Source organism: Rhizobium sp. SVR5-2C (assembly GCF_056755115.1).
The window spans coordinates 1-55,916 of sequence record NZ_JBNDHT010000022.1; the positions used below are offsets into that span (position 1 = coordinate 1).

At 60.2% G+C, this 55,916-nt stretch carries 50 protein-coding genes and 1 tRNA gene (1 of these 51 running past the window's edge); 21 read left to right on the plus strand and 30 right to left on the minus strand.

Going from position 1 to position 55,916, the window contains the following annotated elements:
* Both ACPYOI_RS08810 and ACPYOI_RS08815 read right to left on the minus strand, forming a co-directional pair.
* The coding region (locus ACPYOI_RS08810) for a hypothetical protein (protein WP_481422798.1) at positions 1-448 on the minus strand (448 nt) is incomplete at its 3' end.
* A 198-nt stretch (positions 449-646) separates the two neighbouring features.
* Positions 647-844 carry a CrpP-related protein gene (locus ACPYOI_RS08815; RefSeq protein WP_168831463.1) on the minus strand — a complete coding sequence of 66 codons (198 nt, stop codon included), beginning with the start codon at positions 842-844 and terminating at the stop codon, positions 647-649.
* 289 nt (positions 845-1,133) lie between these two features.
* Here ACPYOI_RS08815 and ACPYOI_RS08820 point away from each other — a divergent pair, with 289 nt between their 5' ends.
* The gene (locus ACPYOI_RS08820; protein WP_481419543.1) at positions 1,134-1,268 is read left to right on the plus strand and encodes a hypothetical protein; all 135 of its coding nucleotides are present in this window, start codon (positions 1,134-1,136) and stop codon (positions 1,266-1,268) included.
* A gap of 431 nt (positions 1,269-1,699) precedes the next feature.
* On the plus strand, positions 1,700-1,900 hold the full coding sequence (locus ACPYOI_RS08825; RefSeq protein WP_481419544.1) for a hypothetical protein: 201 nt from the start codon (positions 1,700-1,702) through the stop codon (positions 1,898-1,900).
* A 793-nt stretch (positions 1,901-2,693) separates the two neighbouring features.
* Here the strand turns inward: ACPYOI_RS08825 and ACPYOI_RS08830 are convergent.
* Both ACPYOI_RS08830 and cpdR1 read right to left on the minus strand, forming a co-directional pair.
* Positions 2,694-2,768, minus strand: a tRNA-Val gene (locus ACPYOI_RS08830).
* Between the two features lie 84 nt (positions 2,769-2,852).
* Positions 2,853-3,215: a response regulator CpdR1 gene (cpdR1, locus tag ACPYOI_RS08835; RefSeq protein WP_007527565.1), complete on the minus strand. Its 363-nt coding sequence runs from the start codon at positions 3,213-3,215 to the stop codon at positions 2,853-2,855.
* A 187-nt stretch (positions 3,216-3,402) separates the two neighbouring features.
* Between cpdR1 and ACPYOI_RS08840 the strand changes: the two genes are divergently transcribed.
* A complete protein-coding gene (locus ACPYOI_RS08840; RefSeq protein WP_481416028.1) occupies positions 3,403-4,284 on the plus strand; it encodes an N-formylglutamate amidohydrolase in 882 nt (293 codons plus the stop codon).
* Between the two features lie 246 nt (positions 4,285-4,530).
* Positions 4,531-5,301: a histidinol-phosphatase gene (gene hisN / locus ACPYOI_RS08845; protein ID WP_481416029.1), complete on the plus strand. Its 771-nt coding sequence runs from the start codon at positions 4,531-4,533 to the stop codon at positions 5,299-5,301.
* 12 nt (positions 5,302-5,313) lie between these two features.
* On the opposite strand, the gene ACPYOI_RS08850 is transcribed toward hisN, so the two are convergent.
* Positions 5,314-6,288, minus strand: coding sequence for an alpha/beta fold hydrolase (locus tag ACPYOI_RS08850; protein ID WP_481416030.1), 975 nt, complete (start codon positions 6,286-6,288; stop codon positions 5,314-5,316).
* A 398-nt stretch (positions 6,289-6,686) separates the two neighbouring features.
* Here ACPYOI_RS08850 and ACPYOI_RS08855 point away from each other — a divergent pair, with 398 nt between their 5' ends.
* Positions 6,687-7,154, plus strand: coding sequence for an Hsp20 family protein (locus ACPYOI_RS08855; protein ID WP_168831468.1), 468 nt, complete (start codon positions 6,687-6,689; stop codon positions 7,152-7,154).
* A 121-nt stretch (positions 7,155-7,275) separates the two neighbouring features.
* Here the strand turns inward: ACPYOI_RS08855 and ACPYOI_RS08860 are convergent, their stop codons facing one another.
* Positions 7,276-7,647, minus strand: a complete 372-nt coding sequence (locus ACPYOI_RS08860) for an ArsR/SmtB family transcription factor (RefSeq protein WP_481416031.1) — start codon at positions 7,645-7,647, stop codon at positions 7,276-7,278.
* 106 nt (positions 7,648-7,753) lie between these two features.
* On the opposite strand from ACPYOI_RS08860, the gene ACPYOI_RS08865 reads away from it, so the two are divergent.
* Entirely contained in the window at positions 7,754-8,965 is a 1,212-nt protein-coding gene (locus ACPYOI_RS08865) for an MFS transporter (protein ID WP_481416032.1), read from the plus strand.
* A gap of 31 nt (positions 8,966-8,996) precedes the next feature.
* On the opposite strand, the gene ACPYOI_RS08870 is transcribed toward ACPYOI_RS08865, so the two are convergent.
* Complete coding sequence (locus ACPYOI_RS08870) at positions 8,997-10,001, minus strand: bile acid:sodium symporter family protein (RefSeq protein ID WP_481416033.1); 1,005 nt, start codon at positions 9,999-10,001, stop codon at positions 8,997-8,999.
* A 92-nt stretch (positions 10,002-10,093) separates the two neighbouring features.
* Between ACPYOI_RS08870 and ACPYOI_RS08875 the strand changes: the two genes are divergently transcribed.
* The gene (locus ACPYOI_RS08875) at positions 10,094-10,957 is read left to right on the plus strand and encodes a LysR family transcriptional regulator (protein ID WP_168831471.1); all 864 of its coding nucleotides are present in this window, start codon (positions 10,094-10,096) and stop codon (positions 10,955-10,957) included.
* 33 nt (positions 10,958-10,990) lie between these two features.
* Here the strand turns inward: ACPYOI_RS08875 and ACPYOI_RS08880 are convergent, their stop codons facing one another.
* Entirely contained in the window at positions 10,991-11,497 is a 507-nt protein-coding gene (locus ACPYOI_RS08880; protein WP_481416034.1) for a BA14K family protein, read from the minus strand.
* A gap of 422 nt (positions 11,498-11,919) precedes the next feature.
* Between ACPYOI_RS08880 and ACPYOI_RS08885 the strand changes: the two genes are divergently transcribed.
* Complete coding sequence (locus ACPYOI_RS08885) at positions 11,920-14,403, plus strand: arylsulfatase (protein ID WP_481416091.1); 2,484 nt, start codon at positions 11,920-11,922, stop codon at positions 14,401-14,403.
* A gap of 275 nt (positions 14,404-14,678) precedes the next feature.
* On the opposite strand, the gene ACPYOI_RS08890 is transcribed toward ACPYOI_RS08885, so the two are convergent.
* A complete protein-coding gene (locus ACPYOI_RS08890; RefSeq protein WP_481416035.1) occupies positions 14,679-15,731 on the minus strand; it encodes a threonine aldolase family protein in 1,053 nt (350 codons plus the stop codon).
* 518 nt (positions 15,732-16,249) lie between these two features.
* Here ACPYOI_RS08890 and gltB point away from each other — a divergent pair.
* The 3 genes from gltB (at position 16,250) to ACPYOI_RS08905 (ending at position 23,241) form a co-directional block, all read left to right on the plus strand.
* Positions 16,250-20,971, plus strand: coding sequence for a glutamate synthase large subunit (gene gltB / locus ACPYOI_RS08895; protein WP_481422799.1), 4,722 nt, complete (start codon positions 16,250-16,252; stop codon positions 20,969-20,971).
* Between the two features lie 223 nt (positions 20,972-21,194).
* Complete coding sequence (locus tag ACPYOI_RS08900; protein ID WP_481416092.1) at positions 21,195-22,649, plus strand: glutamate synthase subunit beta; 1,455 nt, start codon at positions 21,195-21,197, stop codon at positions 22,647-22,649.
* Between the two features lie 64 nt (positions 22,650-22,713).
* Positions 22,714-23,241, plus strand: coding sequence for an N-acetyltransferase family protein (locus tag ACPYOI_RS08905; protein ID WP_481416037.1), 528 nt, complete (start codon positions 22,714-22,716; stop codon positions 23,239-23,241).
* A 3-nt stretch (positions 23,242-23,244) separates the two neighbouring features.
* Here ACPYOI_RS08905 and ACPYOI_RS08910 read toward each other — a convergent pair whose 3' ends face one another.
* The gene (locus ACPYOI_RS08910; RefSeq protein WP_481416038.1) at positions 23,245-24,456 is read right to left on the minus strand and encodes an SGNH/GDSL hydrolase family protein; all 1,212 of its coding nucleotides are present in this window, start codon (positions 24,454-24,456) and stop codon (positions 23,245-23,247) included.
* A gap of 80 nt (positions 24,457-24,536) precedes the next feature.
* Positions 24,537-25,760, minus strand: a complete 1,224-nt coding sequence (locus ACPYOI_RS08915; protein WP_481416039.1) for a lytic murein transglycosylase — start codon at positions 25,758-25,760, stop codon at positions 24,537-24,539.
* 201 nt (positions 25,761-25,961) lie between these two features.
* Here ACPYOI_RS08915 and galU point away from each other — a divergent pair, with 201 nt between their 5' ends.
* Positions 25,962-26,849, plus strand: coding sequence for a UTP--glucose-1-phosphate uridylyltransferase GalU (gene galU / locus ACPYOI_RS08920; protein ID WP_481416040.1), 888 nt, complete (start codon positions 25,962-25,964; stop codon positions 26,847-26,849).
* A gap of 2 nt (positions 26,850-26,851) precedes the next feature.
* On the opposite strand, the gene ACPYOI_RS08925 is transcribed toward galU, so the two are convergent.
* Positions 26,852-28,423, minus strand: a complete 1,572-nt coding sequence (locus ACPYOI_RS08925; RefSeq protein ID WP_481422800.1) for an outer membrane beta-barrel protein — start codon at positions 28,421-28,423, stop codon at positions 26,852-26,854.
* Between the two features lie 140 nt (positions 28,424-28,563).
* Here ACPYOI_RS08925 and ACPYOI_RS08930 point away from each other — a divergent pair, with 140 nt between their 5' ends.
* On the plus strand, positions 28,564-29,559 hold the full coding sequence (locus ACPYOI_RS08930) for a KpsF/GutQ family sugar-phosphate isomerase (RefSeq protein WP_481416042.1): 996 nt from the start codon (positions 28,564-28,566) through the stop codon (positions 29,557-29,559).
* On the opposite strand, the gene ACPYOI_RS08935 is transcribed toward ACPYOI_RS08930, so the two are convergent.
* The 8 genes from ACPYOI_RS08935 to ACPYOI_RS08970 form a co-directional block, all read right to left on the minus strand.
* Positions 29,560-30,015, minus strand: a complete 456-nt coding sequence (locus ACPYOI_RS08935) for an NfeD family protein (protein ID WP_481416043.1) — start codon at positions 30,013-30,015, stop codon at positions 29,560-29,562.
* 3 nt (positions 30,016-30,018) lie between these two features.
* On the minus strand, positions 30,019-31,026 hold the full coding sequence (locus ACPYOI_RS08940; RefSeq protein ID WP_481416044.1) for an SPFH domain-containing protein: 1,008 nt from the start codon (positions 31,024-31,026) through the stop codon (positions 30,019-30,021).
* 84 nt (positions 31,027-31,110) lie between these two features.
* Positions 31,111-32,145: a ferrochelatase gene (gene hemH / locus ACPYOI_RS08945; protein ID WP_481416045.1), complete on the minus strand. Its 1,035-nt coding sequence runs from the start codon at positions 32,143-32,145 to the stop codon at positions 31,111-31,113.
* Between the two features lie 129 nt (positions 32,146-32,274).
* Positions 32,275-34,167 carry a 5'-nucleotidase C-terminal domain-containing protein gene (locus tag ACPYOI_RS08950; protein ID WP_481422801.1) on the minus strand — a complete coding sequence of 631 codons (1,893 nt, stop codon included), beginning with the start codon at positions 34,165-34,167 and terminating at the stop codon, positions 32,275-32,277.
* Positions 34,168-34,371: 204 nt separating this feature from the next.
* Positions 34,372-34,737, minus strand: coding sequence for an outer membrane lipoprotein Omp10 (gene omp10, locus ACPYOI_RS08955; protein WP_481416047.1), 366 nt, complete (start codon positions 34,735-34,737; stop codon positions 34,372-34,374).
* 167 nt (positions 34,738-34,904) lie between these two features.
* Positions 34,905-36,359, minus strand: a complete 1,455-nt coding sequence (locus tag ACPYOI_RS08960) for a homospermidine synthase (protein ID WP_481422802.1) — start codon at positions 36,357-36,359, stop codon at positions 34,905-34,907.
* A 130-nt stretch (positions 36,360-36,489) separates the two neighbouring features.
* Positions 36,490-37,395, minus strand: a complete 906-nt coding sequence (locus tag ACPYOI_RS08965) for a heme-dependent oxidative N-demethylase family protein (protein WP_481422803.1) — start codon at positions 37,393-37,395, stop codon at positions 36,490-36,492.
* A gap of 17 nt (positions 37,396-37,412) precedes the next feature.
* On the minus strand, positions 37,413-37,715 hold the full coding sequence (locus ACPYOI_RS08970; protein WP_481422804.1) for a YciI family protein: 303 nt from the start codon (positions 37,713-37,715) through the stop codon (positions 37,413-37,415).
* A 128-nt stretch (positions 37,716-37,843) separates the two neighbouring features.
* Here ACPYOI_RS08970 and ACPYOI_RS08975 point away from each other — a divergent pair, with 128 nt between their 5' ends.
* Positions 37,844-38,749, plus strand: coding sequence for a GGDEF domain-containing protein (locus ACPYOI_RS08975; protein ID WP_481416050.1), 906 nt, complete (start codon positions 37,844-37,846; stop codon positions 38,747-38,749).
* On the opposite strand, the gene ACPYOI_RS08980 is transcribed toward ACPYOI_RS08975, so the two are convergent.
* From ACPYOI_RS08980 to ACPYOI_RS08990, 3 genes are read right to left on the minus strand one after another with little or no spacing between them, the layout of a single operon-like run.
* Positions 38,746-39,372 (minus strand): aminotransferase class IV family protein, encoded by a 627-nt coding sequence (locus ACPYOI_RS08980; RefSeq protein WP_481416051.1) that lies wholly within the window; start codon positions 39,370-39,372, stop codon positions 38,746-38,748. The genes ACPYOI_RS08975 and ACPYOI_RS08980 overlap by 4 nt on opposite strands.
* Positions 39,369-40,529: an aminodeoxychorismate synthase component I gene (locus tag ACPYOI_RS08985; protein ID WP_481416052.1), complete on the minus strand. Its 1,161-nt coding sequence runs from the start codon at positions 40,527-40,529 to the stop codon at positions 39,369-39,371. The genes ACPYOI_RS08980 and ACPYOI_RS08985 overlap by 4 nt, the downstream gene beginning before the upstream one ends.
* Positions 40,530-40,550: 21 nt before the next feature.
* Complete coding sequence (locus ACPYOI_RS08990; protein WP_481416053.1) at positions 40,551-42,404, minus strand: M3 family oligoendopeptidase; 1,854 nt, start codon at positions 42,402-42,404, stop codon at positions 40,551-40,553.
* Between the two features lie 209 nt (positions 42,405-42,613).
* On the opposite strand from ACPYOI_RS08990, the gene ACPYOI_RS08995 reads away from it, so the two are divergent.
* A complete protein-coding gene (locus tag ACPYOI_RS08995) occupies positions 42,614-44,167 on the plus strand; it encodes a sigma-54-dependent transcriptional regulator (RefSeq protein WP_481416054.1) in 1,554 nt (517 codons plus the stop codon).
* A gap of 180 nt (positions 44,168-44,347) precedes the next feature.
* Positions 44,348-46,135, plus strand: coding sequence for a peptidoglycan L,D-endopeptidase MepK (locus tag ACPYOI_RS09000; protein ID WP_481416055.1), 1,788 nt, complete (start codon positions 44,348-44,350; stop codon positions 46,133-46,135).
* Positions 46,136-46,231: 96 nt separating this feature from the next.
* On the opposite strand, the gene ACPYOI_RS09005 is transcribed toward ACPYOI_RS09000, so the two are convergent.
* Positions 46,232-48,049 (minus strand): chloride channel protein, encoded by a 1,818-nt coding sequence (locus tag ACPYOI_RS09005; protein ID WP_481416056.1) that lies wholly within the window; start codon positions 48,047-48,049, stop codon positions 46,232-46,234.
* 220 nt (positions 48,050-48,269) lie between these two features.
* Here ACPYOI_RS09005 and ACPYOI_RS09010 point away from each other — a divergent pair, with 220 nt between their 5' ends.
* Positions 48,270-48,701, plus strand: coding sequence for a MarR family winged helix-turn-helix transcriptional regulator (locus tag ACPYOI_RS09010; protein WP_481416057.1), 432 nt, complete (start codon positions 48,270-48,272; stop codon positions 48,699-48,701).
* Positions 48,702-48,800: 99 nt separating this feature from the next.
* Here ACPYOI_RS09010 and ACPYOI_RS09015 read toward each other — a convergent pair whose 3' ends face one another.
* From ACPYOI_RS09015 to ACPYOI_RS09025, 3 genes are all read right to left on the minus strand, one after another.
* On the minus strand, positions 48,801-49,064 hold the full coding sequence (locus ACPYOI_RS09015; protein ID WP_168831497.1) for a DUF2312 domain-containing protein: 264 nt from the start codon (positions 49,062-49,064) through the stop codon (positions 48,801-48,803).
* Between the two features lie 90 nt (positions 49,065-49,154).
* Positions 49,155-49,460 (minus strand): DUF1244 domain-containing protein, encoded by a 306-nt coding sequence (locus tag ACPYOI_RS09020; RefSeq protein WP_168831498.1) that lies wholly within the window; start codon positions 49,458-49,460, stop codon positions 49,155-49,157.
* Between the two features lie 11 nt (positions 49,461-49,471).
* Complete coding sequence (locus ACPYOI_RS09025; RefSeq protein ID WP_481416058.1) at positions 49,472-50,263, minus strand: N-formylglutamate amidohydrolase; 792 nt, start codon at positions 50,261-50,263, stop codon at positions 49,472-49,474.
* 214 nt (positions 50,264-50,477) lie between these two features.
* On the opposite strand from ACPYOI_RS09025, the gene ACPYOI_RS09030 reads away from it, so the two are divergent.
* The 3 genes from ACPYOI_RS09030 to ACPYOI_RS09040 all read left to right on the plus strand — a co-directional run bounded on the left by ACPYOI_RS09030 (position 50,478) and on the right by ACPYOI_RS09040 (position 53,142).
* A complete protein-coding gene (locus tag ACPYOI_RS09030) occupies positions 50,478-50,948 on the plus strand; it encodes a DUF1036 domain-containing protein (protein WP_481416059.1) in 471 nt (156 codons plus the stop codon).
* The gene (gene pyk / locus ACPYOI_RS09035; RefSeq protein ID WP_481416060.1) at positions 50,948-52,387 is read left to right on the plus strand and encodes a pyruvate kinase; all 1,440 of its coding nucleotides are present in this window, start codon (positions 50,948-50,950) and stop codon (positions 52,385-52,387) included. The genes ACPYOI_RS09030 and pyk overlap by 1 nt, the downstream gene beginning before the upstream one ends.
* A 119-nt stretch (positions 52,388-52,506) precedes the next feature.
* Positions 52,507-53,142: a LysE family translocator gene (locus tag ACPYOI_RS09040; protein ID WP_481416061.1), complete on the plus strand. Its 636-nt coding sequence runs from the start codon at positions 52,507-52,509 to the stop codon at positions 53,140-53,142.
* A gap of 44 nt (positions 53,143-53,186) precedes the next feature.
* Here ACPYOI_RS09040 and ACPYOI_RS09045 read toward each other — a convergent pair whose 3' ends face one another.
* Positions 53,187-54,131 (minus strand): GlxA family transcriptional regulator, encoded by a 945-nt coding sequence (locus ACPYOI_RS09045; protein WP_481416062.1) that lies wholly within the window; start codon positions 54,129-54,131, stop codon positions 53,187-53,189.
* Positions 54,132-54,251: 120 nt separating this feature from the next.
* Between ACPYOI_RS09045 and ACPYOI_RS09050 the strand changes: the two genes are divergently transcribed.
* Complete coding sequence (locus ACPYOI_RS09050; RefSeq protein ID WP_481416063.1) at positions 54,252-55,049, plus strand: SDR family NAD(P)-dependent oxidoreductase; 798 nt, start codon at positions 54,252-54,254, stop codon at positions 55,047-55,049.
* A gap of 51 nt (positions 55,050-55,100) precedes the next feature.
* On the opposite strand, the gene ACPYOI_RS09055 is transcribed toward ACPYOI_RS09050, so the two are convergent.
* Positions 55,101-55,652: a DUF4865 family protein gene (locus tag ACPYOI_RS09055; RefSeq protein ID WP_481422805.1), complete on the minus strand. Its 552-nt coding sequence runs from the start codon at positions 55,650-55,652 to the stop codon at positions 55,101-55,103.
* Positions 55,649-55,916 carry the 3' portion of a tautomerase family protein gene (locus ACPYOI_RS09060; RefSeq protein ID WP_481416065.1) on the minus strand. Its footprint extends 161 nt past the window's final position, so the window shows 268 of its 429 coding nt (coding positions 162-429); its start codon lies off the right edge, out of view; its stop codon occupies positions 55,649-55,651. The genes ACPYOI_RS09055 and ACPYOI_RS09060 overlap by 4 nt, the downstream gene beginning before the upstream one ends.

A 55,916-nucleotide genomic window follows, 5' to 3' on the forward strand; every position in this document is an offset into this window, starting at 1 on the left:
TGCTGAAACTGCCCGTAAAGGTCGTGTCCTTGCTTTCCGCGGTGCATTCGATCGCGACCGGCTTGCCGCTATAGGGATTGCCGAAGGTGCAGGTGCCTGCCACCTTCACCTGCCCAGTCATCTTCTCGCCGACACCCGTCGTCACCAGATTGAGGGGAATGCGGGCATTGCCGTTGGAGGCTGCCTTGATCGCGGTGCCATCGCCTTGAAAGCCGAGCATCTTGCCGCCTGAGGTAAAGATGAAGGTTACCTGACCGTTCGGCAGTCCGACGCTCGCGAGTTCGCCCTTGCAGCCCTTCGACGCATCGACCTTGCCGACGACGAGCTTCGCGCACTTACCTCCAAGCGTCGTCACGCCGGCGCTTGGAAAGTTTTGGGACCCGGCGCTGGCGCCGGAGGCGAAAGCTACGGCGGAAAGGGCCGTAACTGCAATCACTGTCAGTCTCATCTTTTCAGGAATCCCGTCATGCTGGCTTGTCGAATCGGATTCGCATCATTCTGTGTCCGAAATTTGCCGGTGCAAAGAAAACGGGCCGCTGCAGGGATAGCGGCCCGTTCTTGGAAGCGGGACCGTCAATGACGGTCGCCCTCTTAATCTCTCGGCCCGCTCGAACTGGATGAACGGATCTCGCCTGTCAAACGTTCGTCAGTGACGGCGGCTCGCATCCTCGACGGACCAGCCAAACCGCCAAGCCTCGTAGCGGGCATACCAAGCCTCAAACTCGGCAGCATCCCGGATCGGCATCAATTCCGGCCGCGACATCGGATTGTCGCTCAGTCGGCGACCAAGGCGCCGATCGCGTATTCCGCACTCCTGCATGTCGAGCAGTTCTTCGATTTCCATCGCGTCTCCCCAACCGCTGACCTAGCCGACCCCTAGGCAAACATTTCTTGCTGCTAATGTCCAGCGGTTAGTCGCCGTTTCTGCGATTCACAAGATTAGCTCGAAGGGAGCACAGGCCGATTCAAGCTCCTTCCTGCAGGTTATAACCCCCGGCCAAGCTCCCCAAATATGTTGTAAAAATATCGTTAAAATGGCCTGTAACAAGTTTTTGTTCATCTCCCGTTCAGAAAACATTTTGGGAAACCGGTCAGATGGTTCAATCTGCTCCTTGTAAATAAGGAGATACTGAATGATTCGATTGACCGCGGTGCTGACGCTGTTCTCAGTCTATGCATTCACGATGTTTTTCATCGTAGCCATTCCTGAGGCGCCGGAGCTGCAGACCGCAGCAACTTTATCGGTAGACGCCACGCTTACCAAATAAAGTACTTGATGGTGTTTTAACCTCGTGTGAGCCGTGCCGGCGGCGCTGATTTGCGCAACAAGACGCGACTGCTCGGTGCCCAAGACCAATTGGGCCGATCTCCGTAAATGAACGTCATTCTCGCAACGCGACGCTTTCCCCACGGACCTCGGATTGGACGTTTGCGGAACGCCGTTCGGATAATTCCTAAAAGGGTTGTGTAAGGAAGGCTTTATACGATTGGATAACGTGGCTGATGCGAATGCATCTCTTTATTTGAAGCTGCAAAAATGGTCTTCTACAGATGCCTGCAAAGGCAATCGCACCGTGTGACCTGATCTGGTGCAGGGGCTTGCTCACTCCCAAGGCGAGTCCCGTCAAGCCAGACGATGCCGCGCCGGATTTTGTGCACGTGGTCGATGATATCCCTTTTACGATCAGAGGTATTCCCGATGGCAACCCAGAGGTTCATTGTTCAAAACAACCTTAATATCTACCGGACGGTGCTCGATGTGGTCACCGGCAAGGCGACCGTGGTCGGTGGAATGGTTATGGACATGCTTTCCGACGAGGAGGCGCGCGAACTGGCCGGATGGCTGAACTGGGAGCATCAACAGAAGTCTTCTCGTCTGGAGCTAGGTGTTTCTTCCTGAGCTCTGGTTTCACCTAGCAGGATGCTGTGTTCAGCGCCAATTAGGTTTGGCGGATATAAAGCGAACGATGGACGAGCTCCCGAAGGAACCAGAACAGGTACAACCTGGAGAGGATGAGCGTCGACGAGGCGGCGCCGCCCTGCCGAGCTGCGGCGAGACGGCGCCCGATCCCATTAGTGAGTGCAGGCAGAGCTTGATTTGATTGCAGATTCTGCAAGAGCCCTGCTCGAGTGAGCCTTGCCGACCTGCATCATCATCTTCCCGTCTGGTTTCACCTCGGTGACCATGCAGTTCCTGCTTTTGGCCGGGTGACCAACGTAGAAGCTATTCGCCGCGAAAGCCGACGAGGCGATAAGTGCCGCGAAAGCGGCTAGCGATATTGCTTTCATCATTTGCCATTCTCCTCTCATACGTCCGCAGCACTGGCTGCTATGAGTCATGGCCTGCGACAGGGCATCGTAGTGCTGTCCTTTCGGAACAGCGCCGGTTCTGGACCTGGCGGGGAAGGATATCGGGGACTACACTCCGCTTGGTCCGCTGCTTCAACAGACGGAGTTTCAAAAATGTTCCCGTGGCAAACGGTCGCAATCTAGAAGCCGGGTCCCCATCACCTCTATTCCGGTGCCAGCCCATCCGTGGTCAATGGCCGCCGATCATATCGAGAGCGTGACTACAGCTTGCTCGCACTGCCCGCGCTCCATCATCGTTTTGCCTCAGGTTCGCTGAACCTAAGGGGAAATATGTAAAAGGCTCCCGAAGGAGCCTGAAACATCTTGAATATCAAGTAATTGGATGGTGGGCGTGACAGGGATTGAACCTGTGACCCCTACGATGTCAACGTAGTGCTCTCCCGCTGAGCTACACGCCCATCCGATGGCGGCGCATAGATCACAAAACCTTGGGAACCGTCAATAGGCTTTTTTGAAGTTTTGTGACGCGCCAACGGAATGCCTTATGCGGCAAGCATTTTGTTCACTTCTTCGACGAGATCGCGAAGGTGGAAGGGCTTGGAAAGCACCTTTGCATCCTTCGGCGCCTTCGAATCAGGGTTCAAGGCGACGGCGGCAAACCCAGTGATGAACATCACTTTGAGGTCCGGATCGAGTTCCGTCGCACGGCGGGCGAGCTCGATGCCGTCCATTTCCGGCATGACGATATCGGTCAGCAGCAGCGAAAAGGGCTCTTCGCGAAGCCTGTCGTAAGCGCTTGCGCCGTTATCGTAGGAAAGAACCTTGTAACCAGCCTTTTCAAGCGCCTTTACGAGGAAGCGGCGCATGTCGTTGTCGTCTTCGGCAAGCAGTATCTTCTGAGTCATTATCCAGACCGATGGTGATAGGTTTTGGTGGGAGGTTCCAGCCATTTACACTAGACTTTGCCCGGTAAACAACCGGTGAATTGGCTAGCCGTGGCTGTCATCCCCTATCCATAGTATGGACTTGAGGTAACGCAACTGGCAACATGGGCGAAGCAGCCGTCCTATCACATGGTTAAGAGGGAAAAAGGTGCCGGAAATCCGCGAATACGAGCTTTTTGAGATCCGTGAGCCCGTGTCGCAGACCATTCCATTCGTTTATAACTCTCCCCATAGTGGCCGTATTTATCCACCGGAATTTATCGCCCAGTCGCGGCTCGAAGGCATTTCCATCCGCCGATCGGAGGATCACTATGTCGACGAGCTGTTTGCAGCAGCCAGTCTGCTCGGCGCGCCTCTGCTTCTCGCCAACTTCCCTCGCGCCTATCTCGATGTAAACCGCGAGCCTTACGAGCTCGATCCGCGCATGTTCGAGGGGCTCCTGCCCCCCTATGCGAACATCAATTCGCTGCGTGTCGCAGGCGGGCTGGGGACGATTCCGCGGATCGTTGCCGAGAACATGGAAATCTATGCACGGCGGCTTAGGGTGGAGGAGGGGCTCGACCGCGTCGAGAGCGTCTACAAGCCTTATCATGCCGCGCTGCGCCGCTTGATCGCGCGTACCCACGTGCAGTTCGGCTTTGGCGTGTTGATAGATTGCCATTCGATGCCGGGCAACGTGCGGGTCGCAGGCAGCAATGCGCGGCCGGACTTCATCATCGGTGACCGGTATGGCACCAGTGCTTCGGCGGAGCTGTCGCGAACGGCGATCAGCATCCTCGAGGAAATGGGCTTTACGGCGATCCGCAACAAACCCTACGCCGGGGGCTTCATTACCGAGCACTACGGCCGTCCCTCGCGGGGTTTACATGCGCTGCAGATCGAAGTGAACCGGGCCATCTACGTCGATGAAGTCACATTGGAAAAGCGCGCCGACTTTCCGCTGATCGTTAAGGCTGTTACCAGTTTCATGCAGCAGATGGCGAGCTATGTGCAGCAGTTCGCGTCCGACACGGCGCTTGCGGCCGAGTGAGCTGCCAAACAGCGGTCAAAAAAGAGCCGCGCTGTGCAGCGCGGCGAGTCTAGGGAGGAAACACCCAAGGAGGGCATTTACAGTCGAGAGACTGCATGAGGAGAGTATTGCTGCGATGCACAATTGTCAATCATTATTTTGCACTGCAAAAAAATCGGGCAGCTATTGGCGCCTTGCTTAGTGCAGTTGCATTCGAAGGCAGTTCCGCTATGAAAAGCGGCACTATCGCCAGAAAACGGATGTTTCATGCTTCCCGACCGCTCGTTCTTCAATCGCTTGGCGGAAGCCGCTAAGGCGGAAACCCTGCCACGGTTCCGCTCCGGCCTTGATGTCACGAACAAGCTTTCAAGCGGCTTCGACCCCGTTACCGAGGGCGATCAGGCGGCGGAAGCCGCAATCCGAAAACTAATCGAAGAGCATTTTCCCGACCATGGCATTCTTGGCGAGGAACACGGCAATATGGGCCTCGATCGCGAATATGTCTGGGTGATCGACCCCATCGATGGAACGCGCGCCTTCATTTCCGGCCTGCCGGTATGGGGAACGTTGATCGGGCTGCAGAAGAACGGCCGGGCGATCATGGGCATGATCGAACAGCCGTTCACCGGTGAACGCTATTTTGCCGATCAAAACGGCTCTATCTACTCGGGGCCGGAGGGCGAACGGCGGTTGAGGACGCGCGATTGCGGCACGCTTTCCAACGCGATCCTTTTCACCACCTCGCCGCATCTCTTTACCGGCGAAGAAATGGACAGGTATCGCAAGGTCGAAAGCCAAGTCCGGCTCTTCCGCTACGGTATTGATTGCTATGCCTATGCACTGCTTGCGGCCGGCCATGTCGATCTCGTGATCGAAAATGGTCTGAAGCCCTACGATGTCGGCGGGATCATTCCGGTGATCGAGAATGCCGGCGGCATCGTCACGACTTGGGACGGCGGACGGCCGGAGAACGGCGGCTCGATCATTGCCGCCGGAAGTCGGGCCGTTTACGAGCAGGCGCTTGCGCTTCTGCGCTAGGCCTCTACCCGCTCAAACACCGATTCCCTCAACTTTTTCAACGGCCTCGGCGTCGCTGCCCGGAATAAAGGCGTTGAGCGCTGCCAGGGCGGCTGCGCGATAGACGTCGCGCTCCTGAAAAATCTCATGCCGGGCGCCGTTGACCGGCACGAGCTGTCCCGCGCGGAAATAACGGGAGAGCCGCTCCTGCGCGATGTAGGGCACGACGCCGTCGCGGGTCGGGGCAATGACGACTGTCGGTATGTTGATCGAGAAAAGGTGGTTCGGCGTCAGGACCTTGTCGATCGTCGTGAAGCATTCACGCAGCCAGCGCGCAGTCGGCGGACCGAGCATCAGTTCCGGATGCTCCTTCATCATCGTGATGTTCCGCTCGAAACGCACCTCGTCGGAGGTAAGCGGATTGTCGCGGAACGGCAGCTCCGGCATTTTGCGGGCCAACGGCAGCGATCCAAGGCCGAGCGAGCAGGCCGTGGCGGCGAGACGGCGAATGGTTGCGGTGGACGCGACCTGGCCGATCAGGCCTAGGAACGGCGCGGACAGCACCATGCGCTCGATGCGTGTTCCAAGATAAGGCGCAGCCGAAAGCGCAATCAGGCCCCCGGTCGAATGGCCGAGCAAATAGAACGGTAGGCGGGTGTCGGGCAGTACCACCTTTTCCAGAAAGGTGTCGAGGTCCCGCTCATAATCGGAAAAGCGTCGCACGTGGCCATGCTGGCGCTTCTTGATGAGCCGCGGCGAGCCGCCCTGGCCGCGAAGATCGAAGGTCGCAACCCAGAGGCCTCTTGCCGTCAGATCGCGGATCGTCTCAAAATACTTCTCTATGTACTCGTTGCGCCCCTGAAGAATGACGACGGTACCCTTCGCGACCGAAGCGTCGGACCGAAACACGGCGTAGCGCAGCTTCCATCCATCGTGCGTCTCGAAGTAGCCCTCGGTGCAGTTTTCCGGGACCGGGTTATCAGGTGTCGAGATGAGGACGCTGTCCATGAGCCTGCTTTCGATGCCGCCTGATCGTAGGCATAATCAACGGCCACTGAAAATCAACTGCTAAGGGACAGTACGGATAAAAAGAGACCGGCGGGGCAATTGAGGAGTACCCGGCGCCGGCCATAAGGCGGACTGAAGAAGAAGGGACGATGCACTTCAGCCATCGGGCCAGTTTTAATACCCGACAATATGGAATTTACAGATGCACTGCTGAACAGACGCCGAACCTTGCGTTCATGCCCCGTTCACCGTGCTTTGAAGAGGACTTGAACTTCGGAAAGACCATCACCATCTCAATTTTGCGGGCGCCAAACGGGTCCGCGGAACCGTCCCGAAGCTGCCGAATATGGGGTTTCAGGGCATATTTATCGCAACACGTCGCTTCCCAGGAGGACACAATGCGTCACGTAGACTTCTCTCCCCTTTATCGTTCCACCGTCGGTTTCGATCGTCTTTTCACGATGCTCGACAGCCTTGCTCAGCCGGATCAGGGGCAGACCTATCCGCCCTACAACATCGAGCGCACCGGCGAAAACACCTACCGCATTACCATGGCCGTTGCTGGTTTCGATGAAAGCGAGATCTCGATCGAAGCTCAGGCTCACGCTCTGACCGTCAAGGGTGAAAAGAGCGAAGAAAATGCGGAAGGCAGCGAATTCCTCTATCGCGGCATCGCCAAGCGCGCCTTCGAGCGCCGCTTCCAGCTTGCCGACCATGTCGAGGTGACGGCCGCTTCGCTGAAGAATGGCCTGCTTCACATCGACCTTCTTCGCAGCATTCCGGAAACCATGAAGCCTCGCAAGATCGCGATTGCTGCAGAGCCGGTAAGCGCGCCGAAGGCTATCGAGGCTCAGGTCGCGAACTAACCGATCCCTCTGAGGACAGGATAAGCAGCGGCGCTCGTTTGAGCGCCGCTTTTTTATTGCCGGGCGGTCAGGCCGGATGGACCGATTCCCTATCCCTTACCCGCCGCCATCTCGGATGCGGCTATTTGACTGGCGCGGCGGGCGTCCATTCCGCCACGAGATCGAGCAGGCCCGGAAAGCGTTCGTTCAGGTCTTCGGCGCGGACGCGGCTGCGACGCTCAAGGCCATATTGCCGCTGGCGGATGAGACCAGCCTCGCGCAGCGCCTTGAAATGGTGTGTCAAAGAGGATTTCGGCCGGTCGAAACCGAACCACCCGCAGGTATGGTCATAGTCTTCCGACTCCAACAGCAGCCTACGAATGATGGTGAGGCGCAGAGGATCGGCGAGCGCCCCCATGACCGTTTCCAATCGCAATTCATCAATTGCGGGTTCCGGCAAGGCCGGGGGCCGGTGGTGCGCGGGATCTTCGATGGCGATGTGCTGTTTGGACATGCAGGCATCTATAGCACCATGTACGACTTTTGTCGAACCGTATTGTACGAATTATCTCGAACTACTATAGTACGAAAAAGATCGTACAGCCGGAGTCGTCTTCATCATGACAGTCCAATCCCAATCAGATGCTGATCCGCGCTATGCAGCAGAGGCGCCGCCATGGCGGATGTGGGCGGCGGCCTGGATCGTAACGGCGGTTTTCATCCTCTCGAACTCTGCGACGCCCCTCTATGTCCATTGGCAGGGTGAGATTGGTTTTTCGTCAGCAACCCTCACTGTTATCTTCGCGGCTTATATCTTCGGCCTACTGCTTGCGTTGCTCGTCGCCGGACAGCTTTCCGACCGGTATGGGCGCAAACCGGTTCTGATCCCGGGTCTCCTCGCCGCGATGGCGGCCTGTCTCCTGTTTGCCGCGGCCGAATCCGTGGCAATGCTGGTGATCGCACGTCTGTTGTCAGGCATTGCCGTTGGCGTGATTGTGTCGGCCGGGATGGCGTCGGTCGTCGATTTGGGTGGTCCGGAGCGCCGAAAAACCGCATCTCTTGCGGCGTCCGTGGCAATGGTTCTGGGGGCGGGCCTAGGCCCGCTGCTCGCCGGTGCCTCGGCACAGGTGCTTTCGCAGCCCGTATTGCCGATTTTTGCGGCGGAGTTCCTGATACTCGTCAGCGCGTTCATCGCGATCGCAATCCTGCCGCTGAAGCGTTCAGCGCCGAGTGACGGCTGGCGGCTGCGTCTGCCTGGCGTGCCACAGCCAAACCGCAAGCACCTTGCCTTCGGAATAGCAGTGTTCGGTCCCGGTATTACGGCAACATCCTTTGTGTTGTCGCTCGGTCCGTCGCTCCTTTCGCGGCTTCTCGATGTCACCAGCCCGCTTGTTGCCGGAGGCATGGCCTGCGCCATGTTCCTGACGGCGACAGGCGTTCAGTTCGCCGTCCGCCGTCTCCCGGTCAGGACGATCTTCATGATCGGGTCGGCGGCGAGCGTCGTGTCCATGTTGGGCATTGTGGTTGCAGTGAACGGCTCGATCGCGACTGTATTGGTCGCCGCCGCGCTACTGGCGGGTGCCGGGCAGGGCCTCGGACAATTGGGCGGGCTGACGCTGATCGGCCTGCATGTACCGGCTCATCGTCGCGCCGAGGCCAATGCGGTTCTCAATTTCGGCGGGTACATCCCGGCCGGATTGCTGCCCGTCGCGACAGGCTATCTCATCGATCTGACAGGCTTTGCTGCGGGCGCCACGGCGTTCGCCATCCTTCTTGCTACAGTTGCGATCGGCGGCGCGGCGTTTGTCGCCGCCCGCTTGACGAAGGAGTAGGGAGCTTGGCGCACTGTTCGCTGGAGGTTGCCTACGCGGCTTTGGTTGCCGCGGCGACCTTCTCTTCGGTTATCCTTCGTGCTGCCGCGGCCGCGTACTTCTGGGCGATCACGGCGCCGACCATCAACTGGATCTGGTGGAAGAGCATCAGCGGCAGAACGATGGCGCCGATCGACTGGCCGGCGAAAATGACGCTTGCCATCGGTACACCGCTTGCCAGGCTCTTTTTCGAGCCGCAGAAAGTGATGGTGATCTCGTCGGCCTTGTTGAAGCCGAGAAGGCGGCTGCCGTGCATGGTGAAGGCGAGCACGAAAGCGAGCAGCAGCGTGTCGAGAACAATGACGACGGCGATGTCTCGCGGCGAAAAGGTGTGCCACAGACCCTCGACGACTGCCGTGCTGAAGGCCAGGTAAACGACCATCAGGATCGAGCCGCGATCGACGGGCATCAGGATTTTCTTCTTCGAACGGATCCAGCCGCCGATCCAAGGCTCCAGAACCTGGCCGACGATGAATGGGGCGAGGAGCTGCAATAGGATCTGTTCCAGGGCGTCCCAGGAAAAGCCGCCATGGCCGCCGACCGAAAAGAGCAGGCCGACGAGCAGCGGCGTGAGGAACATGCCGAAGATGTTCGAAGCCGATGCGGAGCAGATCGCCGCGGGCACGTTGCCGCCTGCCATCGAGGTAAAGGCGATCGAAGACTGAACCGTGGACGGCAGCACGCAAAGAAACAGAATGCCGAGGTAAAGCGGCTTCGGCAGGATTGACTCCGGAATGAAGCCGAGCGCCATGCCGAGCAGCGGGAACACGGCGAATGTCGTCAGAAGAATGACGATGTGCAGCCGCCAGTGCAGGAGGCCTGCGATGACGACCTCGCGGGAAAGGCGCGCGCCATGCAGAAAGAAGAGCAGCGCGATGGCCAGCGTCGTGGCGTCGCCGAAGTAGTTGGCAAAGGTGCCGCTTGCCGGAAGGAGCGAGGCAAGGATGACGGTGCAAACGAGCAGGATTGTAAATGTATCGGGCAAAAAGCGGCGCATGAAGTTATCTCGGGACTCCAGAAGTTCATTGCCTTGTCTCAAATTATGATTCAGGATGCAAGGAATAACAGTTATCGTGAATCGAGATTGTCATGCTTGATCTTACGCAGCTGCGCAGCTTTGTTGCCGTCGAACAGATGGGCAGCTTCACGCTCGCGGCCGAGCGCCTCGGCCTCGGGCAATCGACAGTCAGCCAGCATATCCAGCGGCTTGAGACCGCGCTCGGTCGCAAGCTCCTGGCGCGCGACACTCATAGGGTCGTTCTCACGGCAGATGGCGAAGCCTTGCTCTCACACGCCCGAACGATGCTTTCCATCGAAGGCGAGGTGCAGGCGCTGTTCAAGAGCACTCGTCTGCGCGGCCGGCTTCGCCTCGGCGTCTCGGAAGATTTTGTAACGAGCCAGCTGTCGGCGGTCCTGGAGGACTTCGTGCGGTCGCATCCGTCGGTGGACCTCGAGCTTACGGTGGCATTGTCGGGCGCGCTTTATGAGATGCAGGACAACGGCGAGATCGATCTGGTGCTCGCGAAACGCCGCCTCGGCGATGCGCGCGGTCGGCTTATCTATCGCGAGCCGTTGGTCTGGCTGGCGCGCGATCCCGAATATGTGTTGGCACAGACGCCTCTGCCGCTCATCGCCTTTCCGGCGCCCAGCGTCACACGGAGCATTGCCCTGGAAGCCCTCAGCCAGAAGCAGGTGCCTTGGCGGATCGTCTGTACCTGTGGCAGCCTGAGCGGCCTGACGGCGGCCGCACGGGCCGGAATGGGCCTACTGGTGCAGCCACGCAGCATGGCCCCATCGGGATTGAAAGAAATCAGCACGGCGAGGCTGCCGGCACTGGAAGATGTGGAATTCGTGCTGGTGCCGCGCAAGGGCGCCGATCAGGCGCTTGTCGCGGCGCTGTCGGACGACATCCTCGGCAAGGTGCGGCGGTTGCGATCGACTCCACAGGAATAAAAACCCGCCGGGTGGCGGGTTTGTTTCTGCTGATTAGAAAGGCGAAATACACTGCCGGCGCGGGCCATAGTACGGCTGGAACGTGTTGTCCCAGGCCCTATAGGAGCGATATCGGCTGTAGCACCAGCTTGTATGAGAATTCCCGCCATACGCAGAGGACGGTGGGCCATAGTAGGGGGCAGAATAGTAGGGCTGAGCTAACGCCCCACCGACGATCGCACCCAGCGCCAGTCCGCCGATGATCGCCGCCGCGTCGTTATCGTCATTATGATGATGGTACCGGTGCCCATAATAGTTGTTATAGCGGTAGCCACGATACCCACGGTTACTGCCATAATATGAGCCGCGATTGCCGCGCCAGCTCTTAAGATAGCGGCGCCTAGCGAAGTTGCTCCATCCGCTCCAATCGCCATCCCGAACCTGCTCTATGTTCGATACGACTTTCGGCTTGGTGAGGTTGATCGCAGGAAATGCCTCCGCAGGCAGTACGCTGGTCAAGGCAGTCACAGCTGAGATGAACACGACAGCTAACTTTTTCATCGCTTTTCGCCTTTCTAGTTATCAATGAAATTGTTCCCGAAAAGTTCCCGCTAGTGAAGAATTTTAAAGGAACTGAGGCAGCAATAGGTGCCACTACTGACCCATTTGGTCCGAGGGAGCCGCTTACAAGCACTCCACAAACAGTCAGCGGCGCTTTTTATTAGAATTACCTAATTTAACCATTCGGACGGTGATGTAGACTTGCGCCGCCAATTTGCGAACTAGGGGAGCCCCGTAGACCGTTCGGGAATCTGTGCGCGCAAGCGCGTCCAGATATCGCCTCGATATATGCAGTCATTGAGCAAAACTCCTGAACCGGCGTCGCGGATACCTCTCAAGAGGGGAGATCAACAATGTGCCCGAAGCTGTATAGGCGTCTCGCGTGTGCGCTTGGCCTAACGACAGTAACCGCATTGGGCGGCATGGCGAATGCCGCAGAGGCGCAAATTTCCGGCACGCTCGGCTCACCGGGCGCCACGACCGCGATCGACGGAAAACAACTGCCAGCGCCAGATCCGAAATTCGGCGGCGTGATCACGGATGATGCCTTGCAGTCAAAGCCATGGTGGGCGCCGCGTATCGTGCCTCCGAAGGGGGCGCCCAACATCTTGCTGATCATCACGGATGATGCGGGATTTGGTGTGCCGAGCACCTTTGGTGGCGTGATTCCGACACCTACCATGGATCGCATCGCCAACGACGGGCTGCGCTATAACAACATTCACTCCACCGCACTGTGCTCGCCGACGCGGGCCGCCCTGATTACCGGGCGCAACCACCATTCGGTCGGCTTCGGCGTAATCTCCGAGCAATCCACGGGTTTCCCGGGCTATAACAGCATCATCCCCGAGGACAAAGCGACCATCGGCCGGATCCTCCGCGACAACGGCTACGCCACTTCCTGGTTCGGCAAGGACCACAATACTCCGGCCTTCGCCGCCAGCTCGATCGGCCCCTTCGATAAGTGGCCGACCGGCATGGGCTTCGAATATTTCTACGGCTTCGTCGGTGGCGACGCCAACCAGTGGCAGCCAAACCTGTTCCGCAACACCACCCAGATCTACCCCTTCGAGGGCAAGCCGGGATGGAACCTGGTTACGGGAATGGCGGATGACGCGATTGACTACCTAAGCCGCTTAAACCAGACGTCGCCCGACAAACCTTTCTTCGTGAAGTACGCGCCGGGCGCGACGCACGCACCGCATCACCCGACAAAGGAGTGGGTGGACAAGATCAGCAGCATGCATCTCTTCGACCAGGGCTGGAACAAGCTGCGCGAGCAGATCTTCGAGAACCAGAAGAGGCTGGGGGTAATCCCCCAGGATACGAAGCTGGAGGCTTGGCCAACGCAGATCATCAAGAACTGGGATGACCTGACGCCGCAGGACCAGAAGCTCTTCATCAGACAGGCCGACGTTTTCGCAGCCTATGTCGCCTACAGCGATCACGAAATCGGGCGTGTCATCCAGACCATCGACGACATGGGCAAGCTCGACAATACGCTCGTCATCTATATCAACGGCGACAACGGCACGAGTGCGGAGGGTGGTCCCCTCGGCACACCCAACGAGGTCGCGTTCTTCAACGGCATCAACGAGATGCCAACAGACGTCCAGATGAAGTGGTACGATGTCTGGGGCACCGAACAGACCTACAACCACATGTCCGCGGGTTGGTCCTGGGCTTTCGATACGCCCTTCACATGGTTCAAACAGAACGCCTCCAGGCTCGGCGGCATCGGGCAGAACATGGCGGTCTCCTGGCCGGCGCGCATCAGCAACAAGGGCGGGCTGCGTCAGCAGTTCACGCACGTCATCGACGTGGTGCCGACGATCCTCGAAGTAACGGGGATACCCGCCCCAGAAATGGTCGACGGGATCAAGCAAGCGCCGATCGAGGGCACCAGCTTCGCCTATACATTCGATGAGAAAAACGCCAAGGCGCCGTCACGGCACAAGACCCAGTATTTCGAAATGATGGGCCAGTGGGCGCTCTACAATGATGGCTGGTTGCTCAGCACGAAGGTGAACCGCGCGCCGTGGGAAGCCTTCGGCGCCGCCAATCCCGACCCGCTGAACAACCAGGTGCTGGAACTTTACGATCTGAGCAAGGACTTCAGCCAGTCGCAGAACCTTGCCGACCAGAATCCCGACAAGGTCAAGGAACTTAAGGAACTGTTCATCGCGGAGGCGAGGAAGCATCAGGTCTTCCCCATGGATGCCTCGGTGGCAGCCCGCATCGTCGCGCCGCGCCCGAACATCACCGCCGGGCGGATGGAGTTCACCTACACCGTCCCGATGGTCGGCCTGCCGCAAGGCGACTCTCCCTCCATCCTCAATAGCTCGTACGCCATCACCGCGGACATCGATGTGCCCCAAGGCGGCGCGGAGGGCATGATCCTGACCTCGGGCGGGCGCTTCGCCGGTTACGGCTTCTACCTGTTGAAGGGCAAGCCGGTCTTCCTTTGGAACCTGGTCGACCTCAAGCGCGTCAAGTGGGAAGGCCCGGACGCGCTGACGCCCGGCCGGCATACCATAGAATTCGATTTCAAGTATGACGGCCTTGGAACCGGGACGCTTGCGTACAACAATATGAGCGGCCTCGGCCGACCTGGAACCGGCACCCTCAAGGTGGATGGCAAAGTCGTGGCCACCCAGGAAATGCAGCGCACACTGCCCATGATTCTGCAGTGGGATGAGAGTTTCGACATCGGCTCCGACACGCTGACCGGCGTCAACGACGCCGATTACCAACCCCCGTTTGCATTGACGGCCAAGCTCAACAAGCTCACGCTCAAGGTAGACCGACCGACACTTTCCGAGGAGGACATCAAGAAACTGCAGGCTTCAGAAGCTATCGCTGTGGACGGCAAACCGATCCATCACATGCAGGCTGGACCGCAGTAGTCGCTGTTAGAGGTTAACCGGCCGCTTGCGGTTTTAAGCCCCTCTCAACCCTGTCACTTAGCTGTTTGGTTAGATTCCGGCTCGTACATTAGAAGCTTGCAATGGTCGTCGCTCGGGGCGAGGGAGGACGGACCGATGATGTATGGAGCACTATTCATTTCAGGCCTGGTGGCCTGTGTAATGGTGATCGTTTTGATCGGGCACGAAGCGGAAAAGGCGGATCACGGTGCGCCGCAATCCGCCATGTATGGTCATCAAAACTAGCCTTGCCGGCTTTATGCCGCCAGGCATTTCAGGAAGCCGTCGACGTCGGCTTCTGTCGTGGCGAAGCTGGTGACGAGGCGGACCAGCGTCTCATTATTGCCGACGAGTTCCGGAGTTGCAGCCGGGACTGGCCATTCGTAGAACTTCGCGCCCTTTTCCTCGGCGGTTTTGGCCGCACTCCTGCTAATAACAGCAAAGACCTCGTTGGAAGCGGTCGGCCAGGCAAGCCGGGCAGAATTGCTGGCGCCGATGCCGGAACGAAGCCTGTCGGCCATGCCGTTCGAGTGGCGGGCTAGATCGAGCCAGAGATTGTTCTCGAAATAGGCGTCGAACTGGGCGGCGATGAAGCGTGACTTGGAGAAGAGCTGTGCGGCGCGTTTGCGGATGAAGGGCATTTCCTTCGCCTGCTCCGGGTTAAAGAAGACGATCGCCTCCGCGCACCAGCAGCCGTTCTTTGTGCCGCCGAAGGAAAGCATGTCTACGCCGCGTTTCCATGTCATCTCGGCGGGCGTTGCGCCAAGTGCAACGAGCGCATTGGCGAAGCGCGCGCCGTCCATATGGAGCGGCAGACTGCGCTTCTTTGCGATGGCGGAAATCTCTCCGATTTCAGGTAGAGAGTAGACCGTACCGATTTCGGTCGCCTGGGTGATGGTTACCGCGCTGGCGCGGCCATGGTGCACGGCATTTTCAGGGAAACTTGCGATTCTTGCCGAGAGTTTTGCCGGATCGATTTTGCCGAACTCTCCCGGCACCGCAACCAGGCGGGCCGAGTCGGAGAAAAATTCCGGTGCTCCGCATTCGTCCTCGATGACGTGGGCTTCCGAGTGGCAGAACGTGATTCCACCGGGGCGCTGGACGCTCGCCAGGGAAAGAGAATTTGCAGCCGTGCCGGTTGCGACAAAAAAGACCGCGACGTCACGCTCGAAGACTTCGGAAAAGCGACTCTCGACCTTTTTATCGAGATCGCTGGTTCCGTATGCCGAAGCGAAACCGGCGGAAGCGGTGAGTAGACGTTTGGAAATGGATTCATGGGCGCCAGCCCAGTTATCAGAAGCAAAAAACATGGAAAACCGTGGGGAAAAGATGGGATAAGGGCACGTTCGGCAAAGGACATTACGCCAAAGCTTCACGCGATCAAGCATCTGCCTCGCAATGCATCACAAAAATTGAATTCCGCAATCAATAAACAAAATGCGGCGATGCGCGGTAATTTTATTTCGCGATTCTGCGGTGCCCGGCAATCTTCCGTCGCAAATTGACGATTTTTTAATCGAACGCTCTTGCGAAGTGGACAGGTTTCTGGCATAGAACTGATGAAATAGGACAGGGTTGCTGTCCTATTTTGCCTTTACGGCCGAAGAGGCGCCGAAACCCCTGACCTTCGTGGGGTTTCACGCTATAGTCCACCCGAGCGCAGCCTTGGCAGCGCAAGGCGACTGGCAGGCGCGGAGCGACAGATCGCTTTTGAGCGGACTTACGCGACCGGATCTTCACAATGCAACAGCGCTGTCGCGTGCCGAACCAGACAGGGACGGTGCACGACGAAAAGCCGCCCGATCGCGGGCTCTGACAGGAGGGAAAGATGACGAAGACGCCATCCACGGGTTTTGACCGGTTCGCAGCGGCAGACGTGCGCGCAACGGCCAATACGCGTAAACCCGCCTCCGGCCTGCCGCGAAAACAAGGGCTCTACGACCCGCGCAACGAGCACGATGCCTGCGGTGTCGGCTTCGTCGCGCATATGAAGGGTCAGAAGTCGCACCAGATCGTCAAGGACGGTCTCTTCATTCTCGAAAACCTGACCCATCGCGGTGCCGTCGGCGCTGATCCGTTGATGGGTGACGGCGCGGGCATTCTCGTGCAGATCCCCGACCGCTTCTTCCGCGAGGAAATGGCGAAGCAGGGTGTCATCCTGCCGAAGGTGGGCGAATATGGCATGGGCCATATCTTCATGCCGCGAGACGAGCAGCAGATCGAACACTTCAAGAAGGTGATCAAGGACGTCATCGCCGAGGAAGGCCAGGTTTTCCTCGGATTCCGCGACGTTCCGGTCGACAACTCGTCGCTCTCCAAGGCGCCTGAGATCGCCGCAACCGAGCCGCATCATGTGCAGGTCTTCATCGGCGCCGGCAAGGATGCTGCAACGAACGACGAGTTCGAGCGCCGTCTCTTCACGTTGCGCAAGGTAATCTCCAACCGCATCTACGACGAATTCGACGGCGAGGAGAGCAACTTCTACCCGGTGTCGCTGTCGTCGGCGACGGTCGTCTATAAGGGCATGTTCCTGGCTTACCAGGTCGGCGCCTACTACAAGGACCTGTCGGACCCGCGCTTCGAAAGCGCGGTGGCGCTCGTGCACCAGCGCTTCTCCACCAACACTTTCCCGTCGTGGAAGTTGGCTCACCCGTACCGCATGGTCGCCCATAATGGCGAAATCAACACGCTGCGCGGCAACGTCAACTGGATGGCGGCGCGCCAGGCATCCGTGTCCTCGCCGCTCTTCGGCGACGATATCTCCAAGCTGTGGCCGATCTCCTATGAGGGGCAGTCGGACACCGCCTGCTTCGACAACGCGCTCGAATTCCTGCAGCGCGGCGGTTATTCGCTCGCCCATGCGGTGATGATGTTGATCCCGGAAGCCTGGGCTGGCAACCAGTCGATGGCGGCCGAGCGCAAGGCATTCTACGAATACCACGCCGCGCTCATGGAGCCGTGGGATGGTCCGGCCGCCGTTGCGTTCACCGACGGAAAACAGATCGGCGCTACGCTTGACCGTAACGGCCTGCGACCCGCCCGTTATCTCGTCACCAACGACGATCGCGTCATCCTCGCCTCGGAAGCCGGTACGCTGCCGGTCGCGGAGGAAAACATCATCCAGAAGTGGCGCCTGCAGCCCGGCAAGATGCTGCTGATCGACATTGAGGAAGGCCGCATCATCTCGGATGACGAGGTGAAGTCGCAGCTCGCGACCAAGCATCCGTACCGCAGCTGGCTCGACCGCACGCAGCTCATTCTTGAGGACCTGAAGCCCGTCGAGCCGCGGGCGTTGCGCCGTGACGTTTCGCTGCTCAACCGCCAGCAGGCCTTCGGCTACACGACGGAAGACACCAAGATCCTGATGTCGCCGATGGCGACGACGGGTCAGGAGGCGATCGGCTCGATGGGTACGGATACGCCGATCTCGGCCATGTCCGACAAGTCGAAGCTGCTCTACACCTATTTCAAGCAGAACTTCGCGCAGGTGACGAACCCGCCGATCGATCCGATCCGCGAGGAGCTTGTCATGAGCCTCGTCTCGTTCATCGGGCCGCGGCCGAACATTCTCGACCATACGGGCATGGCAAACGCCAAGCGCCTCGAAGTGCGCCAGCCGATCCTGACGAACGGCGATCTGGAAAAGATCCGCTCCATCGGGCACACGGAAGACCGCTTCGACACCAAGACGCTCGACTTTACCTATGATGTCGAACGCGGCGCCGAAGGCATGCCTGAGATGCTCGACCGTCTGTGCGAGCGCGCCGAAGCGGCCGTCAAGGGCGGCTACAACATCATCGTGCTCTCCGACCGTCAGGTCGGCCCGGATCGGATCGCGATCCCGGCCCTGCTCGCAACGGCTGCCGTGCACCATCACCTGATCCGCAAGGGGCTTCGTACCTCGGTCGGCCTTGTTGTCGAAACCGGCGAGCCGCGCGAAGTGCACCATTTCTGCCTGCTCGCAGGCTATGGTGCGGAAGCGATCAACCCGTATCTCGCCTTCGACACGCTGCTCGACATGCATGCGAAGGGCGAATTCCCCAAGGAGGTGGACGCCAGCGAAATCGTCTACCGATACATCAAGGCGGTCGGCAAAGGCATCCTCAAGGTCATGTCCAAAATGGGCATTTCGACCTACCAGTCCTATTGCGGCGCGCAGATCTTCGATGCAATCGGCCTGCAGTCGGAATTCGTCAGCAAGTATTTCTTCGGCACGGCAACGATGATCGAAGGTGTCGGTCTCGAAGAAATCGCTGCCGAAACCGTTGCTCGCCACAACGCGGCCTTCGGTCGTGATCCGCTCCTGGCGAGCACGCTCGATATCGGCGGCGAATATGCCTACCGCATGCGCGGCGAGAGCCACGCATGGACGCCGGATGCGGTCGCCGCCCTCCAGCATGCTGTCCGCGGCAATGCCGAGGATCGCTACCGCGAATTCTCTGAAATGGTGAACACCTCGGCGCTGCGCATGAACACCATTCGCGGCCTGTTCAAGGTCAAGAGCGCTGAACAGCTCGGACGCAAGCCCGTCTCGGTCGATGAGGTCGAGCCGGCCGCCGACATCGTCAAGCGCTTCTCGACGGGTGCGATGTCCTTCGGCTCGATCAGCCGTGAGGCGCATACGACGCTCGCGATCGCCATGAACAAGATCGGCGGCAAGTCGAACACCGGCGAGGGCGGCGAAGAATCCGACCGCTATATGCCGCTCTCCGACGGCTCGATGAACCCGGAACGCTCGGCAATCAAGCAGATCGCGTCGGGGCGCTTCGGTGTCACGACCGAATATCTGGTCAACGCGGACGTATTGCAGATCAAGGTGGCGCAGGGTGCCAAGCCCGGCGAGGGCGGCCAGCTGCCCGGCCACAAGGTCGATGCCACGGTCGCCAAGACCCGCCACTCGACACCGGGTGTCGGCCTGATTTCGCCGCCGCCGCATCACGACATCTATTCGATCGAGGATCTCGCGCAGCTGATCTACGACTTGAAGAACGTCAACCCGACGTCGGATGTCTCGGTCAAGCTCGTCTCGGAAGTCGGCGTCGGCACGGTTGCCGCCGGCGTCGCCAAGGCGCGCGCGGACCACATAACCGTCGCAGGCTTCGACGGCGGCACGGGTGCCTCGCCGCTCACCTCTCTGAAGCATGCGGGTTCGCCCTGGGAAATCGGCCTTGCCGAAACCCAGCAGACGCTGGTGCTGAACGGCCTCCGCTCGCGCATTGCCCTGCAGGTCGACGGTGGCCTGAAGACCGGCCGCGACGTCATTATCGGTGCGCTGCTCGGCGCCGACGAGTTCGGCTTTGCGACCGCGCCGCTGATCGCCGCCGGCTGCATCATGATGCGCAAGTGCCACCTCAACACCTGTCCGGTAGGGGTTGCGACGCAGGATCCGGTTCTGCGCAAGCGCTTCAGGGGAACGCCCGAGCACGTCATCAACTACTTCTTCTTCGTCGCCAACGAAGTGCGCGAGATCCTAGCCTCGCTCGGCTTCACCAAGCTCGATGACATCATCGGTGCCTCGGAACTGCTCGAAAAGGACGAGATGCTGGCGCATTGGAAAGCCAAGGGCCTCGACTTCAGCCGCATCTTCCACAAGGTCGATGCCGCCAAGGAAGAGACTTTCTGGACGACCCGCCAGAAGCACCCGATCGACGACATTCTCGACCGCAAGCTGATCGAGAAGGCCGAGCCCGCTCTCTCCTCAAAGACGCCGGTTGCCTTCGAGGTCGATATCAAGAACGTCGATCGTTCGGCGGGCGCGATGCTGTCCGGTGAAGTTGCCAAGCGCTATAACCACCGCGGGCTGAAAGACGATACGATCAAGGTGACGCTCAAGGGTACCGCCGGTCAGTCGTTCGGCGCGTTCCTAGCGCGTGGCATCACCTTCAACCTCATCGGCGACGGAAACGACTATGTCGGCAAGGGGCTTTCGGGTGGCAAGATCATCGTCCGTCCTCCCGAGAACTCGAAGATCGTTGCGGAAGAGTCGATCATCGTCGGCAACACCGTGCTCTACGGTGCGACCGAGGGCGAATGCTACTTCCGCGGTGTTGCGGGCGAACGCTTCGCGGTGCGTAACTCCGGCGCGATCGCTGTCGTCGAAGGCGTGGGAGATCACGGCTGCGAATACATGACGGGTGGCGTCGTCGTCGTGCTCGGCGGAACGGGCCGCAACTTCGCGGCAGGTATGTCCGGCGGCGTGGCCTATGTTCTCGACGAGCAGGGTGACTTCGCGAAACGCTGCAACATGGCCATGGTCGAGCTCGAGCCGGTTCCGGAAGAGGACGACATGCTGGAGAAGCTGCATCATCACGGCGGCGACCTGATGCACAAGGGGCGCGTCGACGTCTCCGGTGACATGACGCGTCATGACGAGGAGCGCCTCTATCAGTTGATCTCCAACCATCTGCATTACACTGGTTCCACCCGCGCCAAGCAGATACTGGACAACTGGGCCGACTACCGCCCGAAATTCCGCAAGGTCATGCCGGTCGAGTACCGCCGTGCACTCGAGGAAATGGAGCGGAGCCGCATGGGAATTGCGGCCGAATAATTGCGCTGATGATCCGCGGCGCCGGCACAGACCGGCGCGGCGGATGACCAAAATATCTCAATGGCCCACAGATCGGCAGCAGCCTCAGGCAGCGCAGACGCGTGGAAAGCACTCAAGGGATATCTTTGATGACGGTCGAAAGAAGCAACCTGCCTCCGCTGTCGAGGCTGACGATGGACAACTGGCCGCAGGCGAGGCGGTCATGAGTGTAAGGGACGAAAATATGGGTAAGGTCACAGGGTTTCTGGAAATCGACCGGCAGGTAGCGAAGTATCAGCCTGCCTCGGATCGCATCCGGCATTTCCGCGAATTCACGATCCCGATGTCGGACCAGGAAGTTCAGAAACAGGCAGCACGCTGCATGGACTGTGGCATTCCCTATTGCCATGGGCCGACCGGCTGCCCGGTTCATAACCAGATTCCGGACTGGAACGACCTCGTCTATAACAACAACTGGGAAGCGGCGATCCAGAACCTGCATTCGACCAACAACTTCCCAGAGTTCACTGGACGCGTCTGCCCGGCACCGTGTGAGGAGGCTTGCACGCTGAACCTCGAAGATACGCCGGTCGCGATCAAGACGATCGAGCAGGCAATCGCCGACAAGGCTTACGAGCTCGGCTTCATCCGCCCGCAGCCGGCAACTGTTCATACCGGCAAGAAAGTCGCAATCATCGGTTCCGGTCCTGCTGGTATGGCCGCGGCACAGCAGCTCGGCCGTTCCGGTCATGACGTGCATGTTTACGAACGCGAAAGTCGCCCAGGCGGCCTCCTTCGTTACGGCATTCCCGACTTCAAGATGGAGAAGAACTTCATCGATCGTCGTGTCGAGCAGATGAAAGGCGAAGGTGTTACCTTCCATTGCGGCGCCAACGTCGGCGTCGAGATCAAGGTTGAGCAACTCCTCGCCGACTACGACGCGGTGCTCTATTGCGGCGGCTCCGAAACGCCACGCGAGGCGGGAATCCCGGGCACCGATCTGGCCGGCGTCCATGATGCGATGCCGTACCTCGTGCAGCAGAACAAGCGCCTCGGCCGCGAAAACATCGACAGCGTCGGCTGGGCGTCGGACCCGATTCTGGCGGGCGCCAAGCATGTCGTCGTCGTCGGCGGTGGCGATACCGCATCGGACTGCGTCGGCACGGCGTTCCGTCAGGGCGCGGTGAAGGTCACCCAGCTCGACATCCGCCCGCAGCCGCCGGAAAAGGAAGACAAGCTCGCCGTTTGGCCGTTCTGGGCAACGAAGATGCGCACCTCCTCCTCGCAAGCCGAAGGCGCGGTCCGCGAATTCCAGGTTGCCACGCTCGAATTCATTGGCGAAGACGGTCAACTCACCGGCGTCAAGTGCTGTGAAGTCGACGAGCGCCGCAAGCCGATTGCGGGCACGGAGTTCGTCATCAAGGCGGATCTCGCCTTCATCGCCATCGGCTTCCGCGGACCGTTCACCGGTAGCGTGCTCAAGGAACTCGACGGCAAGCTGGCGCTCAATACCGACCGCCGCGGCTCGACGAATGTCGTTGCGAACGACACGGACTACAAAACCTCAATCGACAAGTTCTGGACGGCAGGCGACGTTCGCCGCGGCCAGTCGCTGGTCGTCTGGGCGATTCGCGAAGGCCGCCAGGCGGCCCGCGCGATCGATGAAGCGCTGATGGGTTCGACGGTCCTGCCGCGCTGATCGCCCGCATCCGGGTTTGAGAAATCCGCTTGCGAGAAACCGCAGGCGGTATATCGATGCGGTAATGACCGTCTCTTTCCGAAAAGCCCGGCCTGGCGACGCCGCGAACGTCGCGGCCCTCACAATTCAGGTGTGGCTGCACACCTACGCGAAGACCGGAATCCGCCGGTCCATGGCGGATTATGTCCTCACGCAGTTCACCGAGGAAAATTTCAGGCGCCATATCGCCTCCGATCCCCAATACTTTATTCTTTGCGAGATCGACGGGCACTTGGCTGGCTATCTGCGTCTCGATTTCGAAGCGCCGTGCTCCGAACCTCTCGCGATCGATACGGAAATCGTGACGCTTTATGTCCAGGAGCATTTTCTCGGAAGGGGGCTTGGTGCCGCGCTGCTGTCGGAGGCAGACCGTGTTTTGGCGGCGCGTGGCAGGAGTGATGCTTGGCTCAGCGTGAACCATCAAAATGCGCCAGCAATCCGGTTCTATGAAAAGCACGGCCTTCGGAGATGCGGTTCGACCTATTTCGAGTTCGAAGGCGAGCGCCATGAGAACTTCATTTACGTACGCTCCAGCGGCGTATCGCAGGCTTAGCGGCTATTTCGTTGAGACCTGCTTCGGCTCCTTCGCTGCCGGTAGCCGGTAGTCGTCTATGCGTCCTGTCGGCGCCGGTTCCATCTTGCCTTCCTCCACCAGCATATCGCGAGGCGACTTCGTCTGGCTGGCAGGAAGCTGCATGCCGCCAAGAAGCTCCTTTCCACCGTCAAGATTGGGGTCCGAAAGGCTGATCGGCAGCTCAAGCGGGCTCGACGGCTGTCCGAGATGAGGTGCGTTACTCGTATCGAGACGCACAAGGTCGGGACTTGCCTGCATGCCGAGAAGGCGGCGGGCCGGCTTTTCAACATAGAAGGCGATTTTGCGCCGCCCGGCTTGCGTCAGGTTGATGCCGTCCGAAGTGCGCAGGCGCACCTGCTGGCCGTTGATGTCGGAACCGGTAACGATGAATTGGCCGTTCTCGTCTACGAAACCATCCCAGATGTCGACGAACTCGCCGCCGACGCCTTCGACCTGTTTGCGATAAAGCTGGTTCATCTGAACGGCATCGGCTGTCGCGGAGGGCGATTCGAAGGCGGGCAGCCCGACCCAAAGCAGCGGTATCTTGCGGGCGGTTACTTCCTTGCCGAATGCGACGACGCGGCGCTGATATTCGCCATACCATCCGTCGGTCTTGAATTTTTCCTTGCCGGCGTCGGTTACCATCTGTTGCCGGTCGTTGGCGCCGAGCATGACGACGACCATCGCCGGCTTGACCTCGTCCATCATCTTCAGGAGCTGCGAGGGCCAGTCATAATAGTCGTCACGCACGAGGCCAGAGGAGACATTGCCACGGGCTTCGACGACGACGCCCGGCGATGTCTTGAAGGCTTCCGTCATACCGTCGCCGAGACCGCTTGCGAGGAAGTCGCCGACAATCAGAATCTTCTGCGCGTTCTGCAGTTTCTGGACCGGCGGTTCCTGCTGGATCGGCGCCGCGGGCCGCACGGGAGCGGCCGCTCTGGTAGGCGAAGGCGGTGCCGGCCGCCTGCGCAACTGACGCTGTGGCGGTGCGCGGCGAACCTCGGGCGGCTGCGAATAGCGCTGGTCGATGTAACGGCGGCCTAGCAAAACATCCCAAAACGAGCGACGGTAGTAATAGCGCTCCTGGGCACCGGCAAAATCCGCTGGCGCGCTGAAAGAAAGCACTAAAGTTGCGGAAAGCAGCGCCCGCCAGCCAAATTTCCGCTTGTTGCCCGATATACGCATGGTCATGCCCGCCTCTCGCGACATTTTCGCACGGCGGTGGCACACGCGTCCACTCCCCATGGAACGATGTCGCGGATTTCTTCCTTCTAGCGCCGAAGAGCGTTCAGGAGGGGCTTGGAAGGTTGGCCATCGGCCTGCATGCCGAGACGTTCCTGGACGGCCGAGATGGCGGCTTTAGAACCCGAACCAAAGTTGCCATCGACCTTGCCATCGTAATAGCCAAGTGTCTTCAAGCGCGTTTGCAGCTCGAATTTTTCCTTGATGTCCAGCGTGCCGTCCGGGCGCGGCCAAGCTTGCTTCATACCGCCGTAGCCGGCGATTTCGTCGGCAAGCAAACCGACGGCAAGCGCATAGCTGTCGGATGCATTGTACCTCTTGATGGTAAAGAAGTTGGCGGTCATCAGGAAGCCCGGACCGCCGGCACCCGCCGGCATTTTCAACACGGCTCGCGTCGAACCGTCGCGGAAGGCTTTGCCGTTTGCACGGGTGACACCCATCGCCGCCCATTGGGCAATCGTGTGCGTTTTGCCGGCCTGCTTTGCGGCATTCGCCGGAACCGAGACTTCGTAGCCCCACGTTCTGCCTGTATCCCAGCCGTTCTTGGCGAGAAGATTGGCGGTGGTTGCAAGTGCATCCGGAATGGAGTTCCAGATGTCGCGGTGACCATTTCGGTCGGCGTCGACGGCATAGAGCAGATAGCTTGTCGGGATAAACTGCGTATGGCCCATCGCACCGGCCCACGATCCGGTCATTCCCTCGGCGGAAATGTCGCCGTTCTGCAGGATTTTCAGCGCGGCAACGAGCTGCTTCTTGGCATATTTCGCTCGGCGGTCATCTGCGTAGGCAAGGGTCGCAAGCGCACGCGGCACATAGTGCAGCCGGTCGTCCTTCGTGAGGACTTCGCCGTAGTTCGATTCCATCGACCAGATCGCGAGTATGATGTTCTTGTCGACGCCGAACTGGCGTTCGATCGCCTTCAGCGTCGCGGCATGCTTTGCAGCCATTTTACGGCCGATCTCGACCGTGTAGGGGTTTACACGGGAGTCCACATAGTCCCAAATCTTGGTTGTGAACTCAGGCTGAAAGGTCGCTTTTTCGAGGACGGTTGGGTCCGGCTCGGTCACTCCGGCGAAAGCTTTCCGGTAGGTTGCCTTGCTGATGCCATTTTGCGCGGCTGTTTGGTAGAAGTCCGCGATCCACTTCTGGAACCGCTGGTCGGCAGCCGCGTTGTGCGGAGCCAAACCTGCGGAAGCGGTCACCAAGAATGCGAGAGCAAGACCACGAAAGGAGTATTTGTGAATCAGGGTCATTGGCAGTCGTATCCGTCATCTTCGTTGCAAGTACGGCGGAGCTACAGTTTCCGTCCAAACGCGACACTACCGGAACGGAGTCAACAAATTCTTTACCATGACCTGTTTGCGCCGTCATCCTTCGTAAAACGGTAGCCTTTTCTATCTAGTTCACCCTAAATAGCCTGAGTTTATAGTGATATAGCCCCCTAGGAGGTCTACGTGGGACAGCAGAAGAAAGTTCGTAAGGCGGTGTTTCCAGTTGCAGGTTTGGGGACTCGTTTCCTCCCAGCCACGAAAGCCGTGCCGAAGGAAATGCTGACCGTCGTCGATAAGCCGATCATCCAATATGTGGTCGACGAAGCGCTCGAGGCCGGCATTGAACACTTCGTGTTCGTCACCGGTCGCAACAAACACATCATCGAAGACTATTTCGATATCCATTTCGAACTCGAGCAGACGCTGCGCGAGCGGAGCAAGGAGGCGGAAATCACGCTGCTTGCCGATCAGCTGCCAAAGGCAGGCTCGGTCAGCTTCACTCGTCAGCAGGAGCCGCTTGGCCTAGGGCATGCCGTGTGGTGCGCCCGAGAGATCGTTGGCGATGAACCGTTTGCCCTCCTCCTGCCGGACATGATCATGAAGGCCGAAGGCAAGGGCTGCATGAAGGGTATGATCGACCTCTATGCCCAGACCGGCGGCAACATCATTGCTGTCGAGGAATGTGCCCCCGATCAGGCACACAAATACGGTATCGTCGGCGTAGGCGAAGCGCGAGGGGATGGCTTCCGCATCACCGGCATGGTCGAAAAGCCTGCCAAGGGTACGGCGCCTTCCAACTTTTTCATCAACGGCCGCTACATCCTGCAGCCCGAGGTCTTCAAGATCCTCGAGACGCAGGAACGCGGTGCCGGAAACGAAATCCAGCTGACCGATGGCATGCTGAAACTGCTCCAGACGCAGGATTTTGCGGGTTACCACTTCCGTGGCACGACATATGATTGCGGAGCAAAGGATGGCTTCATCTTGGCCAACGTCGCATTCGCGCTCGAACGCGCCGATATCCGTCCCGCCGTCGAAGAGGGTTTCAAGGCGCTGCTGAAGCGTCTCTGAGGCTAGCGCTTCAGCCTGAGACCGACGCCGGCTCGCCATTGCTGCGAGTCGGCGCCCTCGTCCCGCTGCGTCAGCTCGTATCCCAGCGTGCTGGTGAAATCGAGATAGCGGTTGATGGCCCAGCTCAGTCCGGCACTGGTCGTATAGACCGTTTCATCGCTGCTGCCGCCTGAGGGGTAGTCCCGCAAGATCACCCCGCCCAGTGCCGTTGCCTGAAGATTGTCCCGCAGCTGGTGTGTGACCGCCGTCGTCAGCGCGTGCTGCACATAACCGCTCTGACCAGCCGTCGTCGAAGGCTCGATGCTAGTCGCCAGATCGAAACTCACGTCTGTTCCGCGAAGAGGCGACCAGAGCAGGCTTGCGTCGACGGTTGCGGTGCCGATCGAGTCCAGCCGGCTATCGTCATAGGTCGCGGTTTCATAGCCAAGGCCAGCCTCGCCCCTCAGCTTCTCTCCGAGATCGACCTCGACGCCGGCCTTGCCGCCGTAGGTGTTGCCGGAGCGCGCGAACCCTGCCGAATCCTCGCGTTCGTCATAGACCGTCTTGCCGACGGAAACTTCGATGAAGGGGATGAGCGCCGGCGAGAGTTCATAGCCGACGCGCGTTCGCAACGTGCCGGCCGTCTGGTCGCGGTCTGCCTGCGAGATCCTGGTGCCGTTCGAAAGCACGGCGTCGGAGTAAATCGTTCGGGTCAGGTCGAGCCCGGCAGTGCCGCGCAGGATACCGAAATCGCGCTGAACGGATGCGCCGGCCGAAAATTCCTGCACATCCGATTGCTGATCGGCATTGGCGATGGCATTCGGATCGTCGACATCCTCGCGATAGAACCGGTAGCCGCCTCTAATATGCGCAACCGTATCGTCGGGCAGGTCGAGCCGAAGGTCACCGTCGATGTTGAAGGCGGGCTGTTCCTCGCCACTTCCGCTAACATTCTGCTGCCATGTGCCCAGGCTCGTGATCGTGAGCTGATGCAGCGCCCAATCGGAAGTCAGCGTTGCATTGGCATCGGTTTGCAGGAAGGCACGCGTGTCTTTCGTGCCGCTGTCTTTCGTCGTTTCCGAGTTGATCGTCTGCGTTACGGAGGGGCGCAGCACGAAGGTGCCTATGCGGATGCCTTCCGTCTGCTGATCCAAGAGGGTTTCGTCCGGCTTACGTGGCGTCCTTCTATCATCGATCGCGGGTTCGCGGATGTTCAGGCGCCGTATGTCCTCGTCGAGGATGGAGCCGGTCGTTTCGTCCGATGGATCTGCATTCGTCGTCGTGGCCGTGGTCGCCTGCTGGTCGGCATCGGGCTGGGTCCCGCTGGTTGCCGCAGCCGGGGAAGGGCTCGCTAGGCCGCCGTCGCTGAGCGCGTTATCGCCTGCCGGCAAAGATTGTTGCGCGCTTAGGGAGCCACGAGCGGAAGATTGCGAAGTCGGTGCAGACGAAAGCGTGCCGTTGCCGCTCCTGCTCTGTGCCGATTGCGCAAGCCCGAGGCTCGGCACGAAAAACACCGCGACAAGAGCCACAGAGGACACGGCAAAACGCGTCGCCCGGAGCGGCGTCAAACTGCTCGTGTCTCTTTCCTTGGTCATCAGAATTCCGCGTGCGGCATGCTTCAATTCGTTACCCGAACGTAAAGCCTTGTGGTTAATCATTCGTTGCGTGTACGTCGTTCACAGGTTGTGAAGCGACGCGGGTGGACACCCCGAACGAAACGCGCTAACGCAGGATCATGATGAGGAAAGCACTCAATCTCGTTGAAGACGGTGTCCTCCAGTCCGCAAGGCGTACGATCGAGACGGAGAGACGGGGGCTGGAGGCGCTGGAACGCGCCTTGGACAACGGTCTTGCCGGGCCCTTTTCACAAGCCGTGGAAACGATCGGCGGCATTAGCGGCCGCGTCATCGTAACCGGCGTCGGCAAGAGCGGGCACATTGGTGCAAAGCTGGCGGCCACCTTTGCTTCGACCGGCACGCCTGCGTTTTTCGTTCATGCCGCGGAGGCCAATCACGGCGATCTGGGAATGATTGCGAAGGACGACCTCGTCCTTGCCATATCCAAAGGCGGCGAAAGCGCGGAACTGCGCAGCATCATTTCCTACACGCGCCGATTTTCCATCCCGCTGATCTCGATCACCTGCAGCGAGAGCTCGTCGCTGGCGGCGGCCTCGGATGTCGTGCTGCTCGTTCCGAATGAGCAGGAAGCCTGCCCGAACGGCCTTGCTCCAACGACGTCGACCTTGATGCAGCTTGCGATTGGCGATGCGCTGGCAATCGCGTTGCTTGAAGGGCGGGGCTTTACAGCACGGGATTTCCACGTCTTCCATCCGGGCGGCAAGCTGGGTGCGAGCCTCATGCATGTCGGCGATGTCATGCATACAGGCGACCGCGTGCCGCTCGTCGGCAAGGGTACGCCGATGCCGGAGGCGATCCAGGTTCTGTCACGAAAGCATTTCGGCTGCGTTGGCATTCTGGATGAAGACGGACGGCTCTGCGGCATCGTCACGGAAGGTGATATGGCGCGCAATCTGACGCGCAATCTGGCGGAACTGATGGTCGATGACATCATGACGCACACGCCGAAGATCGCGAAGCCCACCATGCTCGCAACAGCAGCGCTTGCGCTCCTGAACCAGCATCACATCGGTGCCCTGATCGTCGTCGACGATGACAATCGCCCGATTGGGCTCGTGCACTTCCACGACCTGCTGCGGATCGGCGTTGCCTGATCAGAGCGGCTCGACCACCAGGTCGCGCCCATTGCTCGCCACGACTTTCACCTGTGTTCCCGCCGGAAGGTTCGGGCCTATCACCCGCCAGATCGTATCGTCGAGGCGGATGCGGCCGCGGCCTTCCGCAATCGGCTCGGCGAGCGTCGCCGTCCGGCCGACGAGGCTTGCGCCCCGCTGGTTGAGGAAGGGCTCGTCGGTCGCATCGTGGCTCAGCGTCAGCCGGCGGCCGAGGAATGTGGCCGCAACGGCAAGGAGCGCGAAGAAAATGAGCTGAGTTTGCCAGACCCAGAAGGCTGCGTCCCACAGAAGTAGCGAAAGAATGCCGACGGCGAGAGCGGCAAGCCCGATCCAGACGAGGAAGACGCCCGGCACTATCATTTCGGCCGCAAGCAGCACGAAGCCCGCAATCCACCAGCTCCACGGTCCGAGTTCTGCAACGATGCGGGCCAGCATTCGTCAGCGCTCCGGGGTTTGATTGAAGGGATTGACCGGCGGCGTGGTCCGTGGCGGCACCTGGCGCGGACGCGGTGAAGGCGGATTGGAGTCGTCGCCGAAGACTTCCTTGGCAATCGCTCCAATGCCGCTCAGAGAGCCGAGGATGGAAGAGGCCTCCATCGGCATCAGCACGACTTTGGCATTGGAGGCGGAGCCGATCGACGCAAGGGCTTCGGTATACTTCTGAGCGACGAAGTAGTTGATCGCCTGCACATCACCCGCGGCGATGGCGTCGGAGACCATTCTCGTCGCCTTGGCTTCGGCTTCGGCCAGACGCTCGCGGGCTTCCGCCTCCCGGAACGCTGCTTCGCGTTGGCCCTCGGCCTCGAGAATGGCCGATTGCTTGGCACCCTCGGCGCGAAGAATCTGGGCATTGCGCGAACCTTCGGCTTCCAAGATTTGCGCCCGCTTCTCGCGTTCAGCCTTCATCTGCCGCGCCATGGCATCGACAAGATCGCTCGGCGGACGGATGTCCTTGATCTCGATTCGGGTCACCTTGATGCCCCACGGCTGCACGGCGTCGTCGACCACGCGGAGCAGCCGGTCGTTGATGGCATCGCGATTGGAAAGAAGCTCGTCGAGATCCATCGAGCCCATGACCGAACGGATATTGGTCATGGTGAGGTTGAGGATGGCGTTTTCGAGATTGGAGACCTGATAGGCGGCCTGCGCGGCGTTCAACACCTGATAGAAGGCAACCGCATCGGCGGAGACCGAAGCGTTGTCCTTGGTGATGACTTCCTGCGTCGGCACATCGAGCACCTGCTCCATTACGTTCATCCGCGCGCCGATGCGCTCGATGAACGGCACGATGAGGTTAAGCCCGGGCTCCAGCGTCCGCGTGTAGCGGCCGAAGCGTTCGATCGTATAGCGGAACCCCTGCGGCACGGTCTTGATGCCTGCAAACAGCACCAGGATCACGAAGACCACGAGTGCAATAACGACGATATCGAAACCGCCCAAGAGCATGAAAACCCTCCCTCGGCGCCAGGACGCGCCGCATCATCAGATGTGGTGAGTTAACATGTTCTTTGCAATTCGGAAATGACAGCCTCAGACCCAGCCAAGCAGCTCGCGGCGTACAACTTTTTCCAACACGCGCATGCCGTCCTCGCTGTCGTTGAGACAGGGGATGTGGGCAAATCGTTCGCCGCCGTTCTGATGGAAGGAATGAGCCGCCTGCTCGGCGATTTCCTCCAGTGTCTCAAGACAGTCGGAGACAAAGCCGGGGTTGATGATGGCGAGACGCTTGACGCCGTCCTGCGCCAGCTTTTCGACGGTCTTGTCGGTATAGGGCTGGAGCCATTCTTCCGGCCCGAAACGAGACTGGAAGGTCACCATGAATTTTTCCTCCGGCAAGCCAAGCCTTTCGCGCAGCAGCCGGCCGGTCTTCTGACACTGGTAGTAGTACGGATCGCCCCGTTCGAAGTAGGACAGAGGGATGCCGTGGAAGGAGGCGAGGATCATCTCCGGTTCCCAGTCGAGCGTCGAAAGATGCTGCGTCACCGAGTTGGCGAGCGCCTCGATATAGGTTTCGTCGTCGTGATAGTCCGGTACGGTGCGCAGCGCCGGCTGCCACCGCATCGTCAGCAGATGCTGGAACGCCTTGTCGTTGACGGTCGCGGTCGTTGCTGCCGCATATTGCGGATAGAGCGGGAAAAGAACGATACGGTCGCAACCTGCGTCCTTCAGGGCGTCGATACGCGAGGCGATCGAGGGGGTGCCGTAGCGCATCGCCCAATCAACCTTGACGTTCGGCAGGTCCTCCAAGCGCTCGGCCATGAGATCGGACTGGTTGCGCGTATAGGTGCGCAGATAGCTCTCGTTCTTCTCCTTGTTCCAGATCGTCTCGTAGGCCTTGCCAACCTTTTGCGGGCGGGTATTGAGGATGATGCCGAAGAGGATGGGATACCATTTCCAGCGCGGCTCCTCGATGACGCGGCGGTCTGAGAGGAATTCCTGCAGATAGCGGCGCATCGAAGCGTAGTCCGTGCCGTCAGGGGTGCCGAGATTGACGAGGAGGACCCCGATCTTGTCGGATTTAACGGGTGGATGCTCCGCCGGACGGTGTGAAGTTTCAACGGTCATCTTAGTCCCCCAACACTAGATAGTCTTTGCCGGCTCATCCGCAGCCGTGCCAGCCTGATTTCATCCCTATATGTAGGAAAGCCGGCCCAGGAAACCCCGGACCGGCTTTCATGATCGAGACAAATCGTCTTACTTCGCCGGAACCTGAAGCTCCTTGCCGACAAACAGGCGGTGAGGATTGGGATTGCCGTTGGCTTCGGAGATCTTCTTCCAGAGCATGCCGTCGCCGTAGAACTGCTTCGCAAGATCCCAGAGTGTATCGCCGCTGGCGATGACGTGGGTCGAAGGCGTTGCGGCAGCGGGTGCCGGCTCTGCAGGGGCGGGTGCAGCCGGTGCTGGTGCAGGCTGGGATGCAGCCGGGGCAGGCGCGGGTTCCTGCGTGGGTGCCGGCGCGGCCGGAGCCTGGGCCATGGCGCCGGAGACCTCCGTTACGCGCCCGTCGGTGTAGGGCTTGTAGGGGTTGTGCGCCGCCAGATAGTCGACTGTCACGTCGGCAAGATCGGGGCCGAAGTCATAGGCATTCTTGCCGGCCGTCTCGAAGACCGAATAGCCGTCGCCGCCGCCGCGCATGAAGTTGTTGGTGACGACGCCGTAGGTTTTGGCGGGATCGATCGGCACGAAGGTGTTGCTCTCTTCAACCCGAACGTCGCTGATGCGGCTGCCGGCAGGCTTGGACTTGTCGAAGCTGTATTTGAGACCGGCGACCTGCGCAAAGCGGCCGGCGCCCTGGTCGATCTGGCTGACACCGTTTTCAAGCGCCTTGACCACATCTTCTCCCGTCAGCTGGAAGGTGGCGACCGTGTTCTGGAAAGGCAGCACGCTGATGACTTCGCCCTGGGTGATCTCGCCGCCGTCGATCGAGGCACGCAGGCCGCCGCCGTTCTGGATGGCGATCTGCATGCCCTGGTTCCTCGTGCGGTCGAGCATGGCGTCAGCGACGAGGTTGCCCATGGAGCATTCCTTGACGCGGCAAACCGTGCGATCCCCCTCGATCGGACCTTCGGACGAGCCTATGACCTTCTTGCGCAGTTCCTCGATCGGCCTGGCCAGCTCCGCTATGCGGGTTGTCAGCGCCGCGTCCGGCGTGAACGAGGAGTCGATCAGGATCGGGTCGCCCTTGGCGCTCTTGACCACGCCGTTGTCATCGAAGTCGACAACGAGATCGCCGAGATACTTGCTGTAGGAGGCAGCCTGAACGACCGGCACCTTGTAGCCGCCTGGATTGTCGACCATCGTCGGGTAGGGGCCTTCGGCCTTAGGATCGGTGTTGGAGAGAAGGCTGTGCGAATGGCCGCCGACAACGACATCGACATCCGGAATCTTGGCGATAGCCGAGAGATCGCGCGGGTAGCCGACATGGGTCAGCGCGATGATCTTGTCGACGCCCTGCGCCTTCAATTCCTGAACGGCTGCGGTGATGGTCTGGACGTCATCGGCAATGATCACGTTCGGGCCGGGAGAGGAAAGCTCTTCGGTATCATTGGTTACGGCACCGACGATGCCGATCTTCTGGCCACCGACGTCGAGCACCACCGACGGCTTGATCCGATCGCGGAGCTTCGAGCTGTCGCCGGCAAGCACGTTGGCGGAAATAACCGGGAACTGGACTTTGTCGAGGAAGGTCGCCAAGCCATCCTCGCTGTCGTCGAACTCATGGTTGCCGACAGTCATGACATCGAACTTCATGGCGTTCAGCATCTCGGCTTCCACGGCACCTTTATAGGTCGTGTAGAAGAGCGAGCCCTGAAAATTGTCGCCGGCGTTCAGCAGCAGGACATTCCGGCCGGAAAGTGCCTGACGTCGCTGGTCGATCGCGGTCTTCAAACGGGCGGCGCCGCCGAAGCATTCCTTCTTGCCTTCTTCTTCTGCCGAACAGGTGGAATCGAACTTGTTGATCGGTTCGACGCGTGAATGGAAATCGTTGATATGAAGAATATTGAGCTGGTAGTCCGCGAACGCGGCGCTGGTGCTGAGCGCCAGCATCGATGCGGTCAGCAGACCGAAGCTAAAAGACTTGGTCATTCCTCTCTCCTGATTTTAATGGCGAAAGTCCTTACCCCCGACTTCGCCCGTCCCTCATCTCGTCGGTTGCCCGGCGAGCGGATGTTTTCACCAAGCCTGCGTAATCGCAAGCGAAAAGCGATGACCGCCGGAACGCTTTCCATGAGGCAAGAACAAAAAAGCTCCCGCGAGGGGAGCTTTTTGTGCTGAACGCTGATCGGGAAATTACATCTGGCGCGTTAGCGTGAATTGCGAACCTGCGTCCGACGTGCAGTTCAGCTGATTTTGACTAACCAGCGCGCAATTGACCTTGGACTGCGTCTTGCGAACCAGCGAGGTCATGCTGATTTCCACCAGCGACGGCGAGCTGTTGACGTAGGTGCCGGATGCGAGCATCTGGTTGGTGTCGGTCGTACGGGTGGTGAAGGTGCCAGCCTGGAAGGTGGAAACAATACCGTTCGGATCAGTCCAGGAACCCTCGACGCCGGTCGGCGCAGCGCGTGCCGCGACCGGCATGGGGCGCGGGTTCGAGACACAGGCGGCAAGCGCTGCTGCTGCACCCGCAAGAACGAGAATGTTTCTGACCGTCATAGGTTTCTCCAGGCGATTCGAAGCGGACGATGGCCGCGAAAGTCCCGAAAAACATGGCGCGAGCCCGCCGCCATGGCAAGCCTGCTGCAACGGGAAAGCGAAATTACACTGCAGGCGTTACAAAAATGCCCGCCTTTCGGCGGGCATCGATGCTGATCTGAATCCGGTTACGAGCGAACCAGGATGTTCCTGAACTGCCACGGATCCTTGGTGTCGATGTCTTCCGGGAAAAGGCCCGGGCGGCCATCGAGCGGAGTCCAGTCGGTGTAGTGGCCTTCAACCGGGCCGAGATAGGGAAGCTGCACTTCAAGGCAGCGCTTGTAGTCCATCTCGTCGGCTTCGACGATGCCGGCCGTCGGGTGTTCGAGAGCCCAGACCATGCCGGCCAGAACGGCGGAGGTCACCTGCATGCCAGTCGCGTTCTGGTAAGGAGCGATGCGGCGGGTCTCTTCGACGGACAGACGGGAGCCGTACCAGAAGGCATTCTTTTCGTGACCGTAGAGGAGTACGCCGAGTTCATCGATCCCGTCCTCCAGCTCGTCCTCGTCGAGAACGTGGTGAACCGGCTGCGGCGTGCCGCCGTTGCCGAACATCTCGTGCAGGGAGAGAACGGCATCATTTGCCGGATGGTAGGCGTAGTGGCAGGTCGGGCGGAAGGTGACTTCGCCGTCCTTGTCGCGAACCGTGAAAAAGTCGGCGATCGAGATCGACTCGTTATGCGTGACGAGGAAGCCGTACTGCGGGCCTGGCGTTGGGCACCAGGTGCGAACGCGGGTGTTGGCGCCCGGCTGTTCCAGGTAGATTGCGGCTTGGCAGCCCTTCTTGTGCTTCTTGGCGTTCTTTGGCATCCAGTTCTCATGGGTGCCCCAGCCGAGTTCGGCCGGCTGCAGGCCTTCGGAGATGAAGCCTTCGACCGACCAAGTGTTCCAGAAGACGTTGAGCGGCTTCGGATGCTTGGTGCGCTGGGTGTCGCGCTCGGCGATGTGAATGCCCTTGACGCCGACCTTCTTCATCAGCTTCGCCCAGCCTTCGCGATCGTGCTGATCCGGCTGTTCGAACTTGAGGCCGATATCGTTAGCGAGGGTGACGAGTGCCTGCTTGACGAACCAGGAAACCATGCCGGGGTTCGCGCCGCAGGTGGAGACGGCGGTCGGGCCGCCGGGATTCTTGGCCTTCTCCTTAAGAAGGGTTTCGCGCAGCGCATAATTCGTGCGGTCGGCGTTCTTCAGGTCCTTGTCGAAATAGAAGCCGAGCCACGGTTCGACGACGGTGTCGATGTAGAGAGCACCGAGCTTGCGGCAGAGCTTCATCAGGTCGACCGATCCGGTATCGACGGAAAGATTGACGCAGAAACCCTGGCCACCGCCTTCGGTCAGAAGCGGCTTCAGCAGATCCTTGTAGTTTTCCTTGGTGACATGCGACTTGATGTGCCTCACGCCGTGCTTTGCCATTATTTCGGTGTGATCTGCGTCGTCACGCGGGTCGATGACTACCATCCGGCTCTTGTCGAATTTGAAGTGGCGCTCGATCAGCGGCAGCGTACCGCGGCCGATGGAGCCAAAGCCGATCATGACGATCGGGCCGGTAATTTCGGAATATACCGGATGGTTCTGTTCCGTCATTCTTTTCTCCTGTGTGGAAGCGGCAAGCCTCAAGAATTATTTTGGAGGCGCGCAAAAACTTAAAAGTAACCGGCTCTAATCATAAAATGCCGTCACAATAAAGAGCGCCAGAGCCGGAAAGGTCAACTTATCAGGCAGGCGAAAGCTCCCGCGCGAGCATGCGCAGCTTTGCAACGAGTTCGGCCTTCTGCAGCGTCAGGCCTTTATAGGCGGTCTGCTGTTCGTCAAGCGCCTCCAGCTGTGCCGCAAAGCTTGCGGCGAGTTCGCCGGCCTTGGGGTGATGTACGATCGCGGCGATCGGATCGACATAGACGTGGATGGTGAAGACGATATCGCCGGAAACCGGCAGCTTCCGTAAAGTCTGGCGCTCGACGCGGGCGAAGCGCTCGGCGAGCGTAAAGGCCTCGGCCTGCGGCGGGCGGCGATGCTTGGACCAGGGCAGGAAGAGATCGCTCGTGACGTTCACGGACCAGTTCATGCGCTCGACGGGTTGAGCGACCTGCAGATTGTCGAAGATGCGGGTGATCAGCGCTGCATTGCGGGTTCCCTCACCGAAGCCCGGCACGTCCGCATGGATTGCGTGCATCGGTTTTCCAAATTTCTCATGCAGAGACCAGGAGGAAGGGAAGGACACATGGGCGGCGACAAGATGCCAGCCGTCGTCCTTCCGGCGCATGATGGCGAGATCGTCGGCGATGAGCAAGCCGGCCTTCAAAAGCGGGGGCAGGGACTGGTCCGAAAGATCGACGGCTTTGCCGACGACCTCGATGAGACTGCCGTTCCGCTCGTAGAGATCGGGATGCGCTTCGCAGAGGTAACTCAGAAGCAGGTCGAGACATTCCTGCTGAGCGGCGTCGGTGCCTTCTTCAGCGACGAAAATTTCATGCCGGCGGGTTTCAGCTAGGAGCTGTTTTTCGCCGAGATAGCGCGGCAGATCACCGTTCGGCTCGATCCAGCGGCCGATGTCGAGCGGCAAGAGGCCGATGGTGAAGGGCTGAGAGGAGCCGTCGTAGGGTGTGTAGGTCGGAAGCGTCATAGCAAAGGTCTAACGCATCACTGTGCCTTGATGGAAGAACTCTTCAGGATATCCAGCCCATCAGCCACCGTTGTCACCGCGACTTCCGTGATCTCGTAATTCGCAACGCCGTGCACCGTGAACGGATCGGCGGCGACATAGGCCTCGATCTCGGCACGATTGCCGATCGCGAGGATCACGCCGCCGGTTCGCGGCACCTTGCGTCCCGAGACAAGGAACCAGCCTTTTGCATAGCCCGCGTTGACCCAGGCCATATGCTGTTCCATGTGCTTGTCGGCCTCTTCATTAGGCTTCACGTAGATTAGCGAGAGGATGAACATTGCAAAACCTCCGATGTATCGTTTCGAGCCCGTTGAGATATTCAATCGGAACGCTGCCATCCATCTTCTTTTTATAATTTTGCAGCAGAGTCCCACACGTAGTTACCCAGCACGCCCGGAGCCATCGGATGACCCAGATAACGGAGCGGCTCGCGGAGTTGCAGGAAGAAAGTGCCGTCCTGATCGCGCTGTACGATCAGGATGACCGTTTGCGGTATGCGAACGCGGCCTTTCGTTCGACCTTCGCGCTTGAGCCGAATGAGACCCCTTTGTGGGCCGACCTTATGCGCCGCAACACGAAGGCAGGACGCGGCACGATCATACGTGCCGCCGACTTCGAGATGTGGCTTGTTTCCGCGCAGTCGCGGCGAGGGAAACTGCCGTTTCGCGCTTTCGAGACCGACGTCGTCGACGGCCGCTGGTTCTGGATGACGGAAACAGTGCAGCGGGACGGCTGGATGCTCTGCATCGCAAGCGACATCACGGACATGAAGTCAAGCGAGCGCGACCTCAGGCAGGATCGCGATTTTGCGCTGCGCGCCTCGCAGACCGACGAATTGACCGGTATCTCCAACCGCCGCTTCATGATGGCGGCGCTTGAGAACATGGTTTGTCGCCTCGGGTCGATCGCTTCCGTCAGCGGCTGCGTCTGCATCATCGATCTCGATTTTTTCAAGCGGATCAACGACAGTTACGGCCATCAGGTGGGCGACCAGGTGCTGATCGATTTTGCGCGTCGGGTCCATCCGCTTGTGCGCCGGAGGGATAGTTTCGGCCGCATCGGCGGCGAGGAGTTCATGCTGGTTCTACCGGATACGACATTGGAGCAGGGCAAGGAGATCATCGACCGCATCCTCGAGATGGTGCGCGTTGCTCGCCCTATCCAGGCAACCCCGGATTTCTGCTACACCTGCTCTGCCGGGCTTGCCGAGTTGCGGCCGGGCGATACAGCGGAGGAACTCTACGCCCGCGCCGACGAAGCGCTTTACCTCGCGAAGGTCAGCGGCCGGGACCGGCTGAAGATCGCGGCTTAGAGAACAAGCCTTGCCGGGATGAGGCCTCGGAGCGAGTTTCCGACATAGATCCGGCCGTTCACCAGATCGCTCACCGCGATGCGGCCGACGCGGGCTTTGCGCTCGCAGATCAGCTCGGTACGCAGCACGCCGGCGAGCAGGCCGCAGGAGATCGGTGGTGTGCGAAGCACCCCGGAACCGTCGTCAAGGAAGACCGAGGTGATCGTGCCTTCGCAAACCTCGCCGCGTTCGTTCAGCATCAGCATTTCGTCGGCCTGCAGCGGCGTGTATTCGGCGCGCGCGTCATCGTAAACGGCGCGGCGGGTCGTCTTGATCCGCAGCAGTTTGTCGGCGCTGTCGAGGCGGGTTGCAGCAATACGGACGGTCCAAACCGTACCCGGCGCGAGCCGCGCGAAGGGGGCAGCCGTGACTTCGATCCGGCCACGAGCATCGAAGGTTAGCCGGACGCGCAAAGCGCCGGTCGCGCCCTCGATTGCTTCATTGAGCTCGTCGAGCGCATGTCGCGGCGCAGGAAAGCCGATGCGGCGGGCGGAGCGGTTCAATCGGGCAAGGTGCAACCGGAGGCGGACAAAGCCGGTGTCAGGTTCCCATCGCAGTGTCTCGATCAACGAGAAGTCGCTCATCGGGCGATCTCCTGATCGCCGATCGCGAAGCGCGCCTTGAGCAGGCACTCCTCATATTCTGCTTCGGCGGTGGAATCGAAGACGATGCCGCCCCCGACATTGAAGATCGCCTTGCCGCCTTCAAAGAGGCTGATGGTGCGGATCGCAACGGAAAAGCGCATGGCCCCGGTCGGGGAAATCATGCCGATCGCCCCGCAATAAGCGTCGCGCGGCGCGTCCTCGAGTTCCTGCAGGATATGCATTGCGCTCATCTTCGGCGCGCCGGTGATCGAGCCGCAGGGAAAGAGGGCGGCGAAGATGTCGCGGATGGAAAGGCCAGGCAGAAGCTTCGCCTGCACATGACTCACCATCTGATGCACGGTCGGATAGGTCTCGATCTCGAAGAGCTTCGGAACATCGAGCGTACCGACTTCGGTGATGCGCGAGATGTCGTTCCGAAGCAGGTCGACGATCATCCGGTTTTCTGCCTGGGTCTTCATATCCGCCCGCATCGCCGCGATGATAGCTGCATCTTCGGCCGCGTCGGCGCCGCGTTTGGCGGTGCCCTTCATCGGATGCGTCTCGATCCAGCCTTGCTCGTCCGTCCGGAAGAAGAGCTCGGGAGAGCGGGACAGGATGATAGGACCGCCGAGATCGACGAACGCTCCGTATTTTACGGGCTGGCGTTCGATCAGCGACCAGAAAGCCGCGCACGGATCGCCGTTCCAACTGGCTTCGACCGGCATTGTCAGGTTTGCCTGATAGCAGTCGCCCTGGCGCAGATGCCAATGCAGGCGGTCGAAGCGCTCTTTATATACAGGGAACGCCCACCCGGCTTTCGGCGCAGCCAGGAATTCCTCGTTTTCGAGGCGCTGTTTGGGCTGCGCAAGCGGATGGCCATCCGCCTGCGGCGCGTCGAAGATGCCGAAGCAGAGCAGCGGCGTCTGGCGGCCGTCTTCCGCAAAGCCGGCCAGCTTTTCCTCGAAGAGATAGCCGGCCTCGTAGGACATGTAGCCTGCCAGCCACTTTCCCTGCGCTCTCGCCGCTTCCATCCGCGCCAGAGCCGGGAAGAACTCGGCGCGGCTGCGTGCGATGATGATCTCCGCCGGATCGGCGAAAAGCATCACTTGTCCGGTCGTATCATCCCGGAAAAGGACAAAGCGTTCAGTTTCGGCCATCGGTGCCTTTTGATTGGAAGCTCAGGCTCTATCAAGCGCTTCCAATTCGTCGATCAGCCCTTCGATCATCGACAGCCCCTTGCTCCAGAACGACGGATCGGTGGCGTCCAGGCCGAAAGGCTTCAGGAGTTCGGAGTGGTGCTTCGTCCCGCCGGCCCTCAGCATCTCGAAATACTTCTCCTGGAAGCCCTTATCGGCCTTTTGATAAACGGCATAGAGCGAGTTCACCAGGCAGTCGCCGAAAGCATAGGCGTAGACATAGAAGGGCGAGTGGATGAAGTGGGGGATATACGCCCAGTAGGTCTCATACCCTTCCGAGATCCTGATCGCGGGCCCGAGACTTTCCGACTGGACGGAGAGCCACAGTTCGCCGATGTCTTCTGCGGTCAGTTCGCCGGCCTTGCGTGCCGTATGGACCTCGCGCTCGAATTCGTAGAAGGCGATCTGGCGCACGACCGTGTTGATCATGTCTTCGACCTTCTGGGCGAGCATCGCCTTGCGCTCACGCTTGTCGGTGGTCTTGTCGAGCAGTGCGCGGAAAGTCAGCATCTCGCCGAAGACGGAGGCGGTTTCGGCGAGCGTCAGTGGCGTCTGGCACATGAGCGCGCCCTGTTCGCCGGCAAGCACCTGATGTACGCCATGACCAAGTTCGTGGGCGAGCGTCATCACGTCGCGCGGCTTGCCGAGATAGTTGACGAGCACGTAGGGATGCGCCGACGGAACCGTCGGGTGCGCGAAGGCGCCGGGCGCCTTGCCAGGACGGACCGGCGCGTCGATCCACTGTTCGTCGAAGAAGCGGCTGGCGATCGCAGCCATCTCCGGCGCGAAATTGCCGTAGGCCGAGAGCACGGTCTCTTTCGCCTCGGTCCAGGAAATTACCGCGTTGGAGGTTTCCGGCAACGGCGCATTGCGGTCCCAGAAATTCATCTGGTCCATTCCGAGCCACTTTGCCTTCATCTTGTAATAGCGGTGCGAAAGGCGGGGATAGGCCTGCTTGACGGCAGCCGCCAGCGCATCCACCACCTCGCGTTCGACGCGGTTCGCCAGATGACGGCTGTCGGCGATGTCCTCGAAGCCACGCCAGCGATCGGAGATATCCTTGTCCTTGGCGAGCGTATTGGTGATCAGCGTAAACGTGCGGATATTCGCCTTGAAAGTTTCGGCGAGCGCCACCGCTGCCTTGCGGCGGGCTTCCGGATCCTTGTCCTGCAGCAAATTGAGGGCCACTTCGAGCGGCACTTTTTCGCCGTCGATGTCGTAGCGAAGCTCCGCCATCGTTTCGTCAAAGAGGCGATTGAACGCAGCCGCACTCGTCATCGACTTTTCGAGGAAGAGCTGTTCCAGCTTGTCTTCCAGTTGGTAGGGCTTGTCCTTGCGCAGGTCGATCAGCCAGGGACGGTAGTGGCCGGCATCGGGGTCATTCGCCATGCAGGCGTCCATCACCGCGTCGTCGATCCGGTTCAGCTCCAGCGCGAAGAAAAGAAGATGGCCGGAGAATTCGGTGATTTTTGCCTGGACATCGCCGTAAAGCTTGCCGTTCACGGGATTGCTCGTATCGGAGAAATAGGTGAGGCCCGCGAACGAGCCGAGGCGGCCGATAAGGTCATCCAGCTGCTCATATTCCTTCAGCGCCTGGCCAATACCTTCAGCGCCTTTTTTACTCGCTGCATCCGCTAGCTTGCCCTTCCATTTTTCCTCGAAGGCGATGGCGTGTTTGCCTGCCTTTTCCATGTCGCTGGTGAAAGCGGTAGAGGTGGCGGAGGGGTAGAGATCCTGCAGTTTCCAGACGGGAAGGTCGCCAAGCGCTGGATCTGCCGCGGCCGAGCCAGCTGTTGCCGAAAAATTAAGACCGGCACCGGGGAGCATGAGATTCATGGGCTTGGTTCCTCTTCCTCATTTCGAACAGGTCTGACTGTCTAAGCTCCGGAAGGCTCCGCTTCAAGGGGCTTTCGGGGGGCAGAAGGCCCCGCTTCGATACGGATTCGGGGTCGCCACAATCGTTAAAATGCAATTATTTCTCAAAACTGGATGTTCAAGCCTTTCTGCCAGAGTGCCTCACAGGTTTCGCATGAAGTGAGGCGACAATGACCGGTCATAATGAGCTCAAGGGTGCAGGGCAGATTCTGTTGGTCGAAGACGACCCGGTGCAACGCCGCCTGCTAAAAAATGCAGTCGAGCGCCACGGGCATGTCGTCCATCAGGCTGAAAACGGCCGAATCGGTCTTGAGATGGTGAAGCGGGACGGCGGCCTCTTCAACGTCATCATTCTCGACCTCATGATGCCGGAAATGACCGGGCTGGAATTCCTCGAAGCCCTCAATGAACTCGGCACACATATTCCCGTGGTCGTGCAGACCGGGCAGGGCGGCATCGAGACGGTGGTGCAGGCCATGCGTGCCGGCGCCTTCGATTTCGTGGTTAAACCGGTTTCGCCCGAGCGGATCGCGAATTGCATTGCTAACGCGATGAAGCTCGACCAGCGCGAAGTGAAAGCCCGTTCGGGCCGCCGTTCACGCTCTGGCGCCGTCGGCTTCGACGACATCGTTTCGGCGAGCCCGGCGATGATCCGGGTCATCGATCTGGCGCAGCGTGCCGCGCAATCGAACATTCCGGTCGTGCTTGAAGGTGAGTCGGGCGTCGGCAAGGAGCTCGTGGCCCGCGCCGTCCAGTCCGGCGGTGACCGTTCAAACAAGCCTTTTGTGACGGTGAATTGCGGTGCCATTCCGCACAATCTCGTCGAGAGCATTCTCTTCGGCCACGAAAAGGGTGCCTTCACCGGCGCGACCGAGCGCCACATCGGCAAGTTCATGGAAGCCGATGGCGGAACGATCTTCCTTGACGAGATCGGAGATCTGCCGCTCGAGGTGCAGGTCAAGCTGTTGCGTGCCGTGCAGCAGGGCGAAATCGAAACGGTCGGCGCGCGTACGGCGCACAAGGTCAACGTCCGCCTCATTTCGGCGACGAACAAGGATCTGATCGAGGAAGTGAAAAACGGCCACTTCCGCGAAGACCTCTATTACCGCCTGAACGTCTTCCCGATCACCATTCCGGCGCTGCGCAAGCGCAAGGAGGACATCCCGCATCTGGTGCGCGTCTTTGCCGACCGCTTCTCGTCCGAGCAGAAGAACGGGCAGCGGATGACGGTCAGTCCCGGTGCCTTGGCACTGCTGACGGCTTATGACTGGCCGGGCAACATCCGCCAGCTCGAAAATGCGATCTTTCGCGCCGTCGTGCTTGCCGAGGGGCATGAACTCACCGAAGCGGACTTTCCGCAAATTGCCGCGCAGCTGCCGCAATATGACGTGGTGGATCATCTGGCGCTGGTCGCGGACAATACGCATCGTGAGCACGAAGCGGAATTTGCGGCAGGCGAATATCACGTTCCGCCGATGTATGGCGGTGAGTCGTCCGCGCGTCACAACGAGGTGCCGGAAAACGCGATTGCAAGCGTCAGTGCCGCCGGCGACGTACGCAAGCTTGCCGATGTCGAGGAGGAATTGATTCGATTCGCCCTTAAATTCTACCGGGGCCAGATGAGTCAAGTGGCCAGAAAACTCGGTATCGGGCGGTCAACGCTTTACAGAAAACTCAAGGATTACGGGATCGACCCCGACAATCCGCAAAAAGATGCGGCATAGCAGGCGCTTGATTAATAATCCGGCAAGCATGTCTTGTTACCTGTCATAAACCTCTTGTTAGTCCATTGTTGACTATGTAAAGAAAAGGTTGAACGCGTGTGGCATTTTTGCCATGGTGTGACCGCATTTGAAAGACATTGGGACAGCCGGGGCACTGGGGCAGTCTGACGAGGATTTGGTTTGCCGGATTTGAATGAGAATTCCAAGCCTTGGCGCTTGAGCTGGCGTACGCTGTACGCCGACATTGGCGGAAAGGCGGTTAGGACGGCAATGGCTGCCCTTCTCGCACTTGCGGTTTCCTCACCGGTATTCGTTGGCACACCATCTGAGGCAGCGGGCGAAACGCGCAGCCTGAAACTCTATTTCATCCACACCGGCGAAAAGGCTGTCATCACCTACAAGCGCAACGGCAGGTTCGACCCGAAGGGTCTCGAGCAGTTGAACCGGTTTCTCCGCGACTGGCGAAAGAATCAGCCGACGAAGATGGACCCCCGCCTTTTTGATCTCATCTGGGAAGTCTACCGCCAGAGCGGTTCCAGGGACTATATCAACGTCGTCTGCGGTTTCCGTTCACCCGGGACAAATGCGATGCTCAAGGCGCGTTCGCGCAATTCCGGTGTCGCCGAGAAGAGCCAGCATATGCTCGGCAAGGCGATGGACTTCTTCATTCCGGACGTCAAGCTTGCCAAGTTGCGCGCGATCGGCATGAAAATGCAGGTCGGCGGCGTTGGCTTCTATCCGAAGTCCGGTTCGCCCTTCGTGCATATGGATGTCGGCGGCGTTCGCGCCTGGCCGCGCATGACCCGGCAAGAGCTGGTTCAGCTTTTTCCCAATGGCAACACCATCCACATCCCGGCTGACGGTAAGCCCTTGCCGGGCTACCAGCAGGCGATGGCCGACTACAAGCGCCGCGTGAGCACCGATCAGCTCGTTGCAGCCGTCGGCGGCGATACGGAGACGCGGAAGCCGAAGACATTGTTCGCCGCACTCTTTGGCGGTGGCGCAGACGATGAAGAGGATAGCGCGGAGGATTCGGCTCCGGTCGCTGTGGCCAGGGCAACGCCGCCGAAGGCGGAGGCGCCTGCTGCCGAGGTTGAAGCCCAGCCCACCGAGGTTGCCGCTGTGAATGCGCCGGTGCCGCAGGTTCGTCCTGCCTTTGCCGGTCAGCTTGCCGGCGGCGAAGTTGCGAATGCTCTTGTTCCGCCGAATTCCGGCAATAGCGCCGAGCAGGCCCTAGCGGCGGCGACGGAGCAGCAAGGCGAGCCGCAGCAATTTGCCGATCTCAGCAGCTATCACATTCCGGTTCCATCACTGCTTGGTCCTCGCAACGCCCCGGGTGATGCGGAGGTGGCCTCCAACGATCCCGCGGTTGCTATCCCGAGCGACCGTCCTGCCCTTGCCGAATCGGATGCGAATGCAGCCGTAGCCGGTCAGCTCTCTCCGGCCGTCGCGCAGGCGCTTGATCAGGAGAATGCTGCAGCCAAGCAGGTTGCTGCCCTTGCGCCAGCAACCATCGAGCAGGCGATCAAGGCAGCAATGCCGGCGACCAAGCCGGCCGAGAAGGCGCCGGTTCAGCTTGCGGCTCTTGCTCCTGTCAAATCCGCAAGCTTCGGCGACATCTTCGATCCCCCGCATGTCTCCCAGAATGGCGATGCCGCCGGCATTGCGACCAAGGGCGGACGCCCGACGAAGGCTGCCGCGGCCGCTGCCGAGGCAAGCCGGGCGACAGTCCGCACCGAGCCGAAGCTCACTCAGAAGATCATCTCGCAGTGGGCGCTGACCAATTCACGCATGGAGATGGTCACGAAGCCGGTCAAGGCACCTCGCTTCGTCAGCCAGACGCTCCGGGCCCAGCCGACGGCGGTCTATGCCGAGGGCTTCACCGTCAATACTGCTTCCGTCGATCCGGCCCGCTTCAGCGGCTCCGCCGTCAACTTCATGGAAGTGCGCAAGTTCGAGACGAACTGAGCGGATCACTCAGAACGAACTACAAAACCGCCGGAGTGATCCGGCGGTTTTCGTTTACACAGGCTGTGACCTTCAGCGGTTTCTCGTCATCTCCTGTTACCGGGTTTGACCGGCCTTCATCGGCCTAGGCCCCAAGTAAGGGCGCCTCTCGGATTCGTCGGAGCGCAGCGCGCTTCTCAGCCGCAGCAGATCCTTGCGCGCAATCAAACCGATGAGCTTGCCCGTTTCCCTCTCGACGATCGGAATCCGGCCGGCATCGCTCGCCAGCATCAGATCCGCGATGAAACCGACAGTGTCGTCGATATGCCCGACGGGAAGCGAAGCGTCAGAAATCCGCTCGGACAAGGTCTCCTTGCCGAGTGTTCCGTCGCGCTCCCAGGTCAGGGCGTCCGCACGCGAGACCATGCCGACCAAGGTTCCGTCCGCTTCGACGACCGGGTAGATGCGATGGGTCTTGGCGCCGGATGAAAAGAAATCGCAGGCCTCGCCGACGGTCAGGGATGCCGGAAGGCTATCGACCTCCTGGATCATGATGTCGCCGGCGCGGGTGAGCTCGAACGGATCGATCCCGTATTCACGGGTGATGTGCTGGCCGCGTCTTGCGATCTTCTCGGTCAGGATAGAGCGACGAAGGAGCAGGACCGTGACGGCATAGGCAACGACGGTCGCCGCGAGCAGGGGAATGAGGGTGCTGACATCACCGGTGATCTCCACGGCAAAGAATGTTCCGGTCAGCGGGGCGCGCATTGTTCCACCCATCATCGCGGCCATGCCGAGCAATGCCCAGAAGCCCGGTTCGCCCGGAAAGGCAAGACCCACCAGCCAGCCGAGCGCGCCGCCCAGAATGAGGAGCGGCGCGAGCACGCCGCCGGATGTTCCGGAAGACAGGGCCACCAGCCAGATGCCCGCCTTTACCAGGAGGATCGCGATGACGGCCTTTGCCACGATGTGGCTTGCCAGAAGATCCGAGATGATGTCGTAGCCGACGCCGAGCGCGCGGGGCTCGATCAGGCCGCCCAACCCGACGACGAGACCACCGAGGGCGGGCCACCACATCCAATGGATGGGCAGTTTCTCGAAGGCGTCCTCGATCTTGTAGAGCAGGGTCGTCAGCAATCCGGATTGCAGGCCGGAGACGATCCCCATTGCCGCACATAGAAAGATTCCCCACCAGGGCAACGCCACCTGGAAATGCGTCGGGAACAGAGGGCCGGCGCCAAAAAGGAACGGGCGCCAGGAAATGGAGACGCAGGCGGCGACGGCAACGGGAATGAAGCTGCGCGGCTTCCATTCGAACAGCAGCAGCTCGACGGCCAGCATGACGGCGGCAATGGGAGAGCCGAAGATCGCCGTCATGCCCGCGGCGGCGCCGGCAACGAGCAGCGTCTTGCGTTCGGCGGAACTCATGTGGAAGAACTGCGCGAAGAGCGATCCGATCGCGCCGCCCGTCATGATAATGGGACCTTCCGCACCGAAGGGGCCGCCGGTGCCGATGGAGATCGCCGACGACAGCGGCTTCAGGACCGCAACCTTGGGCGACATACGGCTTCCGCCGATCAGAATCGCTTCGATCGCCTCCGGAATACCGTGTCCCCTGATCTTTTCCGAACCGAAGCGCGCCATCAAGCCGATGACAAGACCGCCGAGGACGGGTGCGGCGACCATCCAGGCCGAGCGCGGCAGGTCGACGAAACTCGGCGCCACAATGCTCATATGGCCGAACCAGACGACATTCGTCACGAGGGCAATGAGGCTGACCAATACCCATGCTGCGAAAGCGCCGCCCGTTCCAACGATTACTGCCATGCCCACCAGAAGCAGGACGCGGCGGTCCGTGGTGAAATCGCCGGCCTCCCGGCGGGACAGGCCCCCGGTGAAGTCGCGGGCTTTTGACGGTCGGTTAAGTTCGATCATGGTGGTCCACCTGCAAAAAAAAGTGTCAGCGGCGGCAGTCGATATATCGTATCACGATATAAATCAACAACGACGGCGAAGAATATCGGAGACCGCCGCAGAGAGGAGGCAGGCGTCGATCGGTGCGGCTTCGGCCGCGCTCGATTCCGTCGCATCTTGCAGGATCAATGCGAGTTGGCGCAGATAGATGCATGCACCGATCAAAGACGAAAGCCGGGGAATGACGAAGCGACCGAAAGTCCAACTCACTCAAGCCGACTACGAAGCCCTTGCGGCCTTGCGATACGCACTCCGCAAGTTCATGGATTTCAGTACCTCGGCCGCGCAGGAAGAGGGACTGCCACCGCAGCAGCATCAGGCGCTGCTGGCGATCAAGGGCCTGCCTGAAGGCGAGGTCATGACCGTCGGCATGCTGGCAGAGCGGCTACTTATCGCCCCGCATACCGCGACCGAACTCGTCGGTCGCCTCATTGCCTCTGCCTACGTGCAGCGCGAGACGGATTCCGAAGACAGGCGGCGACAGACGCTGAAGCTTACGCGAAAGGCCGAGGACATCCTGCTGCGGCTCAGCGCAATCCATCTGCACGAGGTGCGGGAAATGGCGCCGCGACTGATCGAAATCCTGTCGCGCCTGCGAGATGACGGACGGTAGTTGTCCCGCGAACCTGCGTGGGCTGGTGAAAGGGCGCCCTTCCAAAAGAAAAGCCGCCGAAAATCGGCGGCTTTCGAAAAGCTGGAATATGGCCGGTGCTCAGGCTTCTGGCGGGGACTCGATCATGCCGAGTGCGTGCAGGTAGGTATCGAGGATCGCATCCTCTTCCATTCGCTCCTGCTCGTCCTTCTTGCGAAGAGCAACAACCTTCTTCAGGATTTTCGTATCGAAGCCCATGCCCTTGGCTTCGCCATAGACGTCCTTGATGTCGTCGGCGATGGTCTTCTTTTCTTCTTCCAGGCGTTCAATACGCTCGACAAACGCGCGAAGCTGGTCGCGGGCGACGCCATGTGCATCAGACATCGTGTTCTCCTGATTTCCGGATGATCGATTGGGATGCACGTGACTGCCGCGAAGCAGCGTCATGGTCAAGCCGCTTTGCTGTTCGCAGGCCTATTTGTGCGGATTGTTCAGCTCAAAAGCGGCCTTTTGCACAGGCGAAGCCTCGTTCTGGTGGAGGTTCTTCCAATCTTCGTACGGCATGCCGTAGACGATCTCGCGCGATTCGTCCTTGGTCAGCGGCACGCCCTCGGCTTCGGCGGCTTCACGATACCAGTTCGAAAGGCAGTTGCGGCAGAAGCCGCCGAGATTCATCAGGTCGATGTTCTGAACGTCGGTGCGTTCGCGCAGATGCTGCACAAGCCGGCGGAAGGCGGCTGCCTCGAATTCTGTCTGCTGTTCCTTGCTGAGTGCGGTCATTTCGCTCTCCTTCATTCGTAAGGGCCGGTGCGCGACACATGCACATTATAGTCGTGCAGCGCCGGATCGGCATTCATGGCCTCGAAGATCGGAGCCAGGCGTTCGGCCCACTTGGAAATGCCGGCCTCGCTTCCAATCAGATCCTGACGAACCTCAAGCAGGGCATGCGGTATGCCGGTCAGCATGCAATGCCGGTACATCGTGTCGCCCTTCAGTGCGCCGTCATAAGGTTCGTTATCGCCAACAATCAGATCGGGATCGCGCCTCAGCATGTCAAGCAGCGGGGCGACGGCGCGGTGATCGGTGTCCCAGAGGACGGCAGCGTGCCAAGGCCGCGGAATGCCTTTCCAGGCATTCGTATAGGAATGCAGCGACAGCACGAGCGGCGCCCGGCTGGTGGCATTGGCCACCTTGTCGATCGTTTTGGACACCGCGTCATGATAGGGCCGGTGGAACGTCTCGACGCGGTAGTTCCATTCCTCGCTGGTGATGGGATGATTGCCTGGAATAATCGCGCCGTCGGAAATCTTCATGATCAGCGTAGGATCATCTTCACCGCGATTTGGGTCGATCAGAAGCCGCGAAAAGCCGCTGAGAACGGCCGGAACGCCGAGTTTGGCGGAAAGCTTTCGCACCAGGCCTTCTATGCCGATGTCATAGGCGATATGGCGGGAAAAGGCGGCTTCGGGAAGCCCGAGGCTGCCGTAACGTTCAGGCAGGCGATTCATGGCGTGATCGCCGAGGATCACCATGCCGCTGTCATGATTCCCGGGTAGTATTTCAAAAGCATTGAAGTGATTCATTCGTGAATTGCCGATCGTCATGTGGCGCTCGCGCCACTGATCGCACGCGCCCGCGGCAGGTTCAAGCGGGATGCGCTGCAGCCTGGGCAAGTCACCGTTCACGAGCAGGTTATGAAGGAATATAATCGATTAGCATCGCGTTGACATTCGTTCCATGGCGGCGCAAGAAGGCACGGACAACGAATAACCTGGGAGCCATTCGGAAGCCGTGTTGATGCAAGCCGCACCAAGTTTCCTCACCCGGTCCGGGCCGCTTGCCCGTTTCGCCTTGTTTTCACTCGCTGCCTTCTCGCCATTCTTTCTTGCCGATAGTGCGCACGCAGACTTCCGCGTATGCAACGGCACGCAGAACCTGGTGGGCGTCGCGATCGGATACCGTGGCAAGGACGGGTGGGTCACGGAAGGCTGGTGGCAGGTCCCGGCAACGACTTGCGCGACGCTGATCGAAGGAGAATTGCAGTCACGCTATTACTATCTCTACGCTGAGGACGCCGCCCGGGGAGGCCGATGGACGGGTGATGTGCAGATGTGCGTAGCGGAGAACGAGTTTAAGATCACGGGCGTGCAGGACTGCTATGCCCGCGGTTATCAGAAGATGGGATTCAAGGAGTATGACACCGGCCGCCAAGGCAGCTGGATGGTCCAACTCTCCGACACTCCCGGTACGCAGGAAAGCGCAAATTAATGAAGCGTAATCGAAAAGTAAAAATCCTGGCGACGCTCGGCCCGGCGTCCAGTGAAGAAGCGGTGATAGAAAAGCTCCACCAGGCCGGTGCTGACGTATTCCGTATCAACATGAGCCACGCCAGCCATGATGTGATGCGAATGCTGATCAGCCGTATCCGCGCCGTCGAGGCCCGCTCCGGCCGCCCGATCGGCATCCTGGCTGACCTGCAGGGCCCGAAGCTTCGCGTCGGCAAGTTCGCCGATACCAAGGTCGATCTGAAGCCCGGCCAGACCTTCACCCTCGACAACAGTGACGCCCCCGGCGACGCAACCCGCGTCTTTCTGCCGCATCCGGAAATCCTGGAAGCGGTCAAGCCCGGCGATCGCCTGCTGATCGACGACGGCAAGCTCGCCTTGCGCGCCGAAAAGTGTGACGGCAAGAGCATCGTCACGACGGTTATTTCCGGCACCAAGATTTCGGACCGCAAGGGCATCAGCCTGCCCGACACGCTGCTTGGCGTCGGTGTTCTGACCGATAAGGATCGCGTCGATCTCGATGCCGTTCTGGCGACCGACGACGTCGACTGGGTCGCGCTCTCCTTCGTCCAGCGCCCGGAAGACCTCGCGGAAGTCCGCAAGATCGCCAGAGGCCGGGTCGGCCTGATGTCGAAGATCGAGAAGCCGCAGGCCATCGAGCGCATCGAAGAGATCATCGAACTCTCGGACGCATTGATGGTCGCCCGTGGCGATCTCGGCGTCGAAATGCCGCTCGAGTCCGTTCCGGGTATCCAGAAGCAGCTGATCCGCGCCTGCCGCCGTTCCGGCAAGCCGGTCGTCGTCGCAACCCAGATGCTGGAATCGATGATCTCTTCTCCGGTGCCGACACGCGCCGAGGTATCGGACGTTGCGACCGCCGTCTTCGAAGGTGCGGACGCGGTCATGCTTTCGGCTGAGTCCGCCTCGGGCGCCTATCCGGTCGAAGCCGTTTCGACGATGGCGTCGATCGCCAGCGCCATTGAGCGCGAGCCGCATTATCCCGGCATCATCTACGCCCAGCGCGCCCAGCCGGAGGCAACTGGCGCCGATGCGATTTCGCTCGCCGCCCGCCAGATCGCCGAGACGCTGAAGCTTTCTGCGATCGTCTGCTACACCTCGTCCGGTACCACCGGCCTGCGCGCCTCGCGCGAGCGTCCGCAGGTGCCCGTCCTTGCCCTTTCGCCGATCATCAAGACGGCTCGCCGTCTGGCGATCGTCTGGGGCCTGCACTGCGTCGTCACGCATGACGCGACGGATCTCGACGACATGGTCAACCGGGCCTGCCGCATCGTCGCTGGCGAGGGCTTCGGCAAGCCAGGCGACCGCATCATCATTTCTGCCGGCGTGCCGCTTGGAACGCCGGGCGCGACCAATATGCTCCGCATCGCCTATATTGGTTCGGACGGCCAGAGCGGCATCTGATCCGGTTGAGTGAATGAATAAGAGCCCGCTGCTTCCGAGGCGGCGGGCGTTTTGTTTTTCGGCTTGCTCGCAGTCTCGGCAAATGCAAGCTTCCGATATCCGAGCGTTGGGAGGCACTCATGGATATCATTACCCTTCTGGCTTTCGCTGCCGTTTCCTTCGTTGGTATCGCGACGCCGGGTCCGACCGTGCTTCTCGCGCTGACCAATGGCTCCCGCTATGGTACGCGCCGGGCTATCGCCGGCATGGCGGGCGCCGTGCTTTCGGACTTCGTGCTAATCGGCGCTGTGGCGATCGGTCTCGGCGCGTTGCTGGCAGCCTCCGAATTCTGGTTTTCCGTGCTGAAATATGCGGGCGCGGCCTATCTTGCCTTTCTGGGTATCATGATGCTGCGCTCGAAGGGAAGCATCGATACGGCGGAACAAGCGGAGAGCGCCGTCGGCACTGCCTCTGCCCTCGCGATTGCGACGAGAAGTTTCATGGTCGCGGTGACGAACCCCAAGGGTTATCTCTTCTTCTCGGCCTTCCTGCCGCAGTTCATCGATCCAACGCTACCGCAGCCGGCTCAATATGCGGTGCTCGCAGCCGTCTTCGCCTCGCTCGATTTCGTGATCATGTTCGGATATGCAGCTTTCGGGTCTCAGGCCGTCCGCCTGCTCAAGAGTTCCGGCGCCATGTGGCTCGACCGGATAAGCGGTGGTGCAATGCTCGCCCTTGCCGGATCGCTGGCGCTCTACCGGCGGGCGGCCACCTGATCCAGGGTGCGGATTTTACGCAGCAGCGGGCAATAGAGCGTGCGTTAGGCAGTGAACTCTCGTAGTGCATTGCGGCGGATTGCCTGCGGCGGCTGGCCGAAGGCGCGCAGGAAGGCTCGGCGCATGCGCTCGCGGTCGGCGAAGCCTGTTTCGGCGGCGACGACATCGATCGGATGCCGCCCCTGTTCCATCATCAGCCGTGCAGCCTCAAGACGCAGGTTCTCCACCGCCTTTGCTGGCGACTGTCCAGTCTCGGCCCGAAACGTCCGGCTGAACTGGCGCGGGCTCAGATGTGCCGCGTCGGCCAGCTCCTCGACGGAAAGCGTATTCTTCAGGTTGCTGCGCGCATGCGCAAGCGCCTTCTGGATGCGGTCCGATTTAGGCTCCAGTTCCAACAGCGCTGAGAACTGCGATTGGCCGCCGGCGCGGCGATGATAAACGACGAGTTTGCGGGCAACGGCGCGGGCGACATCTGCGCCGTGATCCTTCTCGACCATGGCAAGCGCCAGATCGACGCCGGCCGTCATGCCTGCGGAACTCCACACGGAGCCGTCGATGATGAAGATGCGGTCTTCCTCGATCTTGATCTTCGGGTAGCGCGATTGCAGTTCACGGGCGAGAAGCCAATGCGTCGTGGCGCTGCGACCATCCAGAACTCCTGCCTCGGCCAGCAGGAAAGCGCCGGTGCAGATCGATGCGACGCGCCGGGAGGCGGCAAGGGCGTTGCGGATGAAGTCACTCTCCTTTGGGCTCGGCAGTTGGATGCCGACGGCTCCCGACACCAGCAGCGTATCGAAGGCCGGATCATCGAAGCGGCTGGTCTCGATCGTGACGCCAAACGAGCCCTGCACCGGTCCGCCGGTCTCCGAGAGGTAGGCGATGTCGTAAACCTGTTCGTCGAGTTCGAGGTTGGTGAACTCGAAGGCGGAGATTGCGGCTAGGCTCATCATCTGGAAGCCCGGGAAAAGCAGGACGGCAATACGCTGCATGGCTCGAAACTCCGTTTGTCCTAAAAGGTGGTCTATATGACATTCAAGACATCGGCAATCGAGCGTATGACTCCCTTCAAGCGAACAGCAGGTGCTGTTGCGCAACATGGAGAAAAGACAATGACCGATCAGCACAAGGGCACGGCCCTCGTTACAGGCGCATCGTCAGGTATCGGTGCGATCTATGCCCACCGGCTCGCAAAGCGTGGCTACGACCTCATTCTTGTCGCCCGCAACGCCGAGCGCCTTTCGGAACTCGCGACGAAGCTGACCAGGGAAACGGGCAGGACGGTCGAAACGCTCCCCGCCGATCTCGGCAGCAAGGCCGATCTCGCACGCGTCGAGCACGTGCTGAAGTCGGACCAAAGTATTACAATGCTCGTCAACAATGCAGGCTTCGGCGGCACCGCACCGCTGCTTGCCTCCGATGCGAACAAGATGCAGGCGATGGTCGATCTCAATGTCACGGCGCTGATGCGGTTGACCTATGCCGCCGTGCCCGGGTTTGTGGCCCGCGGCGGCGGCGCGATCATCAACATCGCATCGATCGTCGCGATCGCGCCGGAGATCCTGAACGGTGTCTATGGGGCCAGCAAGGCATTCGTTCTCGCCTTCAGCCAGTCGCTGAAGCACGAGTTGGCGGACAAGAACATCCGCGTCCAGGCGGTGCTGCCGGGAGCGACCGCGACCGAATTCTGGAGTATTGCCGGCACGCCGGTCGAGCATCTGCCGACAGAAATCGTCATGCCGGCGGAAGACATGGTGGACGCGGCTCTTGCCGGTTTCGACCAGGGCGAGTTTGCAACGATCCCGGCACTCGAAGACGCCGGGTTGCTGAAGGCCTACGAGGATGCGCGCCAGGCGCTGATGCCGAACCTGTCACGGTCCGCGCCTGCGGCACGTTACAAGGCAGCGTAGGTCTGACCACGGCGCGAATAGGCGAGGTGCGCGAGCGCGCCTCCTCCCGATCTATGGCAGGGACACGTGGCCGACGCGATAGATCTGGTCGTCGTTGGCGATCAGCGGCATGTCGCGATAGAGTGTGAAGCGTACAAGGCTCCAGCCGAACGGCTCGAAGGCGGATATCGACGCCAGCGCGCCGCCTCGGGCTGCTGTTTCTGCATTTGATCGCGCGTCTTCCTCCTTGCGGATCTCGGCAAGCGGTGCATAGGGCGGGATCGGTAGGACGTTGCGGCTCGCAAACCTCGCGGCCTTTAGGTCTGTCACTACGGCACTCCACACGATCCAGTGTCTTACCTGGGGCCAGCCGAACGTCTGCGCCAGAGCCTCGAAGCCGGGGCCAGTCAGGAAATCGCTGGCACCCTCCGGCTGCTCCCAAACATAGAATGGTGCATAGAGGTTTTCCCGGCTGCCGAACTCGCCCTTGCGGGCGCTGAGATAAGCCTTGAACCGCAAGTTCGGGAACCCGTCGAGCATTGGCCCCTTGTCACGAATCCGGCGATCGATGATCGCCATGTCGTAGTCTGAGGGCAGCGTGAAACTGTATTGCATCGCGATCATCGGGACGTCTCCAAAGGCTGGAAGGCGCGACGTTCCCAGCCCGGTACGGTCATCTGCGCCTCGCCGTCGCCGAACGACCATTCGTCCGGTGACGTGGTCGTCACGACGATCATGACGTCTTTCGGCCTGAGTCCCGGCGACTGTTCAAGCAGATCCACCGCGCATTTGAAGAAGGCCTTCCGGGTTTTCGTCGAACGCGGCTTTCCCGCAGTGATGGCGATGAGCGTGAAATCATCCGAGCGAGGGCCGGTGAGATAATGTCGG

What these genes read in the sequence shown, in the direction of transcription:
- ACPYOI_RS09050 (WP_481416063.1), top strand. Translation starts at nt 54,252, where the DNA reads ATGACCGATCAGCACAAGGGCACGGCCCTCGTTACAGGCGCATCGTCA.
- cpdR1 (WP_007527565.1), bottom strand. Translation starts at nt 3,215, where the DNA reads ATGACTCAGAAGATACTGCTTGCCGAAGACGACAACGACATGCGCCGC.
- ACPYOI_RS08820 (WP_481419543.1), top strand. Translation starts at nt 1,134, where the DNA reads ATGATTCGATTGACCGCGGTGCTGACGCTGTTCTCAGTCTATGCATTC.
- ACPYOI_RS08815 (WP_168831463.1), bottom strand. Translation starts at nt 844, where the DNA reads ATGGAAATCGAAGAACTGCTCGACATGCAGGAGTGCGGAATACGCGAT.
- ACPYOI_RS08890 (WP_481416035.1), bottom strand. Translation starts at nt 15,731, where the DNA reads ATGTTTTTTGCTTCTGATAACTGGGCTGGCGCCCATGAATCCATTTCC.
- ACPYOI_RS08990 (WP_481416053.1), bottom strand. Translation starts at nt 42,404, where the DNA reads ATGAATCTCATGCTCCCCGGTGCCGGTCTTAATTTTTCGGCAACAGCT.
- omp10 (WP_481416047.1), bottom strand. Translation starts at nt 34,737, where the DNA reads ATGACGGTCAGAAACATTCTCGTTCTTGCGGGTGCAGCAGCAGCGCTT.
- ACPYOI_RS09010 (WP_481416057.1), top strand. Translation starts at nt 48,270, where the DNA reads ATGACGAAGCGACCGAAAGTCCAACTCACTCAAGCCGACTACGAAGCC.
- ACPYOI_RS08825 (WP_481419544.1), top strand. Translation starts at nt 1,700, where the DNA reads ATGGCAACCCAGAGGTTCATTGTTCAAAACAACCTTAATATCTACCGG.
- pyk (WP_481416060.1), top strand. Translation starts at nt 50,948, where the DNA reads ATGAAGCGTAATCGAAAAGTAAAAATCCTGGCGACGCTCGGCCCGGCG.
- ACPYOI_RS08960 (WP_481422802.1), bottom strand. Translation starts at nt 36,359, where the DNA reads ATGACGGAACAGAACCATCCGGTATATTCCGAAATTACCGGCCCGATC.
- ACPYOI_RS08885 (WP_481416091.1), top strand. Translation starts at nt 11,920, where the DNA reads ATGGCGAATGCCGCAGAGGCGCAAATTTCCGGCACGCTCGGCTCACCG.
- ACPYOI_RS08910 (WP_481416038.1), bottom strand. Translation starts at nt 24,456, where the DNA reads ATGACCATGCGTATATCGGGCAACAAGCGGAAATTTGGCTGGCGGGCG.
- ACPYOI_RS09055 (WP_481422805.1), bottom strand. Translation starts at nt 55,652, where the DNA reads ATGATCGCGATGCAATACAGTTTCACGCTGCCCTCAGACTACGACATG.
- ACPYOI_RS08950 (WP_481422801.1), bottom strand. Translation starts at nt 34,167, where the DNA reads ATGACCAAGTCTTTTAGCTTCGGTCTGCTGACCGCATCGATGCTGGCG.
- ACPYOI_RS08900 (WP_481416092.1), top strand. Translation starts at nt 21,195, where the DNA reads ATGGGTAAGGTCACAGGGTTTCTGGAAATCGACCGGCAGGTAGCGAAG.
- ACPYOI_RS08850 (WP_481416030.1), bottom strand. Translation starts at nt 6,288, where the DNA reads ATGGACAGCGTCCTCATCTCGACACCTGATAACCCGGTCCCGGAAAAC.
- ACPYOI_RS08875 (WP_168831471.1), top strand. Translation starts at nt 10,094, where the DNA reads ATGCTTGATCTTACGCAGCTGCGCAGCTTTGTTGCCGTCGAACAGATG.
- ACPYOI_RS08930 (WP_481416042.1), top strand. Translation starts at nt 28,564, where the DNA reads ATGATGAGGAAAGCACTCAATCTCGTTGAAGACGGTGTCCTCCAGTCC.
- ACPYOI_RS08935 (WP_481416043.1), bottom strand. Translation starts at nt 30,015, where the DNA reads ATGCTGGCCCGCATCGTTGCAGAACTCGGACCGTGGAGCTGGTGGATT.
- ACPYOI_RS08970 (WP_481422804.1), bottom strand. Translation starts at nt 37,715, where the DNA reads ATGTTCATCCTCTCGCTAATCTACGTGAAGCCTAATGAAGAGGCCGAC.
- ACPYOI_RS09020 (WP_168831498.1), bottom strand. Translation starts at nt 49,460, where the DNA reads ATGACCGCACTCAGCAAGGAACAGCAGACAGAATTCGAGGCAGCCGCC.
- ACPYOI_RS09045 (WP_481416062.1), bottom strand. Translation starts at nt 54,131, where the DNA reads ATGCAGCGTATTGCCGTCCTGCTTTTCCCGGGCTTCCAGATGATGAGC.
- ACPYOI_RS09030 (WP_481416059.1), top strand. Translation starts at nt 50,478, where the DNA reads ATGCAAGCCGCACCAAGTTTCCTCACCCGGTCCGGGCCGCTTGCCCGT.
- ACPYOI_RS08995 (WP_481416054.1), top strand. Translation starts at nt 42,614, where the DNA reads ATGACCGGTCATAATGAGCTCAAGGGTGCAGGGCAGATTCTGTTGGTC.
- ACPYOI_RS08880 (WP_481416034.1), bottom strand. Translation starts at nt 11,497, where the DNA reads ATGAAAAAGTTAGCTGTCGTGTTCATCTCAGCTGTGACTGCCTTGACC.
- gltB (WP_481422799.1), top strand. Translation starts at nt 16,250, where the DNA reads ATGACGAAGACGCCATCCACGGGTTTTGACCGGTTCGCAGCGGCAGAC.
- ACPYOI_RS08870 (WP_481416033.1), bottom strand. Translation starts at nt 10,001, where the DNA reads ATGCGCCGCTTTTTGCCCGATACATTTACAATCCTGCTCGTTTGCACC.
- ACPYOI_RS08865 (WP_481416032.1), top strand. Translation starts at nt 7,754, where the DNA reads ATGACAGTCCAATCCCAATCAGATGCTGATCCGCGCTATGCAGCAGAG.
- ACPYOI_RS08915 (WP_481416039.1), bottom strand. Translation starts at nt 25,760, where the DNA reads ATGACCCTGATTCACAAATACTCCTTTCGTGGTCTTGCTCTCGCATTC.
- ACPYOI_RS08940 (WP_481416044.1), bottom strand. Translation starts at nt 31,026, where the DNA reads ATGCTCTTGGGCGGTTTCGATATCGTCGTTATTGCACTCGTGGTCTTC.
- ACPYOI_RS08975 (WP_481416050.1), top strand. Translation starts at nt 37,844, where the DNA reads ATGACCCAGATAACGGAGCGGCTCGCGGAGTTGCAGGAAGAAAGTGCC.
- ACPYOI_RS08925 (WP_481422800.1), bottom strand. Translation starts at nt 28,423, where the DNA reads ATGACCAAGGAAAGAGACACGAGCAGTTTGACGCCGCTCCGGGCGACG.
- ACPYOI_RS08855 (WP_168831468.1), top strand. Translation starts at nt 6,687, where the DNA reads ATGCGTCACGTAGACTTCTCTCCCCTTTATCGTTCCACCGTCGGTTTC.
- ACPYOI_RS09025 (WP_481416058.1), bottom strand. Translation starts at nt 50,263, where the DNA reads ATGAATCACTTCAATGCTTTTGAAATACTACCCGGGAATCATGACAGC.
- hisN (WP_481416029.1), top strand. Translation starts at nt 4,531, where the DNA reads ATGCTTCCCGACCGCTCGTTCTTCAATCGCTTGGCGGAAGCCGCTAAG.
- ACPYOI_RS08965 (WP_481422803.1), bottom strand. Translation starts at nt 37,395, where the DNA reads ATGACGCTTCCGACCTACACACCCTACGACGGCTCCTCTCAGCCCTTC.
- ACPYOI_RS09005 (WP_481416056.1), bottom strand. Translation starts at nt 48,049, where the DNA reads ATGATCGAACTTAACCGACCGTCAAAAGCCCGCGACTTCACCGGGGGC.
- ACPYOI_RS08905 (WP_481416037.1), top strand. Translation starts at nt 22,714, where the DNA reads ATGACCGTCTCTTTCCGAAAAGCCCGGCCTGGCGACGCCGCGAACGTC.
- hemH (WP_481416045.1), bottom strand. Translation starts at nt 32,145, where the DNA reads ATGACCGTTGAAACTTCACACCGTCCGGCGGAGCATCCACCCGTTAAA.
- ACPYOI_RS09015 (WP_168831497.1), bottom strand. Translation starts at nt 49,064, where the DNA reads ATGTCTGATGCACATGGCGTCGCCCGCGACCAGCTTCGCGCGTTTGTC.
- ACPYOI_RS08860 (WP_481416031.1), bottom strand. Translation starts at nt 7,647, where the DNA reads ATGTCCAAACAGCACATCGCCATCGAAGATCCCGCGCACCACCGGCCC.
- ACPYOI_RS09040 (WP_481416061.1), top strand. Translation starts at nt 52,507, where the DNA reads ATGGATATCATTACCCTTCTGGCTTTCGCTGCCGTTTCCTTCGTTGGT.
- ACPYOI_RS08985 (WP_481416052.1), bottom strand. Translation starts at nt 40,529, where the DNA reads ATGGCCGAAACTGAACGCTTTGTCCTTTTCCGGGATGATACGACCGGA.
- ACPYOI_RS08980 (WP_481416051.1), bottom strand. Translation starts at nt 39,372, where the DNA reads ATGAGCGACTTCTCGTTGATCGAGACACTGCGATGGGAACCTGACACC.